The sequence below is a fragment of the Acidobacteriota bacterium genome (assembly GCA_016703965.1).
GTDB lineage: Bacteria > Acidobacteriota > Blastocatellia > Pyrinomonadales > Pyrinomonadaceae > OLB17.
This window is the reverse complement of sequence record JADJBB010000002.1, coordinates 115,344-173,014: the sequence shown is the minus strand read 5'-3', so window position 1 is coordinate 173,014 and position 57,671 is coordinate 115,344. Positions and strand designations below refer to the sequence as shown.

Sequence of the window (57,671 nt, the reverse complement as noted above, 5' to 3'; positions counted from 1 at the left end):
CTGAGGTGATGCAATCGGAACAGCGGTATTCCGAGTCGGAAAAGCTGCTTCAAAGTGCTCTCAACGGCGATCCCAGAAATCCGTCAGCGATGCTGCTGCTTGGCCGGGCTTTGACCGCTCAGGGGAAATACGACGATGCGGAACGCGTCTTGCGGGCGAATCTGAACATCAGCCCCAACGGTTTTACGGCAAACAGTCTTTTAGGCACCCTTTATACGCGTCAAGGGAAATTTGAAATGGCCGAGAGTTCGTTGACTGAAGCCCTCAAGACTGTTTCAGCGCTTGAAAAACGCGGGTTATCACAGCAGTTCGAGGCTGTTGGCGACGGTTTTATTAAGGCCGGCAACCGTCAGGCTGCCGAACGGTCCTACCGGCAGGCGATCGCCCTCGACAATGAAAATCAGGGGCTTGTAAGCAAGCTAGTGAAGGCTCAGCGAGGTTAAGAGATCTTTAGAAATGTATTGCCCCAAATGTAAGGAAAATTTTGACGAAGGCTCAAGGCGATTTTGCCCGACGGATGGTTCGCGCTTAGTCTCGGAGGCGGCCGGTTCAACTCCCGGCCGAACAGGCGGCATATTCGCCAATCTTATTCCGAAGATCGAAGCGATCAGTGATCTGGACGAAAACCTTTCTTCCGCCCCACGGCCTGTAACGGGGCAAACTGAAAATCGGGAGCCGGTGTTTACCATTCGTCCGGCTGAACCTGAACCTGTTTTTTTTGAACTCGATGATCTGGATCTGGATATCCAGCCAATGCAGTCAGATATTAAGCCGTCCGCTACGCCAATCCCGGTGAAGCTGGTTGAAGATAGGCCGGTCACCAGAAAAGTGCAGCCGTTCGAGATCCCGGCTGGACATGTCGATCTAACAAATTCGGGCAGAGATCGAGGCTTTGCTGCCGAGTTCGACATGAACAACCCGGAACATCTGGTGGATCGTACAGTAAAAGGCCGTTACCACGTTACCGAATTTCTTGGCGGTGACGAGATGGGGCTTGCCTATTTAGCAGATGATCGAATAGTCACGGATCGGAAGGTCCTTGTTCGTATTTTGTTCGAGGATGATTACGACGAGATCATGAGCAGTATTTTGGCCGAGGAACGAGTGTCGCTTTCGCACTTCAGCCATCCTAATATTGCGCGTCTGATAGACTCCGGCGAGTTCGCCAACGGTGCTAACTTCCTCGTGACCGAGTATGTGGATGCTCTGTCAGTGAATGACATTCTGACCATCCACGGACAGTTCGCCCCGCAGAGAGCGGCACGTGTTATCCGCCAGGCAGCAAGTGCCCTGAACGAGGCTCATCAGGAAGGCATCATTCATCGGGACATAAGGCCGGAGAATCTGATCATTGACGCATGTGGCGAGATCGAGCAGATCAAGGTAGTGAACTTCGGAGCGTCGAACGGTGATCCAAATGAACACAATATTGTCTATAAAGCTCCCGAGGTCTTAGAGGGTAAAATAGCGACAGTTGCGAGCGATATATATTCGCTGGGCGTGGTTGCATACGAAATGCTCACCGGCCAGCTGCCGTACGAGGGATCCACCGCCCGCGAATTAGTTCGTTTTCAAAGCGCCGGGCTTCCGGTGATGCCCACCGACCTGCGGCCGGACCTGCCGCGTTCTGTCAACGAGGTCCTCGATCGTGCGCTTGCGTTCAATGGCTCCGATCGTTTTCCAAAGGCTCGTGATTTTGGTGACGCTCTTTTTTCCTCGCTTTCGGAACCGTCGCGGCCGATCGCAGCCCTCGAGCCGATCAGGCCGCAAGCCGAGCCGGAGACTGCCAACACGGCTAACGACCAGGCCCCGCCGGTCGAGAATACGATAAGAAAAGGCAACTTCGTTTCGCTGGAGCCGATCTCGGCAAAACACGCTGAGGAGTCTCCGAACAGTAATGCTCCGGCAGAGCCTAGCTGGCGAAACCGTTCGCCGGAACCGCCCGAGACAGGGTCATCCTGGAAAAAGGTAGTGGCGGCTGTTGCAACTTTGGTGATTCTGTCGATGGTCGGTGTGGTTTGGTATTTTTGGATCTACAATGCACCGTTGGTAGAGGATCGGGCCGTGCAGCCCGTTCAGACTGCGGACAACGCGACGCAGGCTCCGGCGCCAGCCCCGGAAACTGAGATGCCGCCGTTGCCGCGTAATGTATCTCAGCCACCAAACTCGATCTTTTATCAGAATACGAAAGAGAATCTAAAAGGTGACCTACTGCGAAACTTCGTCGGGTTTACGCTTTTTTATCCGAAGGACTGGAAAATAAACGGCCCCCAGAACGGAGCCACAGCTAATTCCCGCGGAAAGTTCCTCGACATTTCTCGAGTCACGCCCGAAGGAAAGCTAAAAGAGCAGATGCTCATAAGCTATTATTCGAGCAAGGGTACTTTTAACGATGATTCTGAAAAATTCCCTGTAATGGTCAAGGAAACCAACGACACCTTGAAGAAGATACTGCCGGGTTATCAGATGGTTTCGGAAGGTGAGATAAAGTTGAACGGCAACTGGCGAGCCTACGAGGTCAAGTTCCAGGGCGGCGGCACTTCTGAGAACGGAGAGAAACTTATCGTCTGGGGGCGGCGTTTGTTCATTCCCGCGGCCAGGCTTGGCGTTCGTAATGGATTTGAGATCACAATGCTCGCAACCTCACTCGCCGAAAACGTCCGCAGCGTTGACGACATAGGCGTAAAAGGGGAACTAGCCGCTATCCTTGACACTTTCGAGCCAAGTCAAAACTTCTAATTCCCCTACAAATTCTGGTCTAATTTACTGAGCCGTCTGTACTTCACTGCCCTTCAGGCGGCGGCGTTTGCGTGCGGCCCGCCACGTGCGAATGCCTTCGCCAGTGAGACTCAGGATCGAGCGGCGGTTATCGAACAAGAGCTTGAGCCACGCGGATTTACTCATCTGGGGGAAATAGATCCCTCTAAAGAACAATCTTGCCACCAAGTGGCCGATTCGAACGTCGATCGGAGCTTCGCGGATGGCATTGACAGCCTCCCAGTTGCGCTCGGGGCTGTACGACCTGGACCACGCATCGAAGGTCTCTTTCTTCGCGTCTTCGATCGTCATCTTGAGCGGATCGTGGGCCATTACGAACGGAGCGAAATCAAGCCAGTGTTTCGGACGGGAAAGCCGTCCTGCTTTTTGCAAACGGTCGTAAAGCGGCGTCGAAGGGAACGGTGTCAACTGGCCAAAGACGGGAAGGCCCGGAGCCCAGCTTTCGATCTCATCAACCGTCCGGTTCGCGACACCAGGGGTGTCGTTGTCCATTCCAAAGATGAACGACGTGATAGCGTATATATTCCGCTTTCGTAGCCCTTCCAAAACGGCCTGATAATTTTCCGGCTTGGAAAAATTCTTATTAACGTCGGCCATATTGGCCGGATCGATCGATTCCATACCAATAAAGACCCATCTGCCACCGGCTTGAGCGATCAGATCGACGAGTTCCTCGTCCGCGAGCAAATTCGCACTGATCTGCGCGACCCACGGCAGCGTTGCACCGGCGGCGATCATGTCGCGAAGCAGTCCTTTGAGGCGTTTTTTATTGATCGCGAGATTGTCGTCGATAAAGAACACTGCTATCTGGCCTTTCTCTTTCTTCGCTCTCGCTTTCAAGCGGAGAAGTTCCTCGACGACGCTCTCATTTGTTCTAAAACGGATCGAATCGCCAAAGAAGCCCGTAACGGTGCAGAATTCGCAGCCGTATGGACATCCGCGCCCGGTCTCGATCGGAACTACGAAAAACTTGCCCCAGCCTTCGCCCATCTTGGACAGCATCGGCTGCATGAATTTTGGAACGAGAGAAAATTGATCGAGATCAAGCGTTTCCCAGGGGATGTGCGGGTATTCGACCAATGCTGGTTTTACATCGTTGCCCTTTTCATCCAGTGCCGGCTGATAGATCTCTTTAAGTTCACCACGGGCTGCGTCATCAACGATCTGAGCCCAGTAATCATCAGCTTCACCGAGAGCAACGGCATCCGCGTGACGCGGGCCCCCGTCTTTACCAAGAGCCTCATCCGGACATTCCGTAACGTGCGGCCCGCCCATCACGACCTTAAATCCGGCTTCGCGCAGTGAATCCGCCACGAGATATGCACGTGCGACCATTCGCGTCATCGCTCCGATCCCGACCAGGCCGATGTCGTTATCCTTGCAGAATTGGACGAGCTCCGGCCGCGTCATAGCCTTCGCGTTGCCGTCGATCAAGATCACCTCGTGTTCCGGCGGAGTCAGCGACTGCAGCAAGAACATCCAAAGATGCGGCATGAAATTCCGCGTTATACCGTTGTCCGGGTTATAGAGTAATATCTTCATTCAAAAACGACCGAAATCAGCTAAGACTACTTCAGAATTCTAATCGCCTTGGGGCTCAGAGGGGTAATAGTACGATTATGAGCCCTTATCATCTCACTTTTCGGCACATATATCTATTTTAGAATAATCTTTTTCATTATCGCGTAAAACAAACGCTCAGGCAAGAGCCGGCGCAATGTCAGAATTCCTTTCGTATTGACACCGTAGCGAAGCTTTTTTGAACCGTCGGTAACAGCTTCATAGATCGTTTGAGCGACGATCTCACCGTCCGGAGCTTCCTCGCCAGCCTTCTGCATATTCGCGATCGCACGCGAGACAAAACTGTCATAGGCAGTCAATCCTTCTTTCTTTGTTACGTCCTGAGACCGGCTGTAAAAATCTGTTTTTATTGGTCCTGGTTCGATGATCTTGACGCGGATGTTAAACTCGGCGAGCTCGTATTGAAGCGATTCCGAAAATCCCTCCACGGCCCATTTGGTCGAATGATAAAGGCTGTATACCGGAAATGTGATACGGCCGCCGACCGATGCGATATTAACGATGGTGCCACGCTTTTGTTCACGAAAATACGGCAGGATCTCTCGGCACACGTTCATTAAGCCCAATACATTCGTCTCAAACTGGCGCTCGATCTGTTCGGCCGAAGCTGCTTCGAACGCACCTATAAGTCCGTATCCCGCATTATTTACCACGGCATCGAGACGGCCGAATTTCTCAAACGTAGCTTCGATCGCTGAGCGTATGGTTTCTGGATCAGTAACATCGAGCCGCAAACATTCAATATCAACGATCTTCTGCAGATCAACCGCTTTCTCAGGAGAACGCATTGTCGCCGCGACCTTCCAACTCTTCGCCTGAAAGAGCTTTGCGGTATGAAGTCCGATCCCTGTCGATGCTCCGGTAATTAGAACGACTCTATCCATAAGAGTATTTTTAACGCAAAGCCCGCGAGGTGCAAAGACGCAAAGGAGAATCTGCATGCGACAACTCCCTCCCGATTCTTTGCCCGCTTTGCGGCTTCGCACCTTTGCGGTGAAAAGTCTTATAATTTAGTTATGAAGTTCCTGCATATCGCCGACGTACATCTGGGATGTACGAGATACCAACTTCCCGAGAGTCCGCGCGATTTTTTTGACTCGTGGATCGATGTTTTAAAACGGTACGCGATCGACGAGAAGGTGGATTTCGTCATCATGTGCGGCGATTTCTTTCACAAACGTTCAGTTCCGCCCGAGACGATGAACTACGCTGTCGAAGGCCTCACAATGATGCGTGAAGCCGGAATTCCTGTCGTCTCGATCGAGGGTAATCACGATCAGAAACATACCGACAGCGATTTTAGCTGGCTCCGTTCTCTATCGAGTTGGGGACTGATAAAACTGCTGGAGCCCGGTAAGATCGCGGCTTCCGACAACGCAGTCAAGGGCGACACTCTTACCTACGACCCCTGGGATGAAGCGACCAAACGCGGCGGCTATATCGACATCGGGCGGGCTCGGATATTCGGTTCGGACTGGTATGGAGCATCAGGTAACTGGGCGATCCCGATGCTCACGCGGGCAATAATGGAAAATCGCCGCGATGGAGCCTTTCACACCTTACTCCTCCACACCGATGTCGAAGGCCATCAGATGCATCCGATCCCGGCGTTATCCATTTCAGCTCTTAAAGAACTGAAATCGGCAGTGGAATACGTCGGCCTCGGCCATACTCATAAGCATTACGAGATCGACAACTGGGCGTTCAATCCCGGATCGATCGAGATCACAAATATCAGCGAGTTCCGCGAGACAAGAGGTGCGTTCGTCGTCGAGGTCGATGACGAAAATAACGTTTCGGCCCGACACGTAACCGACTATCATTTCCGGCCGTTTCAGCAGCTAAAGTTTAATGTCGATAACGTCGATCAGGCGTCAAAGGTCACATCCGGGGTAATAGATCTGATCGATCGCGAGGCACGCATCGCCGAACCGGGCAAACCGCGGCCGATCATCGAGGTCGCTCTTCGCGGGCAGCTCGGCTTTCCAAATTCGCTCCTTGAAATGCAGAAAATGCGAGATGAAACCAAGGCTCTGACCGATGCCCTTCACGTCCGCATCAAGAACCAGACGGTCCCAGCGGATTATCTAGATACTGACGAAGACGCTCCCGACGAAGGCCGCGAGCGTCTCGAACGCCGTGTCGTTAGCGACCTTGTCTTTCGAGACAACCGCTACAAGGCCATTAACGATTCCATCGCCGACGCCGTTATCGGAGCGAAACGAATGGCTCTCAGTGATGACGAACCGGCGAAGATCGCGGAGTTTATTGCAGTTAAGCTAGATGAGGTAAAAAGGAGCTGAGGAGAAAGGTAGTGGAAGAGGAATCTGAGCTGAGCCGCTCCCCTTTTCCTTTTCTACTCTTCTCCGCTTCCAAACATATGTCAGAAATACTAGACAAAGTTCGCGGGATCAAAACGATCCCGATCTTCCCTCTCCCGCTCGTTATGCTGCCGAACGAGATATTGCCGCTGCACATTTTTGAAGATCGGTATCGGCAGATGCTCAGGGATGTCGAACATGAAGGCAAATATTTTGGCGTCATGCTTTTCGAACCACAGGATGCCTTTGAAGATCGTCCGGCTCCCGGTTCTGTCGGCTGTGTCGCCGAGATCAGAGAATCTGAAACCCTCGAGGACGGACGGTCAAATATTCTGACGCTTGGCGTAGTGCGATTCAGGCTGATCGATTATGTAGACACTGGCGACCCATATCTTGTCGGTGATGTCGAGTTTTTTGAGGACGAAAAAAAAGACGTAGGCGAGCTGACACCATTAGCGGATGACGTTTTCGCTTTATTTGAGCGAATGGCAAAAGCAGCGTTCAAAATGAGCGGCAGCCGCGGACAACTGCCCGAGATCCAACACAGCGATCCCGAAGCCCTTTCGTTCCTGATCAGCGCTGCGTTCAATTTCGAGAACGACAAGAAACACGGCCTGCTAAGAACGACCTCAACAATAGTACGCCTGACCGAGCTAAAAAAAGTCCTCGACCAAGCCGTCGGCCAGATCGAGGAAAGTGCAGAAATTCAAACTGTCTCACGAACAAACGGACACAGTAAGAAGAAGATCGATATCTAGTTCCCGAGAGAATTCCGGAAAAAATCGATCAACCTCTGATCATAGGTCTCCGATTGCTCCATCGACGCATTGATGATGCTGAATCCGGAGGGGCTGAGGTCGGTCTTGCTTTCGACCTTGTTCGTCGACGCAAAACACTTGTTGAGTTTCGCGGTGGATTCCTGAAAGTCCTTCGCGTCGACGCCTGCCAGCAGAAGCACGTCGCGATTCTCGATCTTTTTCGCCGTGTCGCACACAGGCTCGCGCTGATAGCATCCGTCGAAATAGTACATCCGTGTGCCAAGCTGAGCGAGTTTTGCGGTCGCAAAACTCGCGAAGGGGAATCGCTTGCCTAACGAGGCGGTCAGAACGCCATCTGAATCGGAAGGGGCAGAATCAACGGCGAGAGCTTTGATGGTTTTGTCCTTAGCGGCGGTTGCGACCGCGACCAAGGCTCCCATCTCGACGCCGAAAATGCCCATTTTGTTCTGATCGACCAACGCGATATTGGTCGGTGTCTTCAAGTTCTTTAGGAATTGAACGGCAGCAAGGCTGTCTTCGGTCTCGCAACCGCCGAACGAGGCATTCTGAACCGGCGGATTTTCGCCGTGGCCGCGTTGATCGGGCATCAGGACGGTAAAATTTGTCGATTCATTGAGCTTAACGCCCAGATTTAGAACGTATGAGCGATCAGCTCCATACTTATGCAGAAGTATCACCGCCGGTGCTCCTTCGGCACCGCGAAGCAGCCAGCCGCGGGTCGATCCGCCGTCACGGTTAGGCCACGTCTCATCAGTAACCTTTGCCGCCCGCGTACTGAGTTGGCCGTATTTATCCGGCGTCACTAAATACATTGCTTTCAGGGGACGCGCAGTTTTGTACACAAGCCATACCGAGCCTGCGGCAACAGCAACCAATACGAGCAAGACGATCGGAAGCAAGAGGCGTGTAAAGCTTTTAACAAGACGGGTAGATTTAGCCATAGCAGCGTTAGTTTTTATTGCAGAATTTTGCCGCAAAGCGGCATCGAACGGGTGTGGGTAAAAGCCAGCAAATGTGGGCCTTTCAGATAGGCCAGTTAAAATGTTACCATATTCGCCAGCCTCTAAGGAAGAAGTTTTTACGATGTTAAACCAAATTGTCCTCGCCCTTTTTCTGACTTTCTTTTCAGTTTCTCCGAGCCTTTTTGCCCAAGTCGCGATGCCTGTTTCAGGGGCGGGTGCAACAAAGATCATGCCGATCTCCGAAGTACGCGAGGGCATGCGGGGAACGGCGAGAACAGTTTTCAAAGGCAGCAAATCAGAGGAATTTGGCGTTGAGATCCTCGGCGTCGTGCCAAACTGGATCGGGCCGCGGCAGGACATCATTGTCGGAAAATTAAGCGGAGCGAACGCCGAACGGACCTTTGTTTTTGCAGGAATGTCCGGGTCGCCGGTTTATGTCGACGGCAAACTGATCGGTGCGATCTCGTACAGTTTTCCATTTGCTAAGGAACCGATCTGCGGCATTACGCCCTTTGAGCAAATGTCTTCGGTCGTAGAACAGGCGGTCACGGCGAAAACTTCGATGAGCACGCCGAGAACTTTTACGTATGCCGAACTTCAGGCGGACAGATGGAAGCCAAGCTTCAATGAGGTGGCGAGGACGCCGGCGGCGTCAGGATTTTCGTCGGATTCGAGGTTGATGGCGATCGCCGGTCAGACATTCACGCCGATATCGACCCCCTTGTATTTTTCAGGCATTTCTCAGCAAACACTCGATACATTTGCACCCGAATTAATGAGGGCCGGCATCACCCCGGTTGCCACCGCGGGCGGCGGTTCAGCGATCAAACCCCTCACGCCGTTCAATGAAAACACCCTGCTAGGCGGCGACTCCATAGTTGTTTCGCTCTCGCGAGGCGACATTCAGATCGCCGCCGCGGGAACCGTCACGCTTCGCGACGGCGAAAAGATCTACGCCTTTGGCCACCCGTTCTTCAGTCTCGGATCGGCAAATTTGCCGATGGCAGAGTCTCACGTTGTCACTGTCATCCCAAACGCAAATAACTCTTTCAAGCTCGCCGTCCCCGACGCGACTGTCGGAGCGATGACGCAGGACCGGGCAACCGCTATCTATGGAAAGCTTGGAGCGGAACCGAAAATGCTGCCGGTCAAAGTAAAGCTCACGAACAGCCGCGGCCGGGTGAGCGAGATCAATTTTGAATCCGCATTCGACGAACTTCTAACGCCGCTAATCGTCAATGCCGGTGTCGGGAACACGCTCGCGTCGCAGGAACGCGGCCTCGGCGACACGACCATCGAAATGACCGGAGAGATCAAGATAAAGGGTGAGGAGTCGATCCGTCTAAACCGCCGCTTTGCCGGTGCGCAGGCAACAGCCCTTATCGCGGCAGCCCCGGCGATCCCGCTTTCGGCATTGTTGAGAGCCAATTTTGAAGGGCTCGAGATCACGGGCGTTGATATCACGATGACCGCCCGCGATGGCAGCCGAACCGGCTTGGTCGATCGCATTTCGGTTAACAAAAACTCTGTGAAAGCAGGAGAAACGATCGAGCTGACAGTGTTTGAACGTACTGAATCGGGCCAATTTACCGCTCGAAAAGTGCCGGTCACGATACCCGCAGATGCAGCTCCGGGCACGGTCACCCTAACGGTGGGCGACGGAAATGCCGTTCAGCAAAACGCAGCTATCACCCAGTTCACTCCCAAGAGTGCGTCAGAACTTATCTCGACCATCAATCGCCTGAAACGAGCAGACCGTCTCTATTTAGTTCTTTCAAGAACCAGCACAGGCACCATCATCGGCTCCAGCGAAATGCCGAACCTGCCGCCATCAATGCTCGCCACTCTAAATAACGACCGCACCGCAGGCGGATCAAAGCCTTCGGTTCAGACAATCATCTCGGAAATGGAATTGCCATCCGGCGAGTTTGTTATTAGCGGGTCACAGACGTTGAATATTGAAGTGGTTCGGTAAAATACACTTGCCCGAGTGTCAGCAAGAGCGATTCGCCCGACGTGGCAGAATCTCCCTTGCAAGAGATCATGCAGCTTTCCCGTTTGCGATCAGCGTAGGATATTTGCCCGTCCAGCAGGCAGAGCAGGAGCGTGAATCGTCGATACCGATCGCCTCGAGCATTCCTTCCAAAGAGAGATAACCCAGGCTGTCGGCTCCGATGTATTCGCACACCTTCTCGACCGACATTTGTGCGGCGATGAGGTCGTCGCGATTTGGCGTGTCGACGCCGTAGTAGCATGAATGAGCCGTTGGCGGGCACGAGATGCGCATGTGAACTTCGGTTGCTCCTGCATCACGAACCATTTCGACGATCTTTTTCGACGTAGTTCCTCGAACGATCGAATCATCCACCAAAACAACCCGGCGGCCGTTGATCAGATCTTTGATCGGATTTAGTTTAAGCCGCACACCAAACGATCGGATCGATTGCGAAGGCTCGATAAACGTCCGCCCGACATAGTGGTTGCGGATAATTGCCTGCCGAAAATTAATGCCGGATTCGCGTGCATAACCGATCGCCGCCGCAACGCCGGAATCGGGAACTGGAACGATCAGGTCGGCATCGACCGGATGCTCGATCGCCAGGCGTCTGCCCATTTTGTGCCGCGATTCATTGACCGACTTTCCAAAGATCGTTGAATCGGGGCGGGAGAAATAGACGTGTTCGAAAGTGCAGACCGAAACGGGCTTTTGTTCAAAGGGCATCGACGAATGAACGCCGTCGGCATCAATGATGAGCATTTCGCCCGGCTCGACCTCGCGTTCATAAGTCGCGTCCATCAGGTCGAATGCACACGTTTCAGAAGCAACGCACCACGCGTCCTGGTACTTGCCCAAAACCAACGGTCGAAATCCGCGGGGATCACGGATCGCGATCAGGGACGTCGGCGTCAAAAACAGGAGGGAAAACGCTCCTTCGGTATCCTGTAGAACTTTTTTGATCGCCTCGACCGCGTCTTTTGCCGGCGTACGGGCGATGCCGTGGAGAATGGTTTCGGTGTCCGAGGTCGACGAAAAGATCGCGCCGGCCTTTTCGAGCTCAATGCGTTTCGCCGCCGCAAACGGCAGATTACCGTTATGACAGATGGCGATCTGCCCGTGCTGGCATCGCACCGAAAACGGCTGGACTTCCTTGATCGTGTTCTTTCCGGTGGTCGAGTAACGCGTATGCCCGATCGCACTCGAACCTATTAGCGTGGGGAGAACCTCAGGATTCAAGACATCAGCAACCAGCCCGATCTCGCGGTGCTGATACAGATCGACTCCGTCCGAGGAAACGATCCCGCACGCCTCCTGGCCGCGATGCTGCAAAGCAAACAGCCCAAGCTGCGTCAGCGTGGAAGCCTCAGAATGGCCAAAAATGCCAAAGATCCCGCATTCTTCGTGGAGCTTATCGAGGACTAATTCCATGTAGCCTATTTTGCCATTTGCGCTCGATTTCGACAAAGATGAACTAAGGTCGGAGATCGTTACGGAGCACAAACCCCTTGAGCATTACAATTTGTTGTGCTCGGACAGCCCTGATTACGACACTGAAGTGGGCTCGTGCATGCACAATTGGCCGCGATGGCTAAGGCGTTGTGCGGCGCGGTTAACGAGACAATGATCGGGATCGCAACTGCCGAAGCGAGTCCGATACGTTTTATGACCTGTCGACGGGTGGGCATCTCCGAAATCTTGAAAGACCCGTTCCTTAAGAGTTCCCTTTCGTGCAGTTGCGTCAGAGCCAGCTCGATAAGCTCACGCCCGGCCGACTTTCCAAAGCGAGCTTCGAAAGCCTCAAGTATCTGATGGATCGAGAGTTCACCGCTGCAGTTTTCCCAGATGAACGACGAAGTTTCGTTGAGACAATGGGCTTTGTGAGAATTCAGATCGTAAACGAGAGTTTCTCCCGGGAGCGTCTGTATCACTAAATTTTCCGAGCGAGCTTGTGGATGAAAGTCGTTCCGCATTTTTGTCTCCAAAAGTGTCTTTAATGGTGATGGTAATCGCTATTTTTGCACAGGAATCAGTTCGGAGCAATAGTTGCCGGCAGATCGCTGATGGAGTTAATGTTCACGAAAAATAACTCACTTCCGGGCAGTTCGCTATATTCAGCTTCCTCCAGTATCCGCGTGTTTAAGGCCGAAGTAATACCAGCCAATCGCGGCAGTCTGCCTGCATCGGCGAGTTGTCGCTCAACTTCCTTCAGCACTACATCGCGTCGATAGAACGCGCACAGCGGCTGCAAACGACCATCCGGCTGTCGCGGGACGACCGCGTCGACCGCGTCGTCGGTCAGCCCAGCGAGTTTGTTTATCAAGTCGCCCGAAGCATACGGCAGGTCGCACGCCAGCACGAACGTCCACACGGTCGACGAATAAGCGAGCGCCGTGTGCAGGCCGCTCCAGGCTCCAAAACCGGGCTTGAGATCGGCAACCACGCCGCGGCCGAGGCTGAGGAGCCGTTCAGCATCGAATTGCTCCTCCGATCTGACGACGAAGCGGACCGTCTTCGGCGAAGCGGTTCGTTCAACCATTTCAGCCGCTCGGCTAGCCAGCGTTTTGCCGTCGAACGCCGCGAACGCTTTGTTGGAGCCGAACCGGCTGGATATGCCGCCGATCAGAATGAATGCATCGAATATTGAACTCATTTCAATAAGAAAGACGCGGTATTTTTATCCTTGACATTTTGTATTATATATGCTACATTATTTCAAAATTTCTCGATATTTGAAAATAAAAGACCTTATTTTTGGTAGGCACTTTCGCACCTAAGCGTTTGTTGTTTTCCAAGTGAGACGGTTTTTTGCGATAACTATTCCAGATGCAGCATTTAGGCCGTCTCACTTTGTCCCGGTAAGTGAGACGGCTGGATCGAAATAACAACGGATTTAGAGGTCGGAGTGAAACTCCGTTTCGCAAAGCTGCCGAGCGGGATCAATGGATTTGCCTCAGGGAAATAAGCCGCGGCACAGCCTCGCGGGATCTCGTATTCCACGACCGTAAATCCGAAAACGTGCCGCTCGCAGCCGTCGAAATGACTCGTAATATCGACGGATCGGCCATCCGCGAGGCCACGATCATTGATGTCATCGCGGTTCATAAAAACAACGTGCCTATCGCCGTCGATCCCGCGATAGCGATCGTCAAGGCCATAGATCGTCGTGTTGAACTGGTCGTGCGACCGGAGCGTCGTCAGGATCAATTTACCAGGCGGCAGCTCGAAACTGCGCAGAGTGCTCACTCCGAACCTGGCTTTCCCGGTCGGGGTTGGAAACCTTCCGTCGTTTGGTGGATTCGGCATGTAGAAGCCGCCCGGAACGCGAATGAGCTCGTTGTAATTCTCACAGCCCGGAACGACACGCGATATCGCGTCACGGATCTGGTCATAATCGCCGCGCATTGCATCCCAATCGACCGTACTCCGTTTACCGAGGACAGCTTTTGCAAGCTGGCAAACGATCCAGGGTTCGCTTCGCAGATGTTCTGAACCGGGCTCGAAAATGCCCTTCGACATCTGTACATTGAGCATCGTACTCTCGGTCGAAACAAACTGTTCACCGCCCGCCTGACGGTCGATCTCGGTACGGCCGAGGCATGGGAGTATCAAGGATGTCTTGCCCGGAGTGAGTGCAGTGCGGTTGAGTTTTGTGATCACCTGAACGGTAAGGCGACAGTTTTGTAGGGCGGCCGCGACCACTTCCGTGTCAGGTGATGCCGCTACAAAATTGCCGCCCATCGCGAAGAACACCTTCGCCCGGCCGTCTCGCATCGCGGCGATCGATTCAACCGTATTGAGTCCATCTCGCGAGGGTGCCGTAAAACCGAATTCGCGTTCGAGGTTATCACGGAATATTGGGTTCATCTTTTCCCAGATGCCCATCGTCCGGTCGCCCTGCACGTTCGAATGCCCGCGTACAGGGCACAGCCCCGCTCCGGGCCGGCCGATCGCCCCGCGAAGCAGATGTAAATTGACAATATCCTGGATCGTCGCGACCGCTTCCTCATGCTGCGTAACGCCCATTGCCCAGCACGTGATGAATGCCTGTGATGCCGCGATCATCGCTGCCGCTTCGTCGATCTGCTCTCGCGAGAGGCCGCTCGACGCTAAAACATCGTCCCAAGATGTGGCATCGAGTTCTGCTATCAGATCGTCGTATCCGTCGGTCTTGGCCGCTATAAAACTTCTGTCGAATATTGTGCCGGGAGCTCTGCGTTCACGTTCGAGCAGCGATTTCATGACCCCTTTCAGGACTGCCATATCTCCGCCGATGCGAACGGGCAAATGGAGATCGGCCAATGGTGTCGCTTTGTTCGCAAGAAGTGTAAGAGGGCCGGCGAGTAGATTACCGTAATGCTGAGGATTCGGATCGACGAAGGCGGTCAGCCCGACTTCCTTAAGCGGATTGATCGCAATCATTTTTGCTCCAGCGAGCTTTGCCGAACGCAGGCTGGAGAGCATTCGCGGGGCGTTAGTGCCCGGATTCTGGCCGATGATGATGACCAGATCGGTTTTTGTGAAATCTTCGAGCCTGATCGTCGCCTTGCCAAGGCCGATCGATTCGGAGAGGGCCACGCTGGTCGATTCGTGGCACATGTTGGAGCAATCGGGAAGATTATTCGTCCCAAATTGACGCACAAAAAGCTGATACAGGAATGCCGCCTCGTTCGAAGTACGGCCCGATGTGTAAAAGATCGCTTCGTCAGGTGAATCAAGCGAATTAAGCTCACCCGCGATCATCTGAAACGCGTCATCCCACGTAATGGGAACGTAATGCTCGCTTCCCTCTCGAAGCACAAGCGGTTCAGTTAATCTCCCTTGCTGCCCGAGCCAAAAGTCGGTCTGGTCAGAAAGCTGCTTCACGGAATGCTCGGCAAAAAACTCACGGCCAATGTGCTGCGTCATGCCTTCGTCGGCAAGGGCCTTGGCTCCATTTTCACAAAATTCGTTGATCGTTCGCCGATCAGGATCGGGCCAGGCACACGACTGGCAGTCAATACCGCCCTTCTGGTTCAGCTTCATCAGGCCACGCGCACCGCGGACCAAACCCATCTTGCCGAATACGTGCTTTAGAGCATTGGTGACCGCGTGAATACCCGCCGACGTATCAGGCGGAGGGGTGACTTTCAGTTTTGGGGACTTTTCGCTCATCGAACTAAGGAGTGCTGATTCGCTCGCTGCCGCAGTATATATTGAACCGGCCGTCGCGGACAAAACCAATAAGTGTCATGCCATATTCAGTCGCAAGTTCAACGGCCAGGCTCGACGGAGCACCAACCGCAGCAAGGATCGGGACTCCCGCCATCAACGCCTTTTGCACCAGCTCGAAACTCGCCCGGCCGCTAACAAGAAGGATACGGTTCGATAACGGCAATTCCCCTGCCAGGAATTTTGCCCCGATAACCTTGTCCAGAGCATTGTGACGTCCGACGTCTTCGCGAACAATATCCAATTCGCCCGTCATGGTAAATAAGGCCGAAGCGTGGAGTCCACCGGTCGTTTCGAAAACTGATTGAGCTTCGCGGAGTTTCTGCGGAAGTGAATGAACTAAGCCGCCAGCTACCTTAAGGTCGTTCGTGATTTGTTTGACACCCGTCGCGAGGGCTTCGATGGACGCTTTGCCGCAAACGCCGCAGCTCGAGGTTGTGTAGAAGTTGCGTTCGAGGCGTTTGAGATCAAGGTCGAGAACGTCACGCAGGTCGACACGAATGGTGTTTGAGTTGAGTGCAGATGCACGGTCAAGTGTGCCTTTGTTCGATCCGATCTTGAGGCCGCAGTGGCGGATCTGTTTGATCTGCTCCGGTGAAATAATGATGCCTTCGGTGAATAGAAAACCGGCGGCAAGCTCGCCATCGTCGCCAGGCGTTCGCATCGTTATCGAAACGGCCTTGTGGGGGGCGTCGGGAAAACCGAGGCGAATTTCCAAAGGTTCTTCGACCGCTAGAACGTCACCAGATTCAGAGCTATCCCCGTCCGAAGCGAAGCGACGTACCGAAACTTCCGAATAAGCTGATGCTGGTTTCACGTTGAGATTTTAGCAGAAAAGAGGTTTTTGCCGCAGATTTACGCGGGCAACGCAGATCAGAAAAGATATTTAATGTCCTTTCTGATCCGCGTCATCTGCGCAAATCTGCGGCAAAACTCCTTAGTCCGAAGGCACGATCCGCCCGCGACATTCGCCGAAGCCGATCCGGCGAAAGCCTTCGCGTTCGCAGTAGCCTTTCATGATGATCTCGTCGCCGTCTTCGAGAAATCGACGGGTCTCGCCCGACGGCAGCTCAATAGGCTCGGTGCCTCGCCAGCTTAGTTCGAGCATTGAGCCGCGTTCGGACTTTTCTTTACCGGAGATCGTGCCGGTCGCGATGAGGTCGCCGGTTTGGAGGTTGCAGCCGTTCGACGCGTGGTGCGTGAGCATCTGGGCGATGGTCCAGTAGAGGTCCTTCATATTCGAACGCGATAGCATGTGCGGAGCGATGTTTTCCGCACGCATCTTCTCGGTCTGGATAAAGACCTCGAGATTGATGTCGATGCCGCCGATTTTCTCGTTTGTTTTGTCCGCAAGGTAATCGAGCGGTGCGGGATCGCCTTCTTCGCGTTCGAATGCGGGGGTGCGGAACGGTGCGAGGGCCTCCATCGTGACGACGAACGGCGAGATAGTTGTAGCGAAATTCTTTGCTAGAAACGGCCCTAACGGCTGGTATTCCCACGCCTGAATGTCGCGGGCGGACCAGTCGTTGACGAGGCACAGCCCAAAGATATGTTTCTCCGCCTCGCCAATCGGGATCGACGTGCCGAGATCATTCCCCTGCCCGACAAAAAACCCGACCTCCATCTCGTAATCGAGACTCTTGCACTGAATAAACACCGGCGGAGCTTCCTGATCGGTCCGATTCTGCCCATGCGGCCGCTTGATGTCCGTCCCCGAGATCACGATCGACGAAGCCCGGCCGTGATACCCGATCGGCACATATTTATAATTCGGCAGCAAAGGATTATCCGGCCGAAACATCGACCCCACATTCGTCGCGTGATAGATCGAGCAGTAGAAATCGGTGTAGTCGCCGATCTCAAATGCGAGTTCGGGGTCCACCTTGCTCATCAGCACCATGCAGTCTTTCGCGTCTTCGATGATCTCGGGCTCAGCGTCGTCGCGAAGGACTTCGAACGCCGACCGTCTCAGGTCCGACAGGATCGCTGTGCCATAAACCTCTGTTAGGAAGGAAAGGTCGCAAAGCTCGATCTCTTCGGCTAACGGATCGAATCCGCTACCGAGAAGTCCCGCAACGATCGCTTGTTTAAGGTCAAAGATATAATCGCCTATACCGATGCCCAAGTGTGGAGCTTCGCTTGCCGCGGAGCGCCAAAACATACAGAACGGCAAATTCTGTATCGGAAAATCGGTATTCGGATCGTTAGCGGATTCGACCCAGCTTTTGAGGGTCGGGTCGTGGGTTTCGTTGATTTCGTACATAAGATTCTTTGCCCGCGAAAGACGCGAAAAGACGCGAAAAAGAGAAAGGCAATAAAACCAGTATCCCATATTCAAGCGGACACGGTAATAACGGCGGCTCAATTCTTCTCTTTTTATTTCGAGTATTTCGCGTGTTTAGCGGGCAAAAGATCTACAGGATCCCAAGTTTCTGCAGGTCTGCGATCGGTTCGTCGAAGGAGCAGGAGCCGAAGGAATGGATGCCTTTCTTTCGGAGCGATTCGATTTGAAAAGTGTTCATGCGATATTCGTTTCGCCAGGTGACCGACTGGTCGGCGAAGCGAAAAACCTCGTCAAACTCCTCTTCCATAACGTCCTCAAGTAGGCTAGGCCGATATCCTTCGCGGGCGAAGCCCGTCATAAGGAATAGATTTAGGAATCCGTGCATCGTCCCTTTTGGCGAGTTATTCTCGTATGTCAGCGGCCGGAAGCAGCGGATCGGGTGATGAAGCCCGGCGGTTGCCTTGAACGGCACATTTGCGGCGAGGCAGGAACGAACGAAGCGTATAACTGCCGCCGAATCGGGAAAAGCACCTGGCGTAACGCCGCCGGTCCGTATCTTGGCAAACTGCTCGGTCGAGGCGACCTTTGCAAGCAGGTCGGGGAAATTTTTGCCGAGCCCTAGCTCAAAATAGGCTTTCATGCCGGCAGGCAGCGAAGTAACCGTGTTGGCGATCTTTGAGACCGTATTTGCCCTGACCTCGATGGAATCGATTATCACGCCCGGGCTGTATTTGCTTGTAAAATCACGTATCTGATGAAACGTTTCGGTCAGATCCTCACCGGCGAGAACGCTGAGCCGCCAGCCACTTTTGCCATCGCGCGAAATAAAATCTCCGGCGTTCTCAATAAATTCATGGAGCTGAACCGATGGCACCACAAAATTCCCCAGCATCCAGCCATAATTGCTGTTGCGGTACATCGCGTAGTTGATAACGGCCTCTGACATCGGCAGCCCGGCGGGTGGAAACAGCCCGGCATAATCGATCGCACCGGCGAGCAGCGATCGAACGGATTCCTTGACGTTCGTGACAGAGCTTTGATTGTCCATTTATCGGATAGGCTAAGCGCAAAACATGATGATAAGAATATTGTGTGATTTTTACAAATTGCCAAAAAAACCGCGGCCCCATCTTGCATCCCATTGAAATTCTGCAGTATCTTTTCATAACCTCGGTTAGAAAAGGATCTTAATGCGCGTTTTAGGAATTGATCCCGGTAGTGAAACGCTCGGTTGGGGCGTCGTTGACGGGAGCGGTTCAAAATACGCTCTAGTCGATTTCGGCACGGTCAGATCTAACCCGAAGCAGCAATTTTCTAAGCGTTTGCTGAATATTTATAACGGCATTGCCGACGTACTCGACAAACATTCGCCGGATGTTCTTTCGGTTGAAGATACGTTCTACGCGATAAACGTCGGGGTTGCACTTAAGCTAGGGCAGGTTCGCGGCACAATGCTGCTGCTAGCGGAGCAGCACGGCATCGAGATCGCCGAATACGCTCCGCGGCTCGTCAAACAAACCGTCGTCGGCTACGGCAACGCTGAGAAGCATCAGGTTCAAGAAATGGTAAAGCTCCTACTGCGAATGAAAACCGCCCCAACGCCCCACGACGCGGCGGACGCTCTCGCGATCGCTATTTGTCATTTTCACCACGCGGGGCTCCAGGATAAGTTGAAGCAAATGAAAGGCGGACGTTAGACGGGCGGAACGAAATACCCCCGAAAAAACTTCTGGACAACAAAACCCTGACGCGGATATAATCGCGGTCTAAATATTAATTTTGTCGGTCTCCCAGATCGATCGAGCATATGTTGAGAGAGACAACAATGTTGGATGGTGCTTCAGCGTCGTTCCGCCGGCTTACGCAGGCGGTTCTGACCCGATCGCCGGTGTCGCGGGCGTTGGTTGTGGTTACGTTATTTATTTTGTTTACAGGAGCGGCTCCCGCTCAAAAGAAACCCGTCTCCTCCGCTAAACCCAAGACTGTCCCCGCAAAATCCGCCGAGATCGGCCAAACCGCCGTCGTCGTTGACGAAACGCTCGCCGTGCTGCGAAAACTTCCGAGCCTCTTCTCAGAATCGGTACACCGCATGTCACGCGGCCGGAAAGTGCAGATCCAGGGCGTGACCGAGGCTGACGGGGTGAAGTTCTTTAAGGTTACTGTTCCGCCGAAGAATTTCGGCTGGGTGCAGGCTGATGCGGTGTTTGGGAAGTTTCGCGGAAGTGACGAGGAACGGCTGGCCAAACTTGTTCAGGCGTCGAGCGGCTTTGAGGCGGTTGAAATGGCGAGCGAGTTCTTCACGCTTTACCCCGATTCTAAGTTCAAACCGCCGCTGCTCCTGCTTTACGGCGATCTGCTCGAAGGCATCGCAACCGACCTCACGAAAAACGCGGCATCCCGTCTCAACCGCAAGGAAATGGCCGCGAGCGGTGCTCCGCTGCACAGCTATTACCTAAATTTCAACATGCTCGACCGCTACCGCAAGCTCGGCGTGATCTTTCTGTTTAATTCTGTCGCAAAGGCTTATCACTATGACGGCGCGTCGTGGAAAGAGATCGTGAGCAAGTTTCCTGCATCGAGCGAAGCTGTTGAGGCGCAGAAGAGATTGGACGCGTTGACGCAAAAAATGATGAAATGACTGGACGCCAAACCGGGAACGCGGCCGCCCTCGGCTGCAACGCCGGTTCCTCCGGCCTGAGGAACGTTGTTATTTTTCAGCTCACATCACCATCGGGTTCGTGAGCGTCCCGAAGCGGAACGCTTGCAGACGAGGGCTCCTGCGTTCCCGGCTACAGTGCCTTTGCGATCTCGCCGGCGACTCTCGCATTACTTTCGAGCAACGCAATATTTGCTGCGAGCGTGCGGCCGTTGCTGCGTTCCGACAGTTGGCTGAGGAGGAATGGTGTGATCTCTTTGCCGCCCACCCTTAGTTCGTCGGCGAGTTTTAGGGCTTCGGCAAGGAGAATTTCGACATTTTCGCGGTCGAGTTCGAATTCGATGGGAACAGGAACCGTAACGAGTATCGAATTCTGCAGTTTCATCTCGTCCCGAGCCCGGGCAACCGCAGCTGCCTCAGCGCCGTTTTCTACCCTTTCATCGATCGCGAGGCCGCTGGTGCGGCTGTAGAATGCGGGCATTTCATCGCATTGCCAGCCGAGGACCGTGACGCCGTTGGTCTCTAGCCATTCTCGCGTTCTGGGCAGGTCGAGGACGATCTTTGCACCGGAACACACCACGGTGATCGGCGTTTGAGCAAGTTCCGGCAGATCGGCGGAGATGTCCGCTTCAAACCCACGATGCACGCCGCCAATGCCACCGGTCGCGAAAACGCGAATTCCCGCTTTGTGAGCGATGTAAGCGGTGGTCGCAACGGTGGTTGCACAGTTGAGCTTTTTTGCCACGGCGATGGGCAGATCGCGGCGTGAGATCTTTCGTATATCTTTTTCGGTTGCAAGACGCTCGATCTGATGCTCGTCGAGCCCGACATAGAATTCGCCGTCAAAAACGGCGATCGTTGCAGGTATCGCACCACGTGCACGAACCGCCGCCTCGCACTTCATCGCCGTCTCGACATTCTGTGGGTAAGGCAGGCCGTGGGCGATGACGGTCGATTCGAGCGCCACAACCGGTTCGCCGTTACGAATGGCGGATGAGACTTCCTGGCTTAGATTAATTAGCATTAAGAAATTTTTGCCACGAAAAAACACAAAAAGAACACAATAAAGAAGTTCTTCATCTTTCGTGTTCTTTTTGTGTTATTTCGTGGTTACTCTCCAAACCTACTTCACAAATTTCCCGATCCGGTTCAGCCTTGGGTGCGTGATGCAGCCGACCATGCTGCCGTTTGACGCTCCGCGGTCGCAGGACCAGTAGACGAACATTGCCCGGCCGATGATGAGGCCACGGGGAACAAAGCCCCAATAGCGGCTGTCTTCGCTATTGTCGCGGCTGTCGCCCATGACAAAAAAACTGTTTTCGGGAACGACCATAGGTTTGCCGGCAACGCCAAATTCATAGCCCTGACGGGTCAGTTTCTTACCAGCTTTTACCGCGTCCATCGTCTCTTTTGAATAAAAGACACTGTACTTGTCTTCTGAACGGCCCTCCTCGAACTCGGTCGTCTCGAGCGCTGACTGGCTGTCCTCAGCGTCGCCTATGACACGGTGCTCAGGCAGCAGTTTACCGTTAATAAGAACCTGATTATCACGAAACTCAATGGTCTCTCCTGGCAGGCCGATCACGCGCTTCACATAATTGATCTGGTACGGGATCAGATTTCTTGAACGATCCGCCTCGGGGCGAACTTTATTGCCGGGATATTTGAAGACGATGATGTCGCCGCGTTCGATCTCACGCTGGGGCAGAAACGGCAGCGAACCGCCGCCTGGTGTGAAGATGAATTTGTTTACGAGCAGATAATCGCCGACCAGGATCGTATTCTGCATTGACCCGGTCGGAACCGTAACCGCCTGCAAAATAAATGTCATCCCAAAGATCGCCATAACCAGCGTGACGGCAAATGATTCGAAATATTCGCGAGCGGTCGATTTTGGCGGGCCGAGAGGCTTCTGGTCTTCGTCGGTTTGTGGCTCTGTTTCTTCGTTACTCATTGATAGTTATCTTACTACGTAATCTCTGGCTCGATGGTTCAGACTCGAACTCGGCGGATGGAGATCGTATGGTTTTTATTCCGAAGTCGACGCTTTACCCCGAGCGTTTCTCAGCATTTCGAGAGCCTCGGATGCGGCCATCATTTCAGCTGATTTTATCGAATTTCCGGTGCCGCGTGCCTTGCCGGTGGCCCAGATTGCCTCGACCGAAAAGGTGCGGTCGTGAGGCGGGCCGTCTGTTTTGACGACGTGGTAACTCGGCGCCGCGAGCTTTTCCCCTTGAAGCAATTCCTGGAGCTTCGTTTTGTAATCGATCGAATTGCGCGGGGAAGCGTTTTTCAATTCGTCAGCAAAAAGCCTGGCGATAAATGCCCGTGCAGGTATGTACCCACCGTCGAGAAATATAGCCGCGATCACGGCCTCCAGCGTATTTGCGAGCAAAGCTTGTTTCTTGCGTCCACCTGTTTTCTCCTCGCCGCGGCCAACGCGAAGGAATTCGCCGATGCTCAAATTTTCCGCAAGCCGGCCAAGCGTCAGCGTGCTCACGAGATGATGCTTCATCAGAGTCAGGTCGCCTTCACTGCCTTTCGGGTGAGCCTGATAGAGCTGTTCGGCAATCGCAAGCCCGAGCACTGAATCGCCGACAAACTCCATCGATTCGTTCTCAACCGCCCGAACGGCCTCCTCAGAAGCACCCGGAAGATTCTCGTACGCCCAGGAGCGATGCGTCACGGCTCGCTCGAGGATCTTAATGTCCTGAAACGTGTGGCCGATCAGGTGTTCGAGCTTAGCGAGTTTGGCTGACATTGAGCCTAATTTTATGAAGTATGAGAGAAAAAGAAAGTCGGACGCATTGTTAGATGCGCCCGACCGATTTTTAGATAGCGTTCTGACTATTTTTTTGGCGTTCCGGGTTTGATCGCCGTACCTGCTGGCTTAGCCGGTGTCGCCGGTTTCGTCGTGGGCGTCGTCGGCTTAGCGGTTGCTGCCGGAGCCGTCGTAGTCGCTACCGGAGGGGTCGTTGAGCCGGTCGTGGTCGTCGTCGGCTCAGGATCGCTGATCGGGGCGACAGGCGTAGTCGGATTTACGAAAGGCTTTGCCACTGCTGAAGTGATCCAAGCATCGACGCCCTCTTCCTTCGCGTAGCGGACCTTGTAGGCGTCAGCAACATTCTTTTTCATCCTTGCCTTGTATGCCGGATCCTTGGCAAGCGTGAAGGCACGTGAGAAGGCGTCCATCGCACGCTCAGAGATGCCATTAGACATCGCAACAAGTGCCTTGATATCTTCCACTTTTTTCGCTGCAACATCAGGAGCATCCGTATCTTTCTGATCCTTTGCCGCGATCTGGATCTTCTCAACGACTTTGTTCAGCTCTTCAAAATAGTATGCACCGATCATTTCGAACGAAACAGGATTTTTAGCCGCGTCGCTCGCCGACTGGGTAGCTTTGTAGAGATAAGGAGCGGCCCCAGCCTTGTCCTTCTTACCGGCCTGAGTCATGTAGCCGACATAAAGGTTCATCCAGCCGATCGCATCATTCCGGTTCGGATAAGAGAAAGCGAAAAGACCGATCGTCTCCTTCCCGCCAACCATAAATGACTTCCCGCCTTCCAGGTCAGCGATCGATGCTTTTGCGAATCGGATCGCATCATCGACGTACTTGAAATTTGCTTTGAAGGCTTCTTCACCGCCTACCGACGCGAGCACGACCTCGACAGTTCTGAATTCATCAGGATACTTCTGGAGAATTTCCTTACCCGAAGCAAAGGTTTCATCCCAGTTCTTCGCGGTGATCGAGGCATCGAAGCGGGTGACAAGCTTATTTTTAGCTTCCGCCTCTTCCATCTCTTTGATCTTTTTCTCGTTATTCGGGATCTGGACCTGCAGCCAGCCAGCTAGCTCCTTCGTAACTTCGCAAGAACCGTACTTACTGGTGAACTGCTTGCCTGCTTCAACAAAAGTTTTACGGCCGGCAATTGTCTTGTCTTTGTAGAGTTCCCGGATCTTATCACCCGAGCTCGTTTGCCCTTCAGCGTCCGTGCATGGATCCTGAGCAAAAGTTGTTAAAGCTCCGGCTGCGAATATAGCGACGGCCAAAAGCCCTATGTTTGTGTATCTAAAAATCGTTTTCATCTAAATCCTTCCTCGGGTGGTTCCCTTAAAAAATTTCCGCCGTTCGATCGCTTTGCGGAAAACACACGTTTTCCGTTTCAGCTTTCATCAGATGAATATACTATGCAAAAAAGTTGCAAGATTTTGCGTAATATTCCTTACAATCTGTGATAAATGACGAATCAAAAGAAATCTTTTGAGATGCTAAATAATCCCGTAATCTTACCTTTACTGTCAAGCCAGAAAGCGACCCCGTTCAACAAAAAGGACATCTCGCGATCAAGCGTAAGACGTCCTAAATATCGAAGATCCGCAACAAAAATGTTATGGCTTGATAACCGGTTTGTTCTGCGATTCCTTATTCTCTTTGTCGTAAGTAATTACGACCGGCGGCAGGACCGGTTTTGATGAGCCCGTTCTCGTCACTAACTTCTTTGTTTGAGGTGCGTTCGGAACTATGATCACCTTGCGGCCATTGGTATCAATGCCGGCCATATCGACGGCATTCGTCTCCCCCGCCTCGGCTTCATCCTCATCTTCGTCAGCATCAGCTACGGCTGTATTGTTGATAACTGGCTGATTTCGCGGTGCGATCTTGAATTCTGTCTGAGCCAGGTTGCGGTCCGTTCGCACGATCTGATTGCTGAGAGCGTTGTAAACCTGTGCGGCGACAGCAGCTGCGGCACGTCCGCGTTCCGCGGGGCCGCGTGTAATGACCGCGACGGCATATTTCGGCTGCTCGATCGGTGCGACCGAGGTGAACAGGCCGACCCACGAGCCTTTATCGATGCATGAACCGGTCTTTCCGGCGACGCCGAGGCCCTGATTCATATTTCGGCGAGCGGTGCCGTATTCAGCAGCTCCCATCATTCCCGGGATCACGCGGCGCACGTTCTGCTGCGGCAGATCGACGTTTGCCTTGTAGAAGGTCTGGAATTTCGCTTTCTCAACTTCATTACGCGGAACACGCGGAAGGACGCGATGCCCGCCGTTCGTGATCGCGGCCGCCATAACGGCGAGCTGTAGTGTTGAAACTTCCGTATCGTCGCCGTGCGAATAGATGCGGGCGTTGCTGTTGGTGTAAGGCAGGCGGCCGGGCGTTTCGCCTTCGAGGTTAATTCCCGTCTGTTCGCCGAGGCCGAGTTTTTTGCCGTATTCGACAAGCTTTGTATTACCGATGCTCGCACCCGCACGCTGGAAATATGCGTTGTCCGAGTAGGCGATCGCGTCATCAAGCTTGCGGCGGGTGGAGGCATTGCGGACAGAACCATCCTCTTTGCTAATGACACCTTCGTTAAGTCCAGCCGCTGCGGTTACGAGTTTGATTGTAGAGCACGGCCGAATGCTGCTGCGAACTGCCCAATCCTGATTGACAATGGTCAAAACCTTGCCAGTCTGAGCCTCCATAACTACGACCGAGCCCGCACGCGAGCCAAGGGCATTGATCGCTGCTTGACGAATACTCAGGTCTTCGCCTTCAGTCTGGTCTTTTGCGATATTCGAGACTGTCTCAGTACGAAGCCCTCGTTCGAACGCTATCCGGCGAGCGATAGCTTCGCGGCGAGCCTGTTCGCGGCGTCGCGCTTCAGCGAGGGCGGCTGCACGGCGTTCAGCCTCGATGCGGCGTTTCTCAGCCGCGGCTTTTTTAGCTTCTGCTTTTGATTCGGATGCTTTTTTAGGATCTTTCTTAGCTGTTTTTGAATCTGCTTTCGCTTTTTCTTTAGCGGTCTGTTTGTCTTTGGCTGAAGCCTTGTCCCGTTTTGTATCTTTTGCAGACGCTTTAGATTTCGCCTTGTCGCGATCTTTCTTTGCATCCTTTGCCTGCTTTTCGTTCTTCTTAGCTACGGTCTTTGCCGCGGGCTTCTTGACATCAGGTTTCTTGGCAGGAGCTTTTTTCGACTGGGCCGAAATGCTGCCGGTGAAAACCAGACTGACAGCGAAAACTGTCAGCAAAAGGCCAACAAAAGAATATTTCGGGAACATAAATTTCATGCTTTACCTCAGATCCTCGGACTTGAATTTGGAGATTGTTGGATAGCCGTTTCCGGCGTTTGCTTACGAACTAGGCTTGACTATAACATTCAAGACGCGGTGAGGCAAGCGGTTTTATCAGCGCAAGTTGTGGATTCAATGAGATTTTTTAATACATTCCGCGGACGTCTGCTGCTGATACTAGCTGTATTACTGATCGCAACTCTCGGCGTCCAGTACTATCTCAACCTTCGCACGCAGAACGAGAACACCGAACTCCGCGAAAAACAGGAACAAGCGATCGCCGCCGGTTTTGCTCTCGGATTGACGGGAATGACGGCTGAAAAGGACCGCCTTCAGGATTTTGTTGACGTTCCGGGGCAGCGATTTTTAGACGAGAATGCACGCGAGCGAATTCGCGACATAATCATTATTGATAACGAATGGAAGATCATCGACAGCCTCGACCCCGAGCTCTTACCGGTCGCTGAGGAGAATGGCGATGTCACGTATAAGCATTTACCCGAATTGACGTCGCTGCCGCCTTTAGTTGAGGATTCAAGGCTGAACGACGATCTGAAATATTTCCCAAACAAAAGATCGTCGGCCAACAAATTCGATGACGACGAGGCTCACGCGATCCCGATCGAGACCAGCAAAGGCCGATGGTATGTGATGGTCCTGATCAAGAACCATAAGAGCGAATCGGCGTGGCGAGCCGCCCAGCCTTTGGTTTATACGCTCGGAACGCTCGTGGTTTCGTCGCTGATCACATTCCTGCTCGTCTGGAGGTTTGCCCGTCCGATCGCAAATCTCTCAAACGCCGCCCGCGAGGTCGCCGAAGGAAATCTTAAGGTTCGCGTTCCGGACGCTCACCGTTACGACGAAATGGGGCGTCTCGCTCTAAACTTCAACGAAATGGCCGCTGAGCTCGAGAAAACACGAGAACTGCAAGCCCAACTCCAGCAGGCTGAAAAGAGCGCGGTCGTCGGACGGCTCGGCTCCGCGATCGCTCACGAGATCCGAAATCCGCTGAATTACATCAACCTGACGCTCGATCATTTGCGCTCGAAGTACGCTCCGGCCGATGAGGAAAAGAAGGCGACATTTGACAAGTTAACCTTACAGCTAAAGGGTGAGGTCGCACGTATCAATCAGCAGATATCAGATTTCCTAAACTATTCGCGGCCCGCAAAAGCGGACTTAAAACCGGTCGGTGCCCGCAAAGTGATCGAAGATTCGCTCCGTATCGCCGAGGCCGAGGCTGAAGAAAAGAACGTGACGATCGGTATCGTCGAGCACGAAAATGTACCGGAGATCATGGGCGATCCGGAATTTCTCCGATCGGTCTTTAACAACCTTTTCATCAACGCGATACAGTCAATGGAATCGACCGGCGGCCATCTCGGCATCAAAATATCACCCGACGAGAACGGCGAGTTTGTAAATTTCGAAATAACGGATACAGGCAACGGCATTTCACCCGAAAACCTCTCAAAGATATTCGAACCGTACTTCTCCACCAAAGAGACCGGAACGGGGTTAGGCCTCGCGATCGTACAGAAGATCGTCGAGACACATAATGGAAAGATCGAAGTGGAATCGGCCGTGGGTGCGGGTACGAAGTTTACGGTAAAATTACCGAAGGCAGATAATTAGCCACAGAGAACACAGAGCCTATACAGAAGCTTTCGATTTTTCTCTGTGACCTCTGTGGCAAATAAATTTATGGCAAGAAAGAGCATCCTCGTCGTTGATGACGAGAAAAATCAGCGGGAAATCTTAGAAACCATCCTTTCGGGCGAGGGTTACGACGTGACGACGGCGAGTTCCGGCGAAGCGGCGATGAAGTTTGTCGCGGACCGGCATTTTGATCTGGTTTTGACCGATCTGAAGATGACCGGGATGAGCGGGCTTGAGTTACTGAAATCGCTGACTGATTTCGATAAATCGATCATCGTCATCCTGCTCACGGCTCACGGAACGATCGATTCGGCCGTCGATGCGCTGCGGCTCGGTGCGTTTGAGTATCTGCAAAAACCGTACGACAGCGAAAAGCTGCTTGAAACAGTATCGCGGGCTCTGAAAAAACTAACGACTCTCGATGCCGAGATCGTCTCCGTCTCACCTGAGATGGACAAGGTCAAAAAGCTGATCCTGAAGATCGCTAAATCGAATTCCACCGTTCTCATCCGCGGCGAAAGCGGCACGGGAAAGGAGCTGATCGCACGCTCGATCCACAAGAACAGCCTGCGTTCGAACGAGGTTTTTCAGGCGGTAAACTGTGCGGCGATCAACGAGAATCTGCTCGAATCTGAGCTTTTCGGTCACGAAAAAGGCTCGTTCACCGGAGCCGTTTCCGACAAAAAAGGCCTGTTTGAGATTGCTGACGGCGGGACGCTCTTTCTCGACGAGATCGGCGAACTCGACATTGCTCTCCAGGCAAAGATCCTGCGGGCATTGCAGGAAAAACAGATCCGCCGCGTTGGCGGTGTTCGTGAGCTGAATGTCGACGTCCGAGTCGTCACCGCAACCAATCGCGACCTGCTTCACATGGTCGGCGAAAAGCGTTTTCGCGAGGATCTCTATTACCGGTTAAATGTTCTTTCGATCGAGCTTCCCGCTTTGCGTGAACGGCGAACGGATATTCCCGTATTGATCGAATACTTCGTCAAAAAACACACCCGTGGCACAAGTCGGAAGATCACATTCTCGACTGACGCCCGGCGGCTGCTCGACGAATATTCATATCCCGGCAACGTCCGCCAGCTCGAATCGGCCCTCGAACGAGCGATCCTCCTCTGCGAAGACGACAACATAACCCTCGACGACCTCCCGCCCGAAATGACCCACAGCGGCGGCTTGCCGGCTGCAAATTCCGACGACCTCTTCAAACTTCCCGCCGACGGCGTAAATTTCGAAGACGTCGAGCGCAGCCTGATAATGCAGGCGATGGCGAGAACGGATAACAACATAACGAAATCCGCCAAATTACTTGGGTTGACCTTCAGAACGCTGCAATATCGGCTCGAAAAATTTGGGTACAAAAAGGATGGTAGTCCTGAGGAAGGTGACGAATGAAGTGCGTTGCCCTGCTGCTCATGCTTGCGTTCGTCGGGTTCTCACACGGACAAACGCGCCCCGGCGGTCTAAGACCGAGGAATATTGGCCCGACCTGTACGAAACCACTTCTTGATCCGAGCAAGCCAGCTGTTTTTCTTACGTTCGTGAGGCAGGAGAAGATTAAGCCAATCGATGTGTCGGATGATCCAAACAATCTGTTTTTCAAATTGACCAACAACACATGCTGGCCAATTTACGTTGATATGTCTGGTGTTGCAGACAATCGCTATGGCGATGCAAGTCTTTACTATTTAATCGAAGACAAGAAAAGCGGCGAGAAGAAATCTGGTAGGTTATATTGTCACGTATGTTCGTTCAATTCGATCAAAAGTAGAAAATCGATACTATTCTCCTTGCCTCTTCGGGAAGTAGATCGTGAATCGTTGATGAAGATTCGATACGAATTCAAATGGGAAGCTGACGGTACTCACGGTGATTACGAAACTTCGAACACAATTCACACTGTAACGTATTATTTCTCAGGATTGCCAGATTCGGTTTTACCGAAAACGTAATCGCGGTGATTTTTAAGAGAAACAAGTAACCTCAGGGGGTAGTTTCTATGGAATGGTTCTCAACTTTAAGCCTTGCACTCGGCACCGCCTGGACCTCGGGCATTAATCTCTACGCGACCGTCTCCGTTCTCGGCCTGCTTCAAAAATTCGGAGCGACGAAGCTGCCCGGCGGGCTGGATGTGCTGGATAATTGGTGGATCATCGGGTTTGCTGGCGGGTTGTATCTGGTCGAATTCTTTGCGGACAAGATACCGTATGTTGACAGCGTTTGGGACGTGGTTCACACGTTTATCCGTGTTCCCGCCGGGGCGATCGTGGCATATGCGGCGACGACGGATCTGGATCCGAGTATCGCGATCCCTGCCACGTTGGTTGGCGGCGGCTTGGCTTTTGCGTCGCACGGAACCAAGGCTGCGGCTCGCATCGGAGCGAATCTATCCCCTGAGCCAGTATCGAACTGGGTTCTTTCGCTAGTCGAAGATGCGATCGCATTTCTGGGTACATTTCTCGCAGTTTTCGCACCATTCATCATCGCGGGTATTCTCGGGATCTTCGTGATCGCGTTCCTGTGGTTTTTCCCAAAGGTTTTCCGTGCCATTCGACGGCTGTTTCAGGCGGTCGCGGCGTTTTTCAGGGGCGATAGTTTTGAGACTGTTGCACGCAAGGCGGGCTAAATTGGAACGTTCTTTGTTTTTCGGCATCTAATTGTGCGGAGGAACAAATGAACAAGATCTTTTTGACGAGCCTTATTTTCGCATCGATGGCCCTTGTCGGTTGCGGCAGCACCAGTTCCACAAGACAAACTGCCAATAAACCTTCAAATTCTAACGGCGTTTCGTTCGGCGTCTATGACATTGCATCGAGCGGTCTACCTTCCTTTCTGCCTGACGCTGAGCCAGCCACAGTCGCCCAGCGAAACCTCGCATCAGATACCAATAGCGGCGGCGGGGGCGGTGGTGCAAAGGAAGCCCCCGTTTTCAACGCAATCGTAACAAAAGCACCCGCGGTTTCTCTCAACCAAGCTGTCGCCTCGCAGTCGAACTCGATCCCCAGCGATAGAAAGATAATCCAGAACGCCGAACTGAGCCTCGAATCCGAACAACCGGAAGAAGCTCAAAAGCGGATTGCGACAATCGTTCAGAGCAAAAGCGGTTTCGTGGTCGAATCGCAGCAAAGCGGCAGCGATCTCAAGGCGAATCGTCGTGACATCGTCCAAATGACCGTCCGCGTTCCGGCGGAAAAGTTCACCGAAACTCTGGATGAGATCCGAACGGTGTCGAGCCGCGTGATCGTGGAAACAATTAAAGGCCAGGATGTAACCGAAGAATTTATCGACATCGAGGCCCGACTCAAGGCTCAGAAAGCTCTCGAACGGCAGTTCATGGAGATCATGAAGCGGGCCAATACTGTCGAGGACGCTCTGAATGTCCAGGGCCAGCTTGCCGATGTTCGCGGAGAGATCGAGAAAGTCGAAGGCCGCAAGCGGTTCCTAGAGAATCAGGCGACACTTTCAACGATCAAGATCCGCTTACAGACGCCTGCCGTTTTCTCAACAAATTCGGCAGGTTTCTTTTACCGGCTTTCGGAGTCGTTCGGCAATGGCTTTGATTTTGCGTTAGACTTTATGCTGGGTCTCGTTACTTTCATCGTCGGTGTACTGCCCTTTGCGGTGTTTATTGGAATTCCGGCCTATCTGATCGGACGAACTTATATGCGTCGGCGCAGTCGGCCGCTCTCGGTGGTCGATATCGCGAAGGAAGAGATCCGGCCTGAATGATCATGGATAGAATTTTTCAAATACTCGCGGTGATCCTCGGTGGAATCGCCGCTTATTTTTTGTGGAGCGACAATTTTGATTGGGCGTTCGCGTCCGTCGTCTTCGCGGTGTGCAGCTATTTTATCGGGATGCGTTTCCAGATCAAAGCACGGCTTGAGGAGCGAAAAGCCAGCGAGACGCCCGAGCCCATTGAGGAAGAAAATTGATCGATGGCGAGAATTGTTCTATCAACGATGGGCTCGCTGGGGGATTTGCATCCGATGATCGCTCTCGGCCGCGAATTACGCCACCGCGGCCACAGCGTCGTCATCAATACCTGGCAAGGCTACCGCGAGAAGATCGTCGATAACGGCCTCGAATTCGCACCGCTTCGTCCCGATCTCGACCCGACTGACAGCGAATTGATCCGCAAAACGATGGACGCCTCGACCGGGCCTGAGATGGTCATTCGCGAGATCATCCTGCCGAATGTTCGCGACATGTACGATGATATGCTCGCGGCGGTTGAGGGTGCGGACGTGTTTCTCAATGGCGAGATCGTTTATACCGCCGCGTCGATCGCGGAAAAAACCGGCATCAAATGGATCACCACTAGCCTTTCGCCGCTGTGCATGTTCTCGTCCGAGGATCCAAACGTTTATCCGCAGGTACCTTGGCTGGAATTTCTCCGCCCACTGCCTGCCGTCTTTCACCGCGAATTGTTTCGCGTAATGCGCTGGACGATCAGCGGTTGGTATGAGCCTTACAAGAAATTTCGACGCGATCTCGGACTCGATCCGGATCACGATCCGATATTTACTAATAAATTCTCGCCGTTAATGCATCTTGCGATGTTTTCGGAGGCGATCGGGAAACCTCAGCCCGATTGGCCTACGCCGACGATCCAGACCGGATTTTGTTTCTACGACGAAAGCGAAACGTCGAGGCTGCCGGATGAACTCGCAGCTTTTCTCGACGAAGGCGAACCGCCGATCGTGTTCACGCTCGGTTCGGCAGCGGTGATGGATTCGCGGGATTTCTTTGACGAGAGTGCAAAAGCGGCGAAGCTGTTGGGCCGCCGGGCTGTTTTACTTTATGGGCGGGATCAGAAATTGCCCGCGGGGCTTGACGAAAATGTCGTCGCCTTTGATTTTGCTCCGTATTCACAGGTTTTCCCGAAGGCCGCCTGTGTTGTTCATCAGGCTGGGGTTGGAACGACCGGACAGGTTTTGCGTGCCGGTGTGCCGCATTTGATCATTCCGTTCAGCCACGATCAGCCGGATAATGCGGCGAGGTGCCGGCGAGCCGGGATCGCGGAGATCATTGATCGCGACAGCTACACTGCCGAAACGGCGGCAAGAGCCTTGCTGTCGATACTTAGCGACGAAAAATACCGGACAAATGCCGCCGCCTTAAAACGCATTGTAGATTCAGAAACCGGCACTGCGGCCGCGTGCGATGCGATCGAAGATATTTTGCGTAAATGACCTCAGCAGATAAGATAGGAAGGTGATAAGAATTGACGATCTTCTCGAAAACAACAAGCGTTGGTCCAGGCAGATCACTGAGGAAAATCCTAATTTTTTTTCCGACCTCGCGGACCAGCAGAATCCGAAATACTTGTGGATCGGCTGCTCCGACAGCCGCGTTTCTGCCAATATGATCGTCGGCCTCAAGTCGGGCGAGATATTTGTCCACCGCAATGTTGCAAATCTCGTAAACCATACCGATATGAATTGCCTCTCGGTTCTGCAATTCGCGGTCGAGGTTTTGCAGGTCGAGCACATAATCGTTTGCGGCCATTACGGCTGCGGCGGCGTGCAGGCCGCAATGGAGCAAAAACGTCACGGCCTGATCGATAACTGGCTGCGGCATATCCAGGACACCGCCAATCTACACGCTAACCTGCTCGATGGCATCGACGACCCAAATGAGAAACTCGACCGCCTGTGCATGTTGAATGTCGCCGAACAGGTGCAGAACGTTGGTGAAACCACGATCGTGCAGGATGCCTGGAACCATGGACAGGAACTCGAGATCCACGGCTGGATCTACGGATTAAAGGACGGCCTGGTCCGTGATCTGGATATCTCGATCAACGGCGAAGGATCGCTGAAAGGGCTCCGCAATGCTTTTCTTTTCACCGATAAACGCCAGAGTGCGGATCGGGCATCTAACTAATTTCCCGTAAATATGCTGAGCTCAAATTCTTTTACACGTTTCCTGACGGTTGCCTTGTTTTTGTCGGCTCTTTGCGTCTCCGGTTTCGGACAAATGTCCCGTAAGCCGTCACCAACCCGTGAGCCAAAGGGCGCGATGGATCACAAGCCGGATTCGCCTAAGAATTCTCTGGCGAAGGTAGCGTCTCAGGCTGATTTCGACAGCATAAGGCGCGTTTATCACGCCGGAACGCCATATGCAATGCCGCATACGATGTTCGTCATCGATCGGCGTGCACAAAACAAGGTCTATTACGTTAATTCCCAGAAATTCAGATTTCACAAAGACTTTTTGCTGGCGACTTATCTGGTCCCGCGTGGCGCAGACGTATTCAAACCAATTTACGTCGATCAGGATCGGCGCTACATCGTCGGAACCATCGCCTGGCAAAAAACCGTTGAAAAGTACACGTGGGAGCTCTGGGAGGGCGACCTTGCCTCGGCTGATATTATCAAAGCCGCAAATGACGCGATCGCGAAGACGTTCTTTCAGAAGATCTACTTCAAGCCAAATTCAATCCGTCAGGAAGACGCGACCGCTACGACCGGTATTGACCGGGTTTTGCAGGATGAGCTGAACCGCAATCAGGCATATCTTGCCCTGAACACCGGCAAAGCCGTCGGTCGTCTGCATATTATCGACAAACTCGATGACACTGTAGAGATCGGTGATAACGAGATACTCGTCCTAAAAGAGCTCCCGATCTCGCTGCCGCCGGTTCGCGGGATCATAATCGCCAAGCCGTCGTCACCGCTTTCGCATATCAACATCCTCGCCAAGGGCTGGAACATACCGAACGTTTACATCAAGGATGCGGACAAGCTTTTTCGAGAATATGACACGTTCGTCTTTAAGCTCGAAGCAAACCTGACAAATTACAAACTCGAGCGAGCGACATCTGATGAGATCAGATCGCAATTTATCTCCCCGGACCAGCAGATCCCGCCGGCCGACTTGAAAACGAAGAAATTGGCCGGATTAGCGGAAATGCGTAAGAAAGACAGCATCACCTACGGATCCAAATCAGCCAACCTCGGCGAGATGATCCGGACAAAGGTTCCCGGCGTTACGATACCCGACGGGTTTACTGTTCCGTTCTACTGGTACGAAGCGTTCATGAGATCGAACGGTTTCGACAAAATAATGGAAGACCTGGGCGAGGATCTGAACTTTGTTCATAATCCAAAATACCGACGCCAAAAGCTCGACGAATATCGAAGCATGATCCAGAATGGAAAGTTCGATGACGAATTGAGCAAAGAGATAATCGCGAAATGGAAATCCCAATTGGGCTCCAGACCGGTTTTCGTGCGAAGTTCGTCAAACTCAGAGGACCTGCCTAATTTTAGCGGTGCGGGCCTCTATTCCAGCGTTCCCAATGTCGTCAGCGAAGACAAACTGGTCGATGCCGTGAAAAAGGTGTGGGCGTCGCTCTGGAAATTTGAGGCCTACGAGGCTCGCGTCCGAAATTACGTTAGCCAATCTGACGTCTATATGTCCGCGCTGATCCAACTCGGCGTAGATATGGAAAAAGGCGGTGTGATGATAACGAAAGATCCATTCGACGAGCGGAACCGCGATGCGGTCTACATCAGCGCCGTTTGCGGACACAATTCAAAGGTCGTAGATAATGCTGGCGTTCCGGAACAGATCTTGTTCAATCCAAAATCGAATTCGGTTATCGTCATGACTCTCTCCCAGCAGGAAAATGCCCTTGCCTTTGATACGAATGGCGATCTCAAAGTGACTGTTGACAAATGTGCCGGCGCAAAAAAACGAGTCTTAACTGACCTGCAGGCACGGTCGCTCGCCAAGGCGGCGATGAGCATTCGAAGTGCATTTGACGGAAAAAAAGAGCAGGATATTGAATGGGGAATCCTGAACGGAAAGATCTACATTGTTCAATCTCGGCCCTACATAGAAAAAAAATAACCTGCCTCGCCCGCAGGTAAATAAGGAAAAACTCGATGAAATCAATAATTATTTGTCTATCATTATGTTTCGCTTTTGGCTGCAGTAACGCAGCGAAGCCTATCGCCCAAAGTGACAATAGTGCAACTGTCGCCAAGTCACCAGAAAAGTCACAGACCGCAATAGCACATTCGACTGAAAACCAAACTCCGAACCAGACCGCTCCACCAGCATCAGGCGAGAAGTCAAAATGGACCGCAAGCGGCGACCCGATCGACACGACGGCATTCGATTCAGCGATCATGTCGGCCGAAAAAGCTGCTGGCGGCAAACCATCGAAAGCCCTTGGCGATGCTTATTACAAAAGAGCGACCGCCCTCACCGAAGCTCGCCAATACGCGTCGGCGCTCGGCGACTACAGGCGTGCACTGAAGAATGATCCCGCAAACGCCGAAGCAAAAGACTGGATCGACAAGATCATCATGATCTACGACGGTCTCAATAAATCCTCGCCGAAAGAGGGCGAAGAGCCGCCGCCGCTGCCGTTCAAGAAATCATAGGAACGTCGGGCTCGCTAGACAAAACACGGGCGCCCTCACTAAACTAACTCTTTTGTGTTCAAACGCATTATTAACATAACGGAGATCAGATAGGTATTTATGGCACTTTCAGCAAACGATATTAGAAAGGGAATGGTAATCGTGCACGAGGGCGTGCCGGTCAGAGTAATGGAATTTCACCACCACACGCCGGGCAATCTGCGGGCTATGGTTCAGGCTCGGCTGCGAAATCTGCTCACCGGAAACTCTTTCGAATATCGCTTTCGTTCGAACGACACGCTCGAAAAAGTAACCCTCGATCAGCAGAAGATGGAGTACTTGTATTCCGACGGCTCGCACCATCACTTCATGAACAATGAAAATTACGAGCAGGTTCAGTTGACCGAAGATGAACTTGGCGATGCCGCTCAATGGCTGATGCCGAACCTGACGATCGAGGTCGAGTTTTATAACGGCACACCGATCGGCGTTGAACTGCCTGCGACAATGGATCTAACCATTACCCGCACAGATCCGCCTCTGAAAGGAGCGACCGCCTCGAATTCAAACAAACCCGCAACCCTCGAAAACGGAGTTACCGTCTCGGTTCCGCCCTTCATCCTCGAAGGCGAAAAGATCCGCGTTAACCCGACCGAGGCGAAATATCTCGAACGAGTTAAATAATTAGTTCAAGGTCCGCAGAGTGCCAGAGTTACAGAGTTAAGGAATTCGCTCTTATTAGACGTTTTTCCATTACACTGTATCTCTGGCACTTTGCTACCTGGAACTTGTTTTGTGATGTTTTTTCTTTACGGCATTGTACTCACGCTAGCTTCGATCTTACTGCTTCCGCGGTTTGTTTTTGATGCGATATTCAATGGTAAGTACGCCGCCGGCTTCAAGCAGCGATTGGGGTTCGTTCCGAGACTTGTGCCTGACGGCAGGAAAGTGGTTTGGCTGCATTGCGTTTCAGTCGGTGAAACGAATGCCGCTCGTCCACTTGCTCTGAAGATCAAAGCAGATTTCCCCGATTCACGTCTCATCGTCTCGACCACCACCCGAACAGGACAGGAACTGGCGAAAACCGCATTCGCCGACCTTGCTGAGCTGGTTTTCTATTTCCCGTTTGACTGGAAATCGACTGTCCGCCGCTCGCTAAAGCGGCTTTCTCCTTCGATCGTACTGCTGATGGAGACAGAGATATGGTTCAACTTCATTCGCGAGACGAACCATTTCGGCTCTGTTATCACGATCGTCAACGGGCGCCTCTCGGAACGATCTTTCCGCAGATATAATTACATCAAGAATTTCATGCATCGCATCCTGGCGTACCTTGACTTGGCTCTCATGCAGGAAAACGCAGACGCGACGCGTTTAATGAAACTGGGGATCAGGGCGATCAAGGTCAAGGTGACAGGGAATCTGAAATTCGATCACAACCTCGACGAGCAGGAAGCGAGCCTGACAACTGAATTCCGAGAGCGGTTTGGCTCAACGTCCGACGCCCCGCTGATCATTGCAGCAAGCACGCACTCGCCTGAGGAAATCTACGTTCTCGAAGCCTTCAAACAGGTTTGGAAAACCTCCGAAGCGAAGCTACCGCGGCTAATGATCGCTCCGCGCCACCCGGAAAGATTTGCGGAGGTTGCCGCGTTGATCGAGAAGACAGGATTTTCGTGGGCCCGGCGCTCGGCTCCTTCATCGGAAAATGACAGAACCGCGGAGATCATCCTGCTCGACAGCATCGGAGAGCTGAGGGCGGCGTATCCGCTTGCCGACATAGTATTCGTCGGCGGCAGTCTGATCCCGCACGGCGGCCAGAGCATTTACGAACCTGCAGCGGCCGGAAAGGCGATTATTACCGGCTCAAATACAACTAATTTCACAGCAGCGGTTACGGAATTCCTCGAAAAGGATGCTTTGATCCAGCTTCCCAAACTCTCGGATAAGGAAATTTTGCCTAAATTCGTTGAGACATTGACCGTCCTTCTCGCCGACGAAAAAAGGATTGCAGAACTTGGAATGAACGCGCTGACCGTCATGGAACACAATCGCGGAGCCGTAAACCGCACCGTCGAATATCTCGCCCCACTGCTCAGACCGGCCGAACCGCAATGATCCTCGTCTTTTACCTTTTCGCTGGAATTTTGGTGCTTTTAAGTGCGAAGTCGCTCCTCGGCGGGATCGAGTATTTGCGGTTTTTCAGAACTGAACTAGCAAAACCAAGATCTGAATTTACGCCTTTTGTAACGGTCATCGCACCTTGCCGAGGCCTCGATCCAGAGCTCGACATCAATCTCGAAGCTCTCTTTAGACTCGATTATCCAGAATATGAAGTAGTTTTTGTCGTTGATGACAAAAACGATCCAGCCGCAACGGTCATAGATCGAGCCCGAACAGGGAGCGATCGCGACTGGGTAAACTCCAAGGTGGTGATCGCCAACAAAGCAAAAACCTCCAGCCAAAAGGTCGAGAATCTTCGTGAGGCAGTTCTTCATGCGTCGCCTGAATCACAGGCGTTTGTCTTTGTGGATTCTGATGCTCGGCCGTCGTCCGGATGGCTGCGATCTCTTGTCGCTCCTCTCGCGAATGAGAATGTTGGAGCGGCAACTGGCTATCGGTGGTTCATTGCCAAGAAACCAAATTTTGCGTCCGAGCTTCGCTCGGCGTGGAATGCTTCGATCGCGTCCGCTCTCGGCCCTAACACGGCGTCAAATTTCTGTTGGGGCGGCTCGATGGCGATTCGTCGCGACACATTCGAGAGGCTTAGTTTGCGTGATCGCTGGGAGGGCACTCTTTCGGACGATTTTGCAGTTACACGTGCGATGAATGAGGCCAAATTGCCCATTTTATTCGTTCCGCAGGCTCTGACAGCTTCTGTCGAAGATTGTTCATTTTCAGAAATGATTGAATTCACCACGCGGCAGATGAAGATCACGCGTGTTTATGCCACGCCGCTCTGGCTATTGTCGTTTTTCGGCTCCGCCCTGTTTAACGGAGTGTTGATCGCATCTTTTCTGATCGTCGTATTCGCCCACCAGAATGGCTATCCTGTTTACGCCGCTCTCGCGACCATTCTTCTCATAGCGGTTTGCAGCACAGGTAAAGCATGGCTGCGATTGAACGCCGTGAAACTTGTATTGACCGATACCCATGACGCTCTGAAGAAACAGGTCTGGACGCAGAACACACTGTGGATATTGTCGCCCGCGATCTTTCTTTACAACTGCACGGCCGCATTGGCTTCGCGCCGGATGAAATGGCGCGGAACGGTTTACGAATTGAAATCGCCAACCGAAACTGTCATTATTGCGGATTAGCGTAATGACGGAATCAAAACTGACAGAAGAAACAAAAGCCTCGCCCTACGACTTGTGGCCCGACGAAAATGCGCCGTTCGCGGCCACGGCCGATGTTCCGCCGCTCGCTTTACCGGAAGCGTCGCCCTTCGCAGATCCGTTCGCCGAACCGGTCGAGGGCCCGTCCGCGAAACCGTTTGAAGCTCCGTTCATACCCGTTTCTTATACTCCCGATAGTACAGAGCAGACGATCCGCAAAAGTGGTTTGGCATGGTCGGCCGGAGTTGTTTTTTTCGGTTCGGTAGCATTTATGCTGCTTCTCGGATGGTTTGCTGATCTGCTTCTCGGCAGTTCTCCCTATGGGATCGTCATTGGTATCGTCCTCGGGTCGATAATCGGATTTGTTCAGTTTTTCAGAATTTCGTCGCAGATCTATTCGCCTCAAAAGAGCGATCCGGATCATAGGCCGCTGCTGTCACGCAATGATGATGAGTAATATGCTCGGTGACGCAGGCAGTACCGATCTTGCGGCTTTGAATTTTTTCTTGTTCGCCTGTAAAATATAGGATTCGCAATGGGCGAGAATTTTGATCCGTTGACAACTGAAAATGCACCGAAGCCGATACGTCACGGCGGGATACTGGCCGCCATGGCCGGGCTCGTTGTGGTCATGGCGATAGCCGGATTTACTTTTCGCGGCACATCGTTCGGATTTGGCGTGATTTTTGGCGGCGTTTTGTCGTTTGCCAATTATCTCTGGCTCGACCGCTCAACTCGCGCGATCTTTAGCCAGAACGCTATGGCCTCGACCGGAATTCTGGCGGCGAAATACATTCTCCGCTACGCTGCTCTCGGCGGCATTCTGTGGCTCGTCCACTCGACTGGTGCATTTCCGATCGTCGCCGTGATCGCGGGACTCGCGGCATTTGCATTTGCAGTGGTTTTGCAGGGATTGAAAAATATTTTTAAAAGTTCTTTATAGAAGGATCTCAAGATGTTCTTATTAGCTGAAGAGGGCGGTCATCACGCTCCACTGATCGTAGAATTCATTAACCACTACCTCGGTGAGCCGGTTTACCATTTTCAAAAAACGTACACCGAGCCGATGTGGAACAAGTACGTGTTCTCAAAATTCGGCACGACGGCTGAGAAAGCGTTCGGTGCCTACACGGTCGAGAACGCCATACCGTGGTACACGATCATGTTCGTGATCGCGTGTTTGCTGACCGTTTTCATCGTCTATTTGCTCAAGGGCAAGCTTTCTGAAGACGATCCGAACCCGGGCCAGCTCACGCTCGAAGCCGGCTATCTCACGATCAAAGATATGATCGGGAGCATTATCGGCGATCACGGAGCACGCCACTTCCCGGTCGTCGCGACCTTCGGCATCCTGATCCTCGTTTCGAACCTGATGGGCCAGTTCCCGATGTTCATGTCGCCCACCGCTTCGGTGAATGTGACATTTGCACTCGGTATCGCTTCATTCGTTTATTACAACTACGTCGGTATTTCAGAGAATGGGTTATTCGGCCACATCGCGCACTTTGCGGGGCCAAAACTTCCATTCGTGATGGCGCTGATCATTACGCCGCTGATCTTTGTCATTGAGATCATCTCAAGCTCGATCAGGCCGTTCACGCTCGGTGTTCGACTCTTTGCGAACATGTTCTCGGACGAGCAGGTATTCGTGCAGATCACGAACCTTGCTCCGCCCTTTACCCATTTCGTGGTGCCGCTGATACTGACGCTGCTCGGTGTTTTCGTTGCATTCGTTCAGGCATTTGTATTCACACTTCTGTCGATGATCTACATCGGCGAAGTTTCACACGTACCGCATGAACATCACGACGATGACCATGCGGAAGAGCATCACGGCGAAGCCACCGTCGCTCACGCGTAATAAAGTTTCAGAGATCAGGCGTTTAGCTTGCTCTCCAGAAAAACAGACTCAGGTCGGGTCGAAATTGAAAACCTGTGTTTATAGCAACTATGCCCGCACGCAGGAGACGCGGACTCTACGGAGTATAAAATCCGCGGCATACCGGAAGCGAGGCGAAATAATACCAACGGCGATATTAAATGCCGGCAGGTTTGCGATAACGGGTCGATCATTGAGTCTTCTATTAAAAACAGGAGATAACTATATGAAAAACATGAAATACGTTCTTTTTGCAACGCTCGCTATCGCCCTTTTGGCTGTGGCTTCAATGGCACAGGCTGGCGGCGGAGCTGCTTACAACGAATCGTACGTTGCGGGCTACAAAGCTCTCGGCGGTGGTATCGGTTTTGGTTTGGCTGCAGGTTTGGCTGGTATCGGCCAGGGCCTCGTCGGTTCGCGTGCTGCTGAAGGTGCTGCCCGCAATCCGGGCGCTGCCGGTACCGTTCAGACGATGATGATCATCGCTCTGGCACTTATCGAATCACTCGTGCTATTCGCACTGCTTATCGTCTTCGTTAAGCTCTAAACAGCGGATCAGTCGTCCGTGGTCAGTGGTCAGTTTCGTCGGGGAATGTTTATTCTACTCACCGACCACTGTCCACTGACCACTTTCTTTTGCAACCTTAGTACATTTTGAACGTTCTAATGTTTGATGATCAATGAGATGAACGGAAAATTAGTTGCGGATAAATATCGCATTGACAGCTTGGTTCGCGAGAGCGAGTCGGGTGATCTGTATGTTGGCCATCATGAGGTTTTGGATAAACCTGTGACCATCAGGATACTGTCGTCGGCGTTTGCTGTTGATCCGCGTTGGGTCAAGCGATTTGTTGCCGAGGCACGGGCCGCGTCAGCCCTTTCGCATCCCAATATTCTCAACATCACCGATTTTGGCACGGACGCTAAGAATGTTACTTATGCCGTCTTCGAGCCGGCAGATGGCAAAACGCTGGGTGAAATGACCGCCAATGAACAGCCTTTCGACGAAAAGCGGGCTTTGGACATCACCCGACAGATCGCTTCTGCTCTGGCAGCTGCACATTCCCAAAAGGTCGTCCACGCGGCTCTTGAACCAAGAAATATCTTTGTCAACAAGGGTGACGCAGTAAGGGTTTTCGGATTCGGCGGTGACCCGATGAACGTCGCTCGTGACGCCGACCCGCGATATCTTGCCCCCGAGCAGTGCAACGCCTTCCCGGCCGCCGATGAACGCTCGGACGTTTACTCGCTTGGCGTGATCCTCTATGAAATGCTCGGCGGAACGGTTCCGTACGCAGGAGCAACCGCTGCCGAAATTCTCGCAAAACAAAACAGTGAACCACCTCCACCGCTGTCGGCATTTCGCCGCGACCTGCATCCTGAGATCGAGCCGATCGTCCTGAGTGCGATGGCGCTGGATCCGGAACGCCGCTATCCGAACATGGCCGCTTTTGCGGAAGATCTTGAGATCCTGGCGAGCCGTCTCGGCGGCGCCGGTGCGGAACCGGTTGTAGCCGCAGCTGCGGCAGCAGGTTCGAAACGCAGCGTTTGGCAGACGGCGTTCTTTGTTCTTGCCGGAGTTGCGATCTTTGCGGCGGCTCTGATCTACGCAACTTCAGTTCGGAAAACCGATCCAACAGCGAACCTCGTGGCTGATGCGGGAAGCCTTCCGGTGCAGCCGATCGGCCCGGCCACAGGTGCTCAGGAAGAGAGCCTTGCAAAATTACCCACTATGACTGAGGCCGAGATCATGGCGACGCAGTCCCAAATGAACGATCTGCCGGGCGGCGATGGGTTTAATGCGTGGGCCAATGGCGGAATTCCGCCTGCCGGGGCTCCGTTGGCCGGTTCGACGACCGGTATTCCATCGGGTATTCAAACGGCTCCGCCAATGACCTATGTTCCCCAGGGCGGTGACGTTTATACCATCCCCCAGGGCGGGCAGAGCCAGTTCATGCCGGATTTTACCCCCAGCGGCGGTGTTGATATCCGTTGTAAGGATGTACAAACCGGGCAGGAAATTCCGTGTCCGTCGGGTCCGCCGCCAACCGTAAAAGCATCGCCAACGCCGAAAACCGGGGCCGCAGCTAACACCGCTGTCCCTCAGCCTTCTCCGGTAACGGCAGCTACCCCGAAACCGATGGCAACGCCACCGCCTAAAGGTACAAAGCCCGCGACAGATCAGCCTGATAAGGGTAAACCTGCCGCACCAGCGACAAAGCCTGCGAAGAGCGGAACACAGAAGATCTCTGAAGAACTACCTGGCGGTGAGTAGCTTAAGGATCGCCGCATTCCCTTTTTTCTTTGCGATCGAGAGTGCAGTTCGGCCTGCCTTATCCTTAATGTCCATCTGCGGCTTTACTTTTAGGATCGCATTCACGGCCTGTGGATCACCTTTGTCAACCGCAGCTATCAACGCGGACCTGCCATCGGTATCGCGGCTATTGAAGTCGATCTTCTTGAACGCCGATGCCATCCTGGCTTCAAAACTTCGTTTTTTTGCTGATCTTTCGAGTTCCGGGACCATCAGGCGGGCGTTCACCATGGCGGCAAGGGCACGCGTATGGCCGGCCTCAACAGCATAAAAGATCGGAGACACGCCGCCGGGCTGTACCCGGGTCGGATCGAGTCTCAAAAGCAGGGACATCGTTGTCTGGTAATTGTCGTACTCGACCGCGTAATCGAGTGCGTTCATTCCCATTTTATCTCGAACTTCGGCATTTACCCCGCCAGCGAGGAGTCGAGCAACCATGTAGTCATTATCGAACCTCGCCGCCCTGATCAATGCCGTTTCGCCGTTCTTGTTGACAATATTAGCGATTTTTCGATCAATATTCGACAATTCGAACAAATAGAACCGAGATCGGCTCGCCATGTAAAAAAGGTGAGTTTCGCCGTTATCGTCAACGTCGGCATGAAAGCCAAATCCGAGCCGCCGTTGCCAGGCTTCCCCGTAATAAGCAACGGCCATTGTCATCGTCGCAGAGTTCGAATATCGGCCCAAAGTGTCATAAAAATCTCTTTGTAAGCTAGCACCACCTTCTATGAGGAAACGCCAGGCGGCGTCGGAAAGGGCCATTTTGCCGGAGTCTTCGTAGTCGTGACGTCGCAGGTGGTCGAGACCAAACCGATCTTTTCTCGACGGATCAATGCCACGTCCTATAAGAAGGTGATACTCAAGATCCGGAAGTTTCAACAGCGGGTTGGGAGGGTCGACAAAGAACAGAGCCGTCGACCCGTAATCGTTCGTCGCATTAATGTCCGCGCCGGCATCGAGCAAAAGACGCACTATCGGCACTATATTTTCATGACTCTTGACCGGACCCGGACGAAGAGCCCGAAGAAGTGCCGGCTGGCCGAAAGGATCCTTGGTATTCGGTGAAACTCCAGCCCTGAGAAGTCTCTTCACTTCGTCGATATCACCGACATCACAGGCACGAAGAAATTTCTCGTTCAATATCCACGTCGGGACGGAACTACTCTGCGCCGATGTGTTCAAAACCGGGAGCAGAAATAGAAGAATTACTATTGCGCTACGCACGATCATCTCGGAACTTCCACCGTTTTGATAATATCCGAGATCACGGCGTCAGTCGTCGCTCCATCAAGTTCCGCCTCCGCACGCAATGCAAGGCGATGCCTGAGAACCGACAATGCGACATCGCGAACATCATCGGGCGTCGGGAAATCACGTCCGCGTATTGCCGCCAGTGCTTTCGAACAAAGCAACAATGCGACCGAAGCTCGCGGGCTAGCTCCGTATAGGATCGTTGGATGGGTTCGCGTGCGACGGACGATCTCGACGACATATTTCTGCACGCCGGGCTCCATTCGCATCGCTCTTACCTCCGCACGGCAACGCTGGATCAGAGTTGCGTCGGTCAAGCGAGCGATCTGAACATTTTGCAAATGACGCGAGTTGAATCCCGCATCCCAACGTGCCACGATCTCTTCTTCGTCGGCTTGTTCCGGATAATCGATGATTATCTTCATCAAGAAACGGTCAAGCTGCGCCTCGGGCAGCGGATATGTACCTTCGTATTCGATCGGGTTTTCGGTCGCGAGAACCGTAAACAAGGGAGAAAGCGGATAGCGTTCACCATCGATGGTGGTCTGGCGTTCTTCCATCGCTTCGAGCAGCGCGGCCTGGGTTTTGGGCGGCGTACGGTTGATCTCATCGGCGAGCAAAATGTCAGTAAAGATAGGCCCATGACGCAACGCGAATTGCGACGTCTGCATATTAAAGACGTTCGTGCCGGTGATATCCGACGGCATCAGATCTGGCGTGAACTGGATTCGCGAATACTGTGCTCCGATAATGTGAGCGAGCGTCTTGATCGTCAGCGTCTTCGCTGTGCCGGGAACGCCTTCGATCAAAGCGTGTCCCTCGGCCAAAACCGCGACCAGGATCTGCTCGATCACATCGTCCTGCCCGACGATCGTCTTACGGAGCTCGTTAAGAATATGTGCAACTGTAGAAGGTGTGTAAGTTAGCATTTGTAAAATGTCAGTACCGCCTGCGGTAGCGACCGAGGTTTCTCAAATAAAATCGTAAAGCGTCTTTATGGCCAATAAGAAAACCGTTGCCAAAAAGATCCGTCTCAGCCAGAGATCATTCAATTTCGAAGCGAAATGAGCCCCAACGTAGGCTCCAATGAACATCGTCGCCCCAATTATCGCACCGAGCTTGTAATCGACTAAGCCCTGCCACATAAAAACTGCCGTGGCGATCGCGGAGGAAAATACATTGATCAGCTTAGTAGACGCAACAGCCTCTCCATATTTCATCCCATATATTCCGACGCAGACAGCCGTCAAAATCGTCACATAACCGCCGCTGAACAGTCCGCCGTAGATCCCAAGCAGAAAAGCAAGAAAATAGGTCAAGGGTTTCGCATAACTCTTGGGTTCATCAATATTATCAACACCGGCATTTCCTTTCAGTATTGTAAACAAAGCGACGGCTATCATCGCGATCGATACGATCAGCTTGATGCCTTGATTGCTAATGATCCCGACAAGTAAAGCCCCGATTGTTGAGCTGATCAGCGTCAAGACAATCAGGGGCGAAACCTTGCCGTAATCGATCTTCCTCTGCCGTACGAACGGTATCGTTCCGCCGATGGCCATGAAAACAAGGCCGAACATGTTTGTCGCGACGGCAACCTTTGGGTCGATCCCGACCTGAAACATAGCCGGAACCGCGATCAGCGAATTGCTTCCGGTCACGACCCCGACGAGGCTCGTCAGGAAAAAGATCACCACAAGAACGATGAGGGCTTCGACGGACATAAGTTATATCCTTGCTCTCCCGCTTCGAACCAGGCCGAGTTTTTGCTCTATCGTTCGCAACTCGCTAACCAGACGAACGACCTGCCTTTTGTTGGTTGGGCCACCGCGGATTATCTCTTCACATTCATGCAGCGTCGCCGCCGTTGCAGAAACGTCCAATCCGGCCCGTTCGGTTATCGCCTTCGCTATTTCATTGCTCTTGATCTTGAAATTATCGAGGCCAAGAAGTCGGGTAACGCGGCGGCGAAATTCGCTATAGATATTCTCGATCGCCAGATCGAACGCCTTTGTCCTCTGCTGCAGTTCAGCCATTGCGGCGACATATTCGAGTTTCGAAAGCCGATCCGGCTCGGACTCCGGAACCGGTCGAGCGAACCTCCGGCTCTGTGAAATAAAGACAAGCCCGATCAGTAGGACCGCTTGAAAAAAGATCGCGACAACCGGAGTCCCGGCAAAAAACTGAAGAAATCGATTGCTGTCGCTTCCGTAGCCTTGATGATATTCATCGAAAGCGATCACGCTATCCCCGGCCGCGACTATATTTATCGCGAGCTGAGCGTTATCGACCAGCGAAATGCCTGCATTGGAGACAATGTAAGGATCACTTACCAATACGATCCTGCCTTCCCCAAAAGGCATATCAACCACGAGATTCTTCTCATCCTTCGCAAAATGAACTACCGGAGCAAGCTGGCTTGGCGACTCGACCGTATCGCCAGAGTATGGCGGCATTTGATCGGGTATCGACCGTCGAATTTGATATTCCCGCTCCGGGTTCGACGATGACGTCGGAGGTGCATCGTCATAACGCGATCCGCCGGGTGAAGGCTCTTGCTTTACCGATCTCGGAGGCGGCGACAGGGTTTCTGTTTCGCTCGCCGGGGTCGGCTTCGTCGGCGAATGGCTGTCCACAAAGCGTTCAAATTGGATCTCCGACGCAAACCGCGACGGCTGAACGGCGTTAACGCCCTGCGTGTAAACGGTTGGTTGTACGGGCTTTATCGCCGCAGCATCACCGATCATTTGCTTTTGATCCGTAACATCGACCGTGAAGATCTCGGCCCCCTCATTTCCCTTTAAGCTGACCCTCCAGTTCGCGGTCGTCTTGAGCAGTTCTGCCGGCGGGTCACGATCGATCAGCACAAGGCGTCCGCCATTCGAAACCCATCGAAGCAGATCCTCAACCTCGGGATCGGTGAACCCGCGACGTACAGCACCGGTTACCACAAAGACGGACGGAGCGTTCTTCTTTGCCGTTAGAAGTGCGGCGGGCGGTTCCTGCCAGCGAACGACCTTACGCCCGGTTTCCAAAAGCAGCGAGTAGAATGCCTGGGTTCCCGTCGAACCCGTGTTGAAAGAGGAGCGATTCGGATTGGATTCGCTGTCCGCAGTCTTTTCCTTCTGCGTGTACGACGCTGCATTGAGGCCGACCAGGACGGCGGCCATCAAAATAAGAAAAACAAATATGAAGGGTTTCTGCTTCATTTCTGACGCTGCATATCCGCTATGGTTCTCAAATACCGCTCGCGAAAATCATCCCAGTCTGCCTGCTCGGCCGTCCTCAGGCCGTACCAGTTATTCTCAAAATTTGAGGTCAGGCCCCGCATATTCTCAAAAAGCGTCTCATTCTTGCGCACGTCGCGAAGGTAATCACGATTCGTCTTATGACGGGCGAGGCGAACGATCTTGCGGTCACTGAGATCGCACAAAGCTGCAATGTAGCCTTTGCGGATCGCTGACCGCAAATTCCCTTCGCGTGCCAGTTGTTCTGCCTCGGAAAAGAGACCCGCGGCAGATTCGTCCGCCGCGATCCGCTCGCCGAGGATGACACGATCTTCTTTTTTTCCTTTCGCTCGCTTTCTGGACCTGCCGCTGAGAAACGGCCAAAATCTATATAGAAGAAACACCACGAGCGCCGCGACTATGACGAAGATCAGTATCTGAAGCCCGAACTGGAACGACTCGAATCCCGACGGCTTTCCCGGCTCGATATTCGGACGCGGGAACATTTTCGCCAGCCATTCCGTAAATTCACGCCACCATTTCTGAAAAAGGCTTTCTTCTTTTGCCTCAGGCTTCTGGTACTCCTGGCGGCCGAGTATCTCTGCAAGCTTCTGTTTGTTCTGGTCCTTTGTAAGTTCGCCGCTAACCGTTTTGTCGAGTTCGCCAGCAGATTCTGAGATGGCGAGGAGCCTTTCGCTGATCTCGACGAGGATCTCCCGCCGGACTTTTTCGTCAGGCGCATCGGTGAGATCCTTTAACCTGGCGACAAGCCATCCATTTTGGGTCTCAACGCTCCCACCGGGCCACTCGATCTTTTCGGAAACAGGAACCTCCGATCTTATCTCCGAAATGATCCTCTCCTGATCTCTAGCCCCCGCCGAATCAAGCCCCTGCAGCATCTGCTCGACGCCGAACCGGGCAGATTCGATCCGCTGTTTGTAATCAGCAGGCGAAACGGCAAAGACAGATGCGGCCCCAAAAAGGAACAAGAAAAAAAGGCCCATCGCAATGAAGCCGGGACGCGATGCGGCAAAGCAGGACCTTAATATTGTGGTGGTGACTGAAAAAGACATGTTCCAACTCAGCGCGTGTTCTAATTCTCTCCTATAGATCGAGCGTCGTGATCGATGCTTTCTGCGACGACGTTTGCAGCGATCCGGCATTCACCAACCCGAGAGCGGGCTGAAGCGGGTTGATGTATGTTTCGGGGACGGCCGGTATGTCACCGAGGCGTGAGGCGGCCATTAGTTCGATATCATAGCCCTCCGCCCGGACGCGTTCGTCCACATACAGCAGGCAAAGTCCGACCATCCAAACCGGTGACAGCAAAATAAAACTGATCTGCCAGATCAGATTGTACGCGACCTCATACCAGGCCGGGATAATGTCGGCATCGAAGCTCATCAGATTCACGCCATTTGCCGACGCATACCACGCCAATGGAACGTAAAGGATCGCGAGCGCTGAATATGCAGCGACGGTCGAAAAAATGAATAACGCCGCCAGGCGTTTTACGCTGCCGCCGGCGAGGCTCGCACTGCGGCCGATCGCCGCAAAAACGCCCTGTCCCTCAACCAGCATCACCTGGGGAACGTACGCAACCCGCGATGCAGCGAGGAAAAAGAGCCAGATCGCGGCACCGGCAACGATCAGGCCAACTGCAACCGAAAGAATGAATCCGACAACCGGAACAACTGCCCCGACCGCCCAAATGATAAGGCCGATCAGGATCAGTAGTACCATTGCGGCAAAATAGAAGATCGCCAGGCCGACCGAGCCGAGGAGCACCGAGATCAGCGAGGATGCAAAGATCAACCCACCGAGGCGTCTCGCTGCATTGCGGTACGTTTCTCGAAATGTGATCGCCTCGCCGAACAGCAAATGCCGGACAAAATTTCGTGACGCTCCGCCCATCACGACGAGCGTGGCTATCGTCTCCGTTAGCCAGATGACAACGCTCCCGAACCAGAGAAAAATATAATAAAAGGTCGTCTCTGCTGAGTAGCGATCAGTTCCAATTGAGAAGATCTGCCGCCCGGCAAACGTCCAGCCAACCGAAACGATCGTCCCAACGATCACCGGCGGCGACGCTATGAGAATGAATGTCCAGAAATATTTGCGGTAGAAACGAACGGCGCGATCAATGAGATCACCTGCCCCGAGCGGTACAACGGCTAGATTCGATTGTGGGTCACCGGTAACGCTCATTCTTTGCTAAGGACATTATAGCGTTAACGGTAACTGTGTAGAAGGGAGAAGTAAGATGGCTCACTTTCCTAAGACCAGACCTAAGACCAGACCTAAGACCAAAAACCTAAGACCAAACCCATCACTGCCCTTTCAACTGCTTGATCGCCTCGCGAAGCTTATCGGCGTCAGGGGCTGTGGGAACAAGCTTCAAATACGTTTCGAGCGCAGAAACCGCCTTTGGACGGTCATCTTTGTCGATGTACATCATAGCAAGCATCCTGTGAGCTTCGTTCATCTCAGAACCGCCAATCGAGATGGCCAAATTCAACTCCTTTTCTGCCTCATCATAGCTGCTGAGTTTTGCAAGTGTACGGCCAAGATAAAAATGCCCGATAGCCGACTGATCCTTCAATTTGATAGTGTCACGCAAAGATGTTTCGGCTTCTTTATGCTTATTCATCCGAAACAACACGATCCCGCGGTTGAGCATCGGCTCGAAGGCATCCGGCTTGATAGCGAGAGCTGATCTCAGCGATAGTTCAGCATTCTGCAGGTCGTTCAGCTTTTGGTACTGAACCCCCATCTCGTTATATGCCTCGAGAAACTTTGGATACTCAGCCACCGCGAGCTTCAACTGCTGAACCGCTCCGGTATGATCCGCGGCTTTTGCGAGATCGAGTGCTTTCAAATAAAAACCTCTCGCCCGATCTGGAACGCCGATACTGTCAACCTTAACGATCGAAGGTTTGGGCTCTGGCTTCCTTTTTTCCACCAATCGAATGGATACCGAATAAACCGGCTTCAGCCTATCGCCGTCCGTGACAAGCTCTACGGCTTGATCGACAGGTTCAAACGCATCTTCGCGGTCAATAATGATGTGATAGATACCTTCTGGAAGATTAATAATAACAAACTGTCCGCTAACGTCCGTCGACAGAAGGAAATCGCCGCCTGTCTGGGGCCGAACCTTAACGTTTATTCGCCTATCAACTTTGGAACCGTCCGGCCAGTGAACAGTGCAGGCAATTACATTCGCCCCGCCGAGCCTCGAGTTCTCCGCGAGAGTTCCGCTGTATGGGATCTGACCGAGTGCCAGCGATTGAAGGACCCAGACAAAGGAAATGCACATTATAAGTCGCCCCAATATTTGGTTCATAAAGATGCTCCGTTCCAACCGAGACTGAAAGATAATATGACGTTGAAACAAAAACAGGCGTTGCCATTTTGCCGGCAACGCCTGAGGTTTTTAGAACAGACTGATTACCAGTTAAATCTCAGGATCAGATCGATCAGGCGGCCGCCTGGATCGTTCGTTGTTGAGGTGTCCTGATAAGCAGAACCGTTACCAAGCTGGCCAAAGGTAGCACCGCCGACGCCGACGCCGACTGTGTCAGCTGTCCAACCGCCAACCCGGAAGTTTGGATGATTGAGTGCATCGAGGAACGTTGCACCGATCGAAAGCGTTCGGCGTTCACCGAAGCTTACCTTCTTCTGAATGCTTGCATCCAGCTTGAAGAAGCCCGGACCATAAACGATCAGGTTGTTGAAACCACATGTTCCAGCGTAACGCGAAATGCAATTACCGGTTCCAGCCGGGGCGATGTACTTACCAGTCGGGCCTCCGGTTCCGTAGGTGGTTCCGTAGCCGTTGTTGGTTGTCGTATTCGCAACGTTGATATCAAATGCCTTCTGCGTGTTCAGGATGATATCGGCCGGCAGATAATAAACCAGATCGGCTTCCTTACGAACCTTGATCATTTTCTGCAGATCCTTGACGGTCATACCAACGAGCTGAACGTTGCCCAGCGAGAATGGCGAACCGCTCTGCCAGCGGAGCGTCGGAGTGATCGACCATCCGCCGAAAATGGCATCTACAGCCCAGTTCGACTGCGACAGGAACTTACGGCCCTTTCCGAACGGCAGGTCGTAGGTTGCGTCGAGTTTGAACTGATGCCTGAGGTCAAATGCCTGAACGCTTTTCGCGAGATCGAGTCCGTCCGGACGCTGCGTGAAGCCTGCAAAAGCGACGCTGCTCGATGCGTACGAATCGGCCTGAGCCTTCGAAAACACGTAGTTGGCCGAAAGACGAAGGCCAGCCGACAGACGACGGCGGACTTCGATAACGCCTGAGTCATACCAGGTGTTGCTGTTGTTGCCGACGATGAACGCACCACCGGTCAGTACGGACGAGTTTACGTAGAAGAAATTCGCCGGACGCCCGTTGGCGACAGCATTCGCACGTCTGGCGGCACTATTTTCAAAACTCGTTCCCGAAAATGCATTGATATTCGGAGCACGGTTTGAAAGGGCTGTGACCAGCGTTGAGTTGGCAAAGTTCGCAGCCGTGTAGCCCGAACCTGCGGTTCCCTGAGCAATGTTAGGGTTATTGGTAGCGGTCGGGTTGAAATACGAGACCATGATCGGCAGCGGATTTGTGCCCGTTCCGGCTCCGAAGTATGCAAAGCTCGAACCACGGCCGGCTGCGATATTTGCATACAGATTCTGCTGGGCGAGTGCGAACTCGGCAGCAAAGCCGTTTTCGATGGTGTTGAATTCGTTGATGTTCCACTGACGCTGCAGGTTTGTGCCGCGGTTTCCGACATAACGAACCTCGACCACCGTGTTGCGGTCGATCTCGCGCTGATAGCCAAAGCTGAACGAACTTACAGCCCCCGTCTTGATATTCGGATCGAAGGCATTCGCCGAGTTTGAAGTTCCTAGAGCGATCGGAAAAGCCGGAGCCGTTCCTACGATGCCCGGAAGCGGCGCAAAATTAGGATTGTTGAGGTCACGCAAGTTGGTGCCCGCAATAAAACTCGGGGTTGTCGTTCCAGGCAAATTTGTTTGAAGGTTGCGCGAAAGAGGAAGCGATCCACCCGGATTCGATCCATTAATGCTCTCGAGAAGGTTTGTGCCTTCACGAACATACGAGATCGAGTATCCACCGCGGAAAACGCTCTGCCCCTGACCGCCAAAGATGGCGTGCAAAAATCCTTTATCGCCAAAGTTCGGGCTCCAAACGACACCGATAGTTGGTGCCAGGTTGTTCATATCGTCAGGATATACCTTTTCTCCGACAGGAACCTCGACAACACGCGGAGCCTGTCCGCCTGTTGCACCGGGCTTGAAGATGTTGCCGACGCCCGACAGGCCATAGATCTGGCCAAAGTTCTCAAGGGCCGTATAATTGCCCTTGCTTAACGCAACAAAGGCTGTCTGCGGCTGCCAGCGAATACCATAGTTGATGGTCAGATTCGACTTGGCACGCCAGCTATCCTGGACAAAAAGGCCATAGCTCTTTTGTTCCGCAATTCTTGAAAGTGATCCACGCTCCGCGTATCGGCCATCAGCTCCGAGATAGGCGGTCGTTCCATATGAAAGAACCCGACCAACGAGCACAGCATAGAGGTTTCTCGCATCTCCGATCTGGGTTGCGGTGGCACCAGGCATGGTCGTCGCATTGAACATGTTGTACGCAACCGAGTCAGCTGAACCAGCAGTAGAATCAAGGCCGAAACCAACTGTAGGTGCCAGCAGGTTATTCGCCGAACCATTCGATTCGATGCGTTTGTATTGTCCGCCAAAGTTTATCGAGTGCGAACCTTTGACCCAGGTAACCGAATCCGTCAGATCGTAGACAGGTGTCGCGCGTTCGCTGTTTGAGTTGAGGTTGACCGGCGACGTCGCACCAAGGACACTGACGCCCAGGCTGCGGCCGCCCATGTAATTGAAATCCGCGATCGACGATCCCGGGAAGAAATTCGACAAACCGTACGAAACAGCATAGCGAGCTTCGTTAACGATGCTCTTCGAGAGAGTCGAGCGAACTGCGAATGAATTCGAGTTGCGATCTGATCTCTGCGTGTAGAACGGGAATCCTGGGAATCTCTCTTCAACACTGTTGAGGAAGTCCTTGGTTCCGTCGAATTTCTGCCTGTTCAACGTTGCTTCAAAACTGTGATTTTTCGTGATATTGAAATCGAAGCGAAGTGCAAGAAACTTACGGATCTGGCTGCTCGTCGGGGTGAAGAGGAAATTCTGGACGTTTGGAAGGTTGGCAACAACCGGTGACAACGAACCGCCATTGCTGAGAGAAGAGCGAATACGAGCATAAACAGCTGCAACAGTCGGGTCCGGTGTAGCAAGCTGGCCATTGGCAGCTGCGACGTTAAACACATTCACAGTGTTGGTAACACCGCCCGTAACGTAGCTGTAAACGCCAGACTGTGCGGCGGGCGTCAAAACGACGCGGGTACGCGACTGTGATTCCGGCTGACGAAATTCCTCGTAGTTAATGAAGAAGAATCGTTTGTTCTTACCCGAATCAAATGGCCCAACGCCTTCGCCAAAGCCCAGGAATGGGATCGGGCCGCCGACGTTAGCTCCGTACTGGTGAAGACGGATCTTCTGACGGGTCGACGTGCCGTCTGGATAGAGGCCTACAGGGTTGCGGTTGAGGTACCAGTAGTTTGCATTGAGATATTCGTTGCGATGCTGGTAGAACATACCGCCCGTATAGTTATTCGTACCGCGTTTGGTCACGAATTTGATCTGGACCGCACCGTCGCCGCCGCTTTCAGCACCGGGGTTAGCGGTCGAAACCGAAACTTCCTCGATAGCGTCAACACGCGGACGAACGTAAGTGAAATAACCATCCGACGAGCGGAGCAGGTTGTCCTGAACGTCCACTCCATCGATCGTGATCGTCAGCGCGCCTTTTGGCAGACCGTTGATCGAAGCTTGTCTTGGGCGTCCGACGGTTGCCGTTCCCGGCAGAAGTCCGACGAGATCAAGTGCATCGCGTGATGCGATCGGGGTTCCGGTGATCTGCCGGCCCTGGATCGTCGTGCCGACCGACGCCGTCTGGGTTTGCAGAACTTCACCGCCGCTCGAGATCTCAACAACCTCGCCGACGCTTCCGATCTCAAGCTTTCCGTCGACCGTAACAGGTGTTCCGATGTCAACTTTTACACTTGAGAACGTAAGGGTTTTAAATCCCGTGGCGGTGATCGTTACGGAATAAGTACCGTTAGCGACCGACGGAATGCGGTAACCTCCGTTGTCATTTGTGACAGCAGAGAATTCCTGGCCCGCAGAACCTTTGACCTTGACCGTGGCTCCGGGGACAACAGCTCCATTAGGATCTGTGACCGAGCCGGCGATCGAGCCGGTGCTCTGGGCGTGGATAGCGATCTGGGTCATGAGCAACGCCAGGCCGACTATCAAAAATTTGGTAAACTTTCTCATTTTTCCTCCTCAAAAAATCAAAATCAGGATCCACTCAAAAAATAAGTGCTTTGCCCCCTTGTGAAATCCGATCTACTACCCTCGCTCGTTGTCTTGTAAACGAATACCTCAACGCCGAAGAATAAATTGCCGTTCTTCTTCGACCGAAGTATCCAGACCACTCTGCGTAGGAGTACCGTCGGAATAAAGTAAATTGTTAACGGAAGTAGTTATACGAAATTGAAAAAGAAGCAACTTTCATACCATGACGCCTATAATTCCACCCATGACGTTAACGGCCTGATTTAATGATAGATAAGCCTATATACCTGTTTTACAGGTATAACTAAAATCTGCCACTTTAATGGTTTTCGCTACATGATTTTGAATTTCATCCAATAATTCGGATAAAACTGCGTCTAATCGTTCAAAAAGAAAAGATCCGCTGGATTCCTCCAACGGATCTACCCAGTCGAACAGATCTAAGCATCTCTACTTATTTTCTTTTGGAAGAAAGGTCTCCCATTCCTTGAAAGCCTCGATCTGATTTGGCGTGAGTTTGAACGAAGTTGCCCACGTAAAACTCCAGGTTTCCGGCATTGGCAATAGCACGAATTACATCGGTTGGTAACCACGACGCTACTGTGAGGTTAAGGAGTGATCTTAAATGTGCTCGGATCCAGCTTATTGATCGCAAACTCTGTAAAATTGCCATTCCAAACGATCTCAGTCGTCGTCGTGCCTGATGTCGAATACTGGAGTCTGTACTTTCGGGGGAGCATCAATCCTTCATAGTCCTGAAATTCCGAGAAATCCTCTGTGACCTTGATCTTGTTTTCGCTTTGGCGAGCGGACTCGTCGATGGTTCTGCCAATACTCGATGACGAAGTTCGTCTGTATTCTGTGCGAATGTGCTGAAACGTTTTCTGGTCAAAATACATAGTGATGTCCAGATCACTGCCGCCTTTCGGCGAAATCTCTAAAACGTAAGCTTCCTTTCCGTTGATCTTCTTAGTACCCGCAGTGGAGATCTTGGCCCCGCGGTCTGCCGCGGACAATAGGTGCCACGAAGTAGAAAGCGTTCCGGACAAAAATCCCTGGGAAACTAATGAGGTATTCGATTGAATAAAATTGCCTAATATCGAACGGCTTCCGCCTCGGACCATCGCAACATCTGTCTTAGAGCCGTCAAAGATCACTTTCTCCTGCGGATAATCAGTTGCATTGGTCTGGATCCCGAAAAAGCTCTTCTTCCCCTCTGACCCAACTAGTATTCGGCCGGATGCGGGAAGATTTTTCTGGGTAACAAAATCAACTTTAACTTCGCCTACAGCAAGTAAAGATTTTACAGACGCTAGTTTTTCAGGCGACCCGATCGAAGCTACGTTCTTCGCGATTATCTCCTCAGCACTTAGTTTCTGACCGCTTACAGAATTAGCGATCACGACGATCGAAATTAATAGCAAAACAACATTTTTCATTTTTGATCTCCAAAAGAACTAACGAAGATGATGACATTTTGATCAAGCCTATTCGCTTTCGGACAGGCATTTGCGATTTAAAAAGCCCGCC

Annotated in this window: 48 protein-coding genes (1 of these 48 only partly in view); 24 read left to right on the top strand and 24 right to left on the bottom strand. The window is 52.7% G+C overall.

Features of this window, described 5'->3' with window-relative positions; genetic code table 11:
* Together IPG22_00875 and IPG22_00870 are read left to right on the top strand one after the other, a co-directional pair.
* Positions 1-443: the 3' end of a tetratricopeptide repeat protein gene (locus IPG22_00875; GenBank protein ID MBK6586864.1), read on the top strand. The gene continues 709 nt to the left of window position 1, outside the view; the window shows 443 of its 1,152 coding nt (coding positions 710-1,152); the start codon falls outside the window, past its left edge; its stop codon occupies positions 441-443.
* 13 nt (positions 444-456) lie between these two features.
* Positions 457-2,739, top strand: a complete 2,283-nt coding sequence (locus IPG22_00870; GenBank protein ID MBK6586863.1) for a protein kinase — start codon at positions 457-459, stop codon at positions 2,737-2,739.
* 24 nt (positions 2,740-2,763) lie between these two features.
* Here the strand turns inward: IPG22_00870 and IPG22_00865 are convergent, their stop codons facing one another.
* Complete coding sequence (locus IPG22_00865) at positions 2,764-4,320, bottom strand: radical SAM protein (GenBank protein MBK6586862.1); 1,557 nt, start codon at positions 4,318-4,320, stop codon at positions 2,764-2,766.
* Between the two features lie 113 nt (positions 4,321-4,433).
* A complete protein-coding gene (locus IPG22_00860; GenBank protein MBK6586861.1) occupies positions 4,434-5,243 on the bottom strand; it encodes an SDR family oxidoreductase in 810 nt (269 codons plus the stop codon).
* Between the two features lie 132 nt (positions 5,244-5,375).
* Between IPG22_00860 and IPG22_00855 the strand changes: the two genes are divergently transcribed.
* Both IPG22_00855 and IPG22_00850 read left to right on the top strand, forming a co-directional pair.
* Positions 5,376-6,662 (top strand): exonuclease SbcCD subunit D, encoded by a 1,287-nt coding sequence (locus IPG22_00855; protein ID MBK6586860.1) that lies wholly within the window; start codon positions 5,376-5,378, stop codon positions 6,660-6,662.
* A 77-nt stretch (positions 6,663-6,739) separates the two neighbouring features.
* On the top strand, positions 6,740-7,438 hold the full coding sequence (locus IPG22_00850; GenBank protein ID MBK6586859.1) for an LON peptidase substrate-binding domain-containing protein: 699 nt from the start codon (positions 6,740-6,742) through the stop codon (positions 7,436-7,438).
* On the opposite strand, the gene IPG22_00845 is transcribed toward IPG22_00850, so the two are convergent.
* The gene (locus IPG22_00845) at positions 7,435-8,400 is read right to left on the bottom strand and encodes a hypothetical protein (GenBank protein MBK6586858.1); all 966 of its coding nucleotides are present in this window, start codon (positions 8,398-8,400) and stop codon (positions 7,435-7,437) included. The genes IPG22_00850 and IPG22_00845 overlap by 4 nt on opposite strands.
* Positions 8,401-8,542: 142 nt before the next feature.
* Here IPG22_00845 and IPG22_00840 point away from each other — a divergent pair, with 142 nt between their 5' ends.
* A complete protein-coding gene (locus IPG22_00840; protein ID MBK6586857.1) occupies positions 8,543-10,396 on the top strand; it encodes a hypothetical protein in 1,854 nt (617 codons plus the stop codon).
* A 66-nt stretch (positions 10,397-10,462) separates the two neighbouring features.
* Here the strand turns inward: IPG22_00840 and IPG22_00835 are convergent, their stop codons facing one another.
* The 7 genes from IPG22_00835 to IPG22_00805 all read right to left on the bottom strand — a co-directional run bounded on the left by IPG22_00835 (position 10,463) and on the right by IPG22_00805 (position 18,960).
* The gene (locus IPG22_00835; GenBank protein ID MBK6586856.1) at positions 10,463-11,848 is read right to left on the bottom strand and encodes an amidophosphoribosyltransferase; all 1,386 of its coding nucleotides are present in this window, start codon (positions 11,846-11,848) and stop codon (positions 10,463-10,465) included.
* Positions 11,849-11,907: 59 nt separating this feature from the next.
* A complete protein-coding gene (locus tag IPG22_00830) occupies positions 11,908-12,348 on the bottom strand; it encodes a PqqD family protein (GenBank protein MBK6586855.1) in 441 nt (146 codons plus the stop codon).
* A 98-nt stretch (positions 12,349-12,446) separates the two neighbouring features.
* Positions 12,447-13,070: a molybdenum cofactor guanylyltransferase gene (locus IPG22_00825; GenBank protein MBK6586854.1), complete on the bottom strand. Its 624-nt coding sequence runs from the start codon at positions 13,068-13,070 to the stop codon at positions 12,447-12,449.
* A 182-nt stretch (positions 13,071-13,252) separates the two neighbouring features.
* Positions 13,253-15,571: an FdhF/YdeP family oxidoreductase gene (locus tag IPG22_00820; protein MBK6586853.1), complete on the bottom strand. Its 2,319-nt coding sequence runs from the start codon at positions 15,569-15,571 to the stop codon at positions 13,253-13,255.
* A gap of 4 nt (positions 15,572-15,575) precedes the next feature.
* A complete protein-coding gene (gene fdhD, locus IPG22_00815; protein MBK6586852.1) occupies positions 15,576-16,445 on the bottom strand; it encodes a formate dehydrogenase accessory sulfurtransferase FdhD in 870 nt (289 codons plus the stop codon).
* A gap of 120 nt (positions 16,446-16,565) precedes the next feature.
* Entirely contained in the window at positions 16,566-17,891 is a 1,326-nt protein-coding gene (fahA, locus tag IPG22_00810) for a fumarylacetoacetase (GenBank protein ID MBK6586851.1), read from the bottom strand.
* A 151-nt stretch (positions 17,892-18,042) separates the two neighbouring features.
* Complete coding sequence (locus tag IPG22_00805) at positions 18,043-18,960, bottom strand: hypothetical protein (protein ID MBK6586850.1); 918 nt, start codon at positions 18,958-18,960, stop codon at positions 18,043-18,045.
* Positions 18,961-19,102: 142 nt separating this feature from the next.
* Between IPG22_00805 and ruvC the strand changes: the two genes are divergently transcribed.
* Both ruvC and IPG22_00795 read left to right on the top strand, forming a co-directional pair.
* Positions 19,103-19,609, top strand: coding sequence for a crossover junction endodeoxyribonuclease RuvC (gene ruvC / locus IPG22_00800; protein ID MBK6586849.1), 507 nt, complete (start codon positions 19,103-19,105; stop codon positions 19,607-19,609).
* A 128-nt stretch (positions 19,610-19,737) separates the two neighbouring features.
* Complete coding sequence (locus IPG22_00795; GenBank protein MBK6586848.1) at positions 19,738-20,550, top strand: hypothetical protein; 813 nt, start codon at positions 19,738-19,740, stop codon at positions 20,548-20,550.
* A 151-nt stretch (positions 20,551-20,701) separates the two neighbouring features.
* Here the strand turns inward: IPG22_00795 and IPG22_00790 are convergent, their stop codons facing one another.
* The 5 genes from IPG22_00790 to IPG22_00770 all read right to left on the bottom strand — a co-directional run bounded on the left by IPG22_00790 (position 20,702) and on the right by IPG22_00770 (position 26,628).
* The gene (locus IPG22_00790; GenBank protein MBK6586847.1) at positions 20,702-21,592 is read right to left on the bottom strand and encodes a pseudouridine-5'-phosphate glycosidase; all 891 of its coding nucleotides are present in this window, start codon (positions 21,590-21,592) and stop codon (positions 20,702-20,704) included.
* Positions 21,593-21,691: 99 nt separating this feature from the next.
* Complete coding sequence (gene lepB, locus IPG22_00785) at positions 21,692-22,522, bottom strand: signal peptidase I (GenBank protein ID MBK6586846.1); 831 nt, start codon at positions 22,520-22,522, stop codon at positions 21,692-21,694.
* 75 nt (positions 22,523-22,597) lie between these two features.
* Positions 22,598-23,329: a ribonuclease III gene (rnc, locus tag IPG22_00780; GenBank protein MBK6586845.1), complete on the bottom strand. Its 732-nt coding sequence runs from the start codon at positions 23,327-23,329 to the stop codon at positions 22,598-22,600.
* 86 nt (positions 23,330-23,415) lie between these two features.
* The gene (locus tag IPG22_00775; protein ID MBK6586844.1) at positions 23,416-24,657 is read right to left on the bottom strand and encodes a hypothetical protein; all 1,242 of its coding nucleotides are present in this window, start codon (positions 24,655-24,657) and stop codon (positions 23,416-23,418) included.
* A gap of 303 nt (positions 24,658-24,960) precedes the next feature.
* The gene (locus IPG22_00770) at positions 24,961-26,628 is read right to left on the bottom strand and encodes a hypothetical protein (GenBank protein MBK6586843.1); all 1,668 of its coding nucleotides are present in this window, start codon (positions 26,626-26,628) and stop codon (positions 24,961-24,963) included.
* A gap of 138 nt (positions 26,629-26,766) precedes the next feature.
* Here IPG22_00770 and IPG22_00765 point away from each other — a divergent pair, with 138 nt between their 5' ends.
* The 17 genes from IPG22_00765 to IPG22_00685 all read left to right on the top strand — a co-directional run bounded on the left by IPG22_00765 (position 26,767) and on the right by IPG22_00685 (position 44,163).
* Positions 26,767-28,266, top strand: a complete 1,500-nt coding sequence (locus tag IPG22_00765; protein MBK6586842.1) for a HAMP domain-containing protein — start codon at positions 26,767-26,769, stop codon at positions 28,264-28,266.
* Between the two features lie 69 nt (positions 28,267-28,335).
* Entirely contained in the window at positions 28,336-29,688 is a 1,353-nt protein-coding gene (locus tag IPG22_00760) for a sigma-54-dependent Fis family transcriptional regulator (protein MBK6586841.1), read from the top strand.
* A 604-nt stretch (positions 29,689-30,292) separates the two neighbouring features.
* Positions 30,293-30,919 (top strand): DUF4126 domain-containing protein, encoded by a 627-nt coding sequence (locus tag IPG22_00755; GenBank protein MBK6586840.1) that lies wholly within the window; start codon positions 30,293-30,295, stop codon positions 30,917-30,919.
* 47 nt (positions 30,920-30,966) lie between these two features.
* Positions 30,967-32,022, top strand: coding sequence for a DUF4349 domain-containing protein (locus tag IPG22_00750; protein MBK6586839.1), 1,056 nt, complete (start codon positions 30,967-30,969; stop codon positions 32,020-32,022).
* Positions 32,023-32,024: 2 nt separating this feature from the next.
* A complete protein-coding gene (locus IPG22_00745; protein MBK6586838.1) occupies positions 32,025-32,228 on the top strand; it encodes a hypothetical protein in 204 nt (67 codons plus the stop codon).
* A gap of 3 nt (positions 32,229-32,231) precedes the next feature.
* Positions 32,232-33,488, top strand: a complete 1,257-nt coding sequence (locus IPG22_00740; protein ID MBK6586837.1) for a glycosyltransferase family 1 protein — start codon at positions 32,232-32,234, stop codon at positions 33,486-33,488.
* Between the two features lie 22 nt (positions 33,489-33,510).
* Positions 33,511-34,182: a carbonate dehydratase gene (gene can / locus IPG22_00735; protein ID MBK6586836.1), complete on the top strand. Its 672-nt coding sequence runs from the start codon at positions 33,511-33,513 to the stop codon at positions 34,180-34,182.
* A gap of 93 nt (positions 34,183-34,275) precedes the next feature.
* A complete protein-coding gene (locus IPG22_00730) occupies positions 34,276-36,153 on the top strand; it encodes a PEP/pyruvate-binding domain-containing protein (GenBank protein MBK6586835.1) in 1,878 nt (625 codons plus the stop codon).
* A gap of 35 nt (positions 36,154-36,188) precedes the next feature.
* Positions 36,189-36,692, top strand: a complete 504-nt coding sequence (locus IPG22_00725) for a hypothetical protein (GenBank protein ID MBK6586834.1) — start codon at positions 36,189-36,191, stop codon at positions 36,690-36,692.
* A gap of 99 nt (positions 36,693-36,791) precedes the next feature.
* Complete coding sequence (efp, locus tag IPG22_00720; protein ID MBK6586833.1) at positions 36,792-37,355, top strand: elongation factor P; 564 nt, start codon at positions 36,792-36,794, stop codon at positions 37,353-37,355.
* A 114-nt stretch (positions 37,356-37,469) separates the two neighbouring features.
* On the top strand, positions 37,470-38,789 hold the full coding sequence (locus IPG22_00715) for a 3-deoxy-D-manno-octulosonic acid transferase (protein MBK6586832.1): 1,320 nt from the start codon (positions 37,470-37,472) through the stop codon (positions 38,787-38,789).
* Complete coding sequence (locus tag IPG22_00710; protein ID MBK6586831.1) at positions 38,786-39,991, top strand: glycosyltransferase; 1,206 nt, start codon at positions 38,786-38,788, stop codon at positions 39,989-39,991. The genes IPG22_00715 and IPG22_00710 overlap by 4 nt, the downstream gene beginning before the upstream one ends.
* Positions 39,992-39,995: 4 nt before the next feature.
* Positions 39,996-40,466, top strand: coding sequence for an AtpZ/AtpI family protein (locus IPG22_00705; GenBank protein MBK6586830.1), 471 nt, complete (start codon positions 39,996-39,998; stop codon positions 40,464-40,466).
* A 78-nt stretch (positions 40,467-40,544) separates the two neighbouring features.
* Complete coding sequence (locus tag IPG22_00700; GenBank protein MBK6586829.1) at positions 40,545-40,952, top strand: ATP synthase subunit I; 408 nt, start codon at positions 40,545-40,547, stop codon at positions 40,950-40,952.
* Between the two features lie 12 nt (positions 40,953-40,964).
* Positions 40,965-41,870, top strand: coding sequence for a F0F1 ATP synthase subunit A (gene atpB, locus IPG22_00695; protein MBK6586828.1), 906 nt, complete (start codon positions 40,965-40,967; stop codon positions 41,868-41,870).
* A gap of 244 nt (positions 41,871-42,114) precedes the next feature.
* On the top strand, positions 42,115-42,435 hold the full coding sequence (locus IPG22_00690) for an ATP synthase F0 subunit C (GenBank protein ID MBK6586827.1): 321 nt from the start codon (positions 42,115-42,117) through the stop codon (positions 42,433-42,435).
* A 138-nt stretch (positions 42,436-42,573) separates the two neighbouring features.
* Positions 42,574-44,163 (top strand): protein kinase, encoded by a 1,590-nt coding sequence (locus IPG22_00685; protein ID MBK6586826.1) that lies wholly within the window; start codon positions 42,574-42,576, stop codon positions 44,161-44,163.
* Here the strand turns inward: IPG22_00685 and IPG22_00680 are convergent.
* The 9 genes from IPG22_00680 to IPG22_00640 all read right to left on the bottom strand — a co-directional run bounded on the left by IPG22_00680 (position 44,146) and on the right by IPG22_00640 (position 57,580).
* Entirely contained in the window at positions 44,146-45,435 is a 1,290-nt protein-coding gene (locus IPG22_00680) for a hypothetical protein (GenBank protein ID MBK6586825.1), read from the bottom strand. The two genes, IPG22_00685 and IPG22_00680, sit on opposite strands and share 18 nt — an antisense overlap.
* Positions 45,432-46,385, bottom strand: coding sequence for a MoxR family ATPase (locus IPG22_00675; GenBank protein MBK6586824.1), 954 nt, complete (start codon positions 46,383-46,385; stop codon positions 45,432-45,434). Before IPG22_00675 ends, IPG22_00680 begins: the two co-directional genes overlap by 4 nt.
* Positions 46,386-46,427: 42 nt before the next feature.
* A complete protein-coding gene (locus IPG22_00670) occupies positions 46,428-47,180 on the bottom strand; it encodes a sulfite exporter TauE/SafE family protein (protein MBK6586823.1) in 753 nt (250 codons plus the stop codon).
* A gap of 3 nt (positions 47,181-47,183) precedes the next feature.
* Positions 47,184-48,665 (bottom strand): DUF4350 domain-containing protein, encoded by a 1,482-nt coding sequence (locus tag IPG22_00665; protein MBK6586822.1) that lies wholly within the window; start codon positions 48,663-48,665, stop codon positions 47,184-47,186.
* Positions 48,662-49,687 carry a DUF4129 domain-containing protein gene (locus tag IPG22_00660; GenBank protein ID MBK6586821.1) on the bottom strand — a complete coding sequence of 342 codons (1,026 nt, stop codon included), beginning with the start codon at positions 49,685-49,687 and terminating at the stop codon, positions 48,662-48,664. The genes IPG22_00665 and IPG22_00660 overlap by 4 nt, the downstream gene beginning before the upstream one ends.
* Before the next feature lie 100 nt (positions 49,688-49,787).
* Positions 49,788-50,891, bottom strand: coding sequence for a hypothetical protein (locus IPG22_00655; protein MBK6586820.1), 1,104 nt, complete (start codon positions 50,889-50,891; stop codon positions 49,788-49,790).
* 121 nt (positions 50,892-51,012) lie between these two features.
* On the bottom strand, positions 51,013-52,029 hold the full coding sequence (locus IPG22_00650) for a tetratricopeptide repeat protein (protein ID MBK6586819.1): 1,017 nt from the start codon (positions 52,027-52,029) through the stop codon (positions 51,013-51,015).
* Positions 52,030-52,133: 104 nt separating this feature from the next.
* Complete coding sequence (locus tag IPG22_00645) at positions 52,134-56,120, bottom strand: carboxypeptidase regulatory-like domain-containing protein (protein MBK6586818.1); 3,987 nt, start codon at positions 56,118-56,120, stop codon at positions 52,134-52,136.
* 629 nt (positions 56,121-56,749) lie between these two features.
* Positions 56,750-57,580: a hypothetical protein gene (locus tag IPG22_00640; GenBank protein ID MBK6586817.1), complete on the bottom strand. Its 831-nt coding sequence runs from the start codon at positions 57,578-57,580 to the stop codon at positions 56,750-56,752.
* Positions 57,581-57,671: the final 91 nt, after the last annotated feature.

Coding starts and splice junctions, on each gene's coding strand:
- IPG22_00870 (MBK6586863.1), top strand. CDS start 457: ATGTATTGCCCCAAATGTAAGGAAAATTTTGACGAAGGCTCAAGGCGA.
- IPG22_00865 (MBK6586862.1), bottom strand. CDS start 4,320: ATGAAGATATTACTCTATAACCCGGACAACGGTATAACGCGGAATTTC.
- IPG22_00860 (MBK6586861.1), bottom strand. CDS start 5,243: ATGGATAGAGTCGTTCTAATTACCGGAGCATCGACAGGGATCGGACTT.
- IPG22_00855 (MBK6586860.1), top strand. CDS start 5,376: ATGAAGTTCCTGCATATCGCCGACGTACATCTGGGATGTACGAGATAC.
- IPG22_00850 (MBK6586859.1), top strand. CDS start 6,740: ATGTCAGAAATACTAGACAAAGTTCGCGGGATCAAAACGATCCCGATC.
- IPG22_00845 (MBK6586858.1), bottom strand. CDS start 8,400: ATGGCTAAATCTACCCGTCTTGTTAAAAGCTTTACACGCCTCTTGCTT.
- IPG22_00840 (MBK6586857.1), top strand. CDS start 8,543: ATGTTAAACCAAATTGTCCTCGCCCTTTTTCTGACTTTCTTTTCAGTT.
- IPG22_00835 (MBK6586856.1), bottom strand. CDS start 11,848: ATGGAATTAGTCCTCGATAAGCTCCACGAAGAATGCGGGATCTTTGGC.
- IPG22_00825 (MBK6586854.1), bottom strand. CDS start 13,070: ATGAGTTCAATATTCGATGCATTCATTCTGATCGGCGGCATATCCAGC.
- IPG22_00820 (MBK6586853.1), bottom strand. CDS start 15,571: ATGAGCGAAAAGTCCCCAAAACTGAAAGTCACCCCTCCGCCTGATACG.
- fahA (MBK6586851.1), bottom strand. CDS start 17,891: ATGTACGAAATCAACGAAACCCACGACCCGACCCTCAAAAGCTGGGTC.
- IPG22_00805 (MBK6586850.1), bottom strand. CDS start 18,960: ATGGACAATCAAAGCTCTGTCACGAACGTCAAGGAATCCGTTCGATCG.
- ruvC (MBK6586849.1), top strand. CDS start 19,103: ATGCGCGTTTTAGGAATTGATCCCGGTAGTGAAACGCTCGGTTGGGGC.
- IPG22_00795 (MBK6586848.1), top strand. CDS start 19,738: ATGTTGGATGGTGCTTCAGCGTCGTTCCGCCGGCTTACGCAGGCGGTT.
- IPG22_00790 (MBK6586847.1), bottom strand. CDS start 21,592: ATGCTAATTAATCTAAGCCAGGAAGTCTCATCCGCCATTCGTAACGGC.
- lepB (MBK6586846.1), bottom strand. CDS start 22,522: ATGAGTAACGAAGAAACAGAGCCACAAACCGACGAAGACCAGAAGCCT.
- rnc (MBK6586845.1), bottom strand. CDS start 23,329: ATGTCAGCCAAACTCGCTAAGCTCGAACACCTGATCGGCCACACGTTT.
- IPG22_00775 (MBK6586844.1), bottom strand. CDS start 24,657: ATGAAAACGATTTTTAGATACACAAACATAGGGCTTTTGGCCGTCGCT.
- IPG22_00770 (MBK6586843.1), bottom strand. CDS start 26,628: ATGAAATTTATGTTCCCGAAATATTCTTTTGTTGGCCTTTTGCTGACA.
- IPG22_00765 (MBK6586842.1), top strand. CDS start 26,767: ATGAGATTTTTTAATACATTCCGCGGACGTCTGCTGCTGATACTAGCT.
- IPG22_00760 (MBK6586841.1), top strand. CDS start 28,336: ATGGCAAGAAAGAGCATCCTCGTCGTTGATGACGAGAAAAATCAGCGG.
- IPG22_00755 (MBK6586840.1), top strand. CDS start 30,293: ATGGAATGGTTCTCAACTTTAAGCCTTGCACTCGGCACCGCCTGGACC.
- IPG22_00750 (MBK6586839.1), top strand. CDS start 30,967: ATGAACAAGATCTTTTTGACGAGCCTTATTTTCGCATCGATGGCCCTT.
- IPG22_00745 (MBK6586838.1), top strand. CDS start 32,025: ATGGATAGAATTTTTCAAATACTCGCGGTGATCCTCGGTGGAATCGCC.
- IPG22_00740 (MBK6586837.1), top strand. CDS start 32,232: ATGGCGAGAATTGTTCTATCAACGATGGGCTCGCTGGGGGATTTGCAT.
- IPG22_00730 (MBK6586835.1), top strand. CDS start 34,276: ATGTCCCGTAAGCCGTCACCAACCCGTGAGCCAAAGGGCGCGATGGAT.
- IPG22_00725 (MBK6586834.1), top strand. CDS start 36,189: ATGAAATCAATAATTATTTGTCTATCATTATGTTTCGCTTTTGGCTGC.
- efp (MBK6586833.1), top strand. CDS start 36,792: ATGGCACTTTCAGCAAACGATATTAGAAAGGGAATGGTAATCGTGCAC.
- IPG22_00715 (MBK6586832.1), top strand. CDS start 37,470: ATGTTTTTTCTTTACGGCATTGTACTCACGCTAGCTTCGATCTTACTG.
- IPG22_00710 (MBK6586831.1), top strand. CDS start 38,786: ATGATCCTCGTCTTTTACCTTTTCGCTGGAATTTTGGTGCTTTTAAGT.
- IPG22_00705 (MBK6586830.1), top strand. CDS start 39,996: ATGACGGAATCAAAACTGACAGAAGAAACAAAAGCCTCGCCCTACGAC.
- IPG22_00700 (MBK6586829.1), top strand. CDS start 40,545: ATGGGCGAGAATTTTGATCCGTTGACAACTGAAAATGCACCGAAGCCG.
- atpB (MBK6586828.1), top strand. CDS start 40,965: ATGTTCTTATTAGCTGAAGAGGGCGGTCATCACGCTCCACTGATCGTA.
- IPG22_00690 (MBK6586827.1), top strand. CDS start 42,115: ATGAAAAACATGAAATACGTTCTTTTTGCAACGCTCGCTATCGCCCTT.
- IPG22_00685 (MBK6586826.1), top strand. CDS start 42,574: ATGAACGGAAAATTAGTTGCGGATAAATATCGCATTGACAGCTTGGTT.
- IPG22_00680 (MBK6586825.1), bottom strand. CDS start 45,435: ATGATCGTGCGTAGCGCAATAGTAATTCTTCTATTTCTGCTCCCGGTT.
- IPG22_00675 (MBK6586824.1), bottom strand. CDS start 46,385: ATGCTAACTTACACACCTTCTACAGTTGCACATATTCTTAACGAGCTC.
- IPG22_00670 (MBK6586823.1), bottom strand. CDS start 47,180: ATGTCCGTCGAAGCCCTCATCGTTCTTGTGGTGATCTTTTTCCTGACG.
- IPG22_00665 (MBK6586822.1), bottom strand. CDS start 48,665: ATGAAGCAGAAACCCTTCATATTTGTTTTTCTTATTTTGATGGCCGCC.
- IPG22_00660 (MBK6586821.1), bottom strand. CDS start 49,687: ATGGGCCTTTTTTTCTTGTTCCTTTTTGGGGCCGCATCTGTCTTTGCC.
- IPG22_00655 (MBK6586820.1), bottom strand. CDS start 50,891: ATGAGCGTTACCGGTGACCCACAATCGAATCTAGCCGTTGTACCGCTC.
- IPG22_00650 (MBK6586819.1), bottom strand. CDS start 52,029: ATGAACCAAATATTGGGGCGACTTATAATGTGCATTTCCTTTGTCTGG.
- IPG22_00645 (MBK6586818.1), bottom strand. CDS start 56,120: ATGAGAAAGTTTACCAAATTTTTGATAGTCGGCCTGGCGTTGCTCATG.
- IPG22_00640 (MBK6586817.1), bottom strand. CDS start 57,580: ATGAAAAATGTTGTTTTGCTATTAATTTCGATCGTCGTGATCGCTAAT.